The organism is Lentzea fradiae, from assembly GCF_900100955.1.
GTDB lineage: Bacteria > Actinomycetota > Actinomycetes > Mycobacteriales > Pseudonocardiaceae > Lentzea > Lentzea fradiae.
In genome coordinates, this window is record NZ_FNCC01000006.1 from 342,067 (window position 1) to 397,568 (window position 55,502).

Annotated in this window: 59 protein-coding genes (2 of these 59 only partly in view); 28 read left to right on the forward strand and 31 right to left on the reverse strand. The window is 69.1% G+C overall.

Going from position 1 to position 55,502, the window contains the following annotated elements; all coding sequences use genetic code 11:
* Both BLT23_RS16195 and BLT23_RS16200 read left to right on the forward strand, forming a co-directional pair.
* Positions 1-417, forward strand: the 3' portion of a protein-coding gene (locus BLT23_RS16195; protein ID WP_090049997.1) for a FadR/GntR family transcriptional regulator. 381 nt of this gene lie to the left of the window's left edge; 417 of the gene's 798 nt are visible here — the last part of the coding sequence; its start codon lies beyond the left edge, outside the window; it ends in the stop codon at positions 415-417.
* A 99-nt stretch (positions 418-516) separates the two neighbouring features.
* A complete protein-coding gene (locus BLT23_RS16200; protein WP_245743991.1) occupies positions 517-1,653 on the forward strand; it encodes a hypothetical protein in 1,137 nt (378 codons plus the stop codon).
* Between the two features lies 1 nt (position 1,654).
* Here BLT23_RS16200 and BLT23_RS16205 read toward each other — a convergent pair whose 3' ends face one another.
* Entirely contained in the window at positions 1,655-2,710 is a 1,056-nt protein-coding gene (locus BLT23_RS16205; protein ID WP_090049999.1) for a hypothetical protein, read from the reverse strand.
* Between the two features lie 202 nt (positions 2,711-2,912).
* Between BLT23_RS16205 and BLT23_RS16210 the strand changes: the two genes are divergently transcribed.
* From BLT23_RS16210 to BLT23_RS16230, 5 genes are all read left to right on the forward strand, one after another.
* Positions 2,913-3,896, forward strand: coding sequence for a LacI family DNA-binding transcriptional regulator (locus BLT23_RS16210; RefSeq protein WP_090050001.1), 984 nt, complete (start codon positions 2,913-2,915; stop codon positions 3,894-3,896).
* Between the two features lie 105 nt (positions 3,897-4,001).
* Entirely contained in the window at positions 4,002-5,339 is a 1,338-nt protein-coding gene (locus BLT23_RS16215) for an ABC transporter substrate-binding protein (RefSeq protein ID WP_090050003.1), read from the forward strand.
* Positions 5,340-6,197, forward strand: a complete 858-nt coding sequence (locus tag BLT23_RS16220) for a carbohydrate ABC transporter permease (RefSeq protein ID WP_090050005.1) — start codon at positions 5,340-5,342, stop codon at positions 6,195-6,197.
* Positions 6,194-7,027: a carbohydrate ABC transporter permease gene (locus BLT23_RS16225; RefSeq protein ID WP_090050006.1), complete on the forward strand. Its 834-nt coding sequence runs from the start codon at positions 6,194-6,196 to the stop codon at positions 7,025-7,027. The genes BLT23_RS16220 and BLT23_RS16225 overlap by 4 nt, the downstream gene beginning before the upstream one ends.
* Positions 7,028-7,038: 11 nt before the next feature.
* The gene (locus tag BLT23_RS16230; protein WP_090050008.1) at positions 7,039-8,520 is read left to right on the forward strand and encodes a glycoside hydrolase family 13 protein; all 1,482 of its coding nucleotides are present in this window, start codon (positions 7,039-7,041) and stop codon (positions 8,518-8,520) included.
* 46 nt (positions 8,521-8,566) lie between these two features.
* On the opposite strand, the gene BLT23_RS16235 is transcribed toward BLT23_RS16230, so the two are convergent.
* Genes BLT23_RS16235 through BLT23_RS16245 form a run of 3 tightly spaced genes read right to left on the reverse strand, consistent with a single transcriptional unit; the run spans position 8,567 to position 10,225 of the window.
* Positions 8,567-9,421, reverse strand: coding sequence for a hypothetical protein (locus BLT23_RS16235; protein ID WP_090050010.1), 855 nt, complete (start codon positions 9,419-9,421; stop codon positions 8,567-8,569).
* Positions 9,418-9,753, reverse strand: a complete 336-nt coding sequence (locus tag BLT23_RS16240; RefSeq protein WP_090050013.1) for a type VII secretion target — start codon at positions 9,751-9,753, stop codon at positions 9,418-9,420. Before BLT23_RS16240 ends, BLT23_RS16235 begins: the two co-directional genes overlap by 4 nt.
* A 4-nt stretch (positions 9,754-9,757) precedes the next feature.
* Positions 9,758-10,225 (reverse strand): YbaB/EbfC family nucleoid-associated protein, encoded by a 468-nt coding sequence (locus tag BLT23_RS16245; RefSeq protein WP_090050015.1) that lies wholly within the window; start codon positions 10,223-10,225, stop codon positions 9,758-9,760.
* A 456-nt stretch (positions 10,226-10,681) separates the two neighbouring features.
* Between BLT23_RS16245 and BLT23_RS16250 the strand changes: the two genes are divergently transcribed.
* From BLT23_RS16250 to BLT23_RS16290, 9 genes are all read left to right on the forward strand, one after another.
* The gene (locus tag BLT23_RS16250) at positions 10,682-11,443 is read left to right on the forward strand and encodes a DeoR/GlpR family DNA-binding transcription regulator (RefSeq protein WP_090050017.1); all 762 of its coding nucleotides are present in this window, start codon (positions 10,682-10,684) and stop codon (positions 11,441-11,443) included.
* A 72-nt stretch (positions 11,444-11,515) separates the two neighbouring features.
* Positions 11,516-12,862: an ABC transporter substrate-binding protein gene (locus BLT23_RS16255; RefSeq protein WP_090050019.1), complete on the forward strand. Its 1,347-nt coding sequence runs from the start codon at positions 11,516-11,518 to the stop codon at positions 12,860-12,862.
* A gap of 1 nt (position 12,863) precedes the next feature.
* On the forward strand, positions 12,864-13,793 hold the full coding sequence (locus tag BLT23_RS16260; protein ID WP_090050021.1) for a carbohydrate ABC transporter permease: 930 nt from the start codon (positions 12,864-12,866) through the stop codon (positions 13,791-13,793).
* Positions 13,790-14,605 (forward strand): carbohydrate ABC transporter permease, encoded by an 816-nt coding sequence (locus BLT23_RS16265; RefSeq protein WP_090050023.1) that lies wholly within the window; start codon positions 13,790-13,792, stop codon positions 14,603-14,605. The genes BLT23_RS16260 and BLT23_RS16265 overlap by 4 nt, the downstream gene beginning before the upstream one ends.
* Entirely contained in the window at positions 14,602-15,591 is a 990-nt protein-coding gene (locus BLT23_RS16270; protein ID WP_090050024.1) for a zinc-dependent alcohol dehydrogenase family protein, read from the forward strand. Before BLT23_RS16265 ends, BLT23_RS16270 begins: the two co-directional genes overlap by 4 nt.
* Positions 15,592-15,699: 108 nt before the next feature.
* Positions 15,700-15,924 carry a hypothetical protein gene (locus tag BLT23_RS16275; protein ID WP_090050026.1) on the forward strand — a complete coding sequence of 75 codons (225 nt, stop codon included), beginning with the start codon at positions 15,700-15,702 and terminating at the stop codon, positions 15,922-15,924.
* Complete coding sequence (locus tag BLT23_RS41655) at positions 15,903-17,777, forward strand: sensor histidine kinase (protein WP_090050028.1); 1,875 nt, start codon at positions 15,903-15,905, stop codon at positions 17,775-17,777. Before BLT23_RS16275 ends, BLT23_RS41655 begins: the two co-directional genes overlap by 22 nt.
* The gene (locus BLT23_RS16285; RefSeq protein ID WP_090050029.1) at positions 17,774-18,421 is read left to right on the forward strand and encodes a response regulator transcription factor; all 648 of its coding nucleotides are present in this window, start codon (positions 17,774-17,776) and stop codon (positions 18,419-18,421) included. Before BLT23_RS41655 ends, BLT23_RS16285 begins: the two co-directional genes overlap by 4 nt.
* An 83-nt stretch (positions 18,422-18,504) precedes the next feature.
* Positions 18,505-19,050: a hypothetical protein gene (locus tag BLT23_RS16290; protein WP_090050031.1), complete on the forward strand. Its 546-nt coding sequence runs from the start codon at positions 18,505-18,507 to the stop codon at positions 19,048-19,050.
* An 83-nt stretch (positions 19,051-19,133) separates the two neighbouring features.
* On the opposite strand, the gene BLT23_RS16295 is transcribed toward BLT23_RS16290, so the two are convergent.
* From BLT23_RS16295 to BLT23_RS16305, 3 genes are all read right to left on the reverse strand, one after another.
* Complete coding sequence (locus BLT23_RS16295; RefSeq protein ID WP_090050032.1) at positions 19,134-19,961, reverse strand: helix-turn-helix domain-containing protein; 828 nt, start codon at positions 19,959-19,961, stop codon at positions 19,134-19,136.
* Positions 19,962-20,073: 112 nt separating this feature from the next.
* A complete protein-coding gene (locus BLT23_RS16300; RefSeq protein WP_090050033.1) occupies positions 20,074-20,247 on the reverse strand; it encodes a DUF397 domain-containing protein in 174 nt (57 codons plus the stop codon).
* Complete coding sequence (locus BLT23_RS16305; RefSeq protein WP_090050034.1) at positions 20,222-20,569, reverse strand: Scr1 family TA system antitoxin-like transcriptional regulator; 348 nt, start codon at positions 20,567-20,569, stop codon at positions 20,222-20,224. The genes BLT23_RS16300 and BLT23_RS16305 overlap by 26 nt, the downstream gene beginning before the upstream one ends.
* A 230-nt stretch (positions 20,570-20,799) precedes the next feature.
* Between BLT23_RS16305 and BLT23_RS16310 the strand changes: the two genes are divergently transcribed.
* Positions 20,800-21,978 (forward strand): HNH endonuclease signature motif containing protein, encoded by a 1,179-nt coding sequence (locus BLT23_RS16310; protein ID WP_090050035.1) that lies wholly within the window; start codon positions 20,800-20,802, stop codon positions 21,976-21,978.
* Between the two features lie 9 nt (positions 21,979-21,987).
* Here BLT23_RS16310 and BLT23_RS16315 read toward each other — a convergent pair whose 3' ends face one another.
* Genes BLT23_RS16315 through BLT23_RS16340 form a run of 6 tightly spaced genes read right to left on the reverse strand, consistent with a single transcriptional unit; the run spans position 21,988 to position 26,854 of the window.
* Positions 21,988-22,923 (reverse strand): asparaginase, encoded by a 936-nt coding sequence (locus BLT23_RS16315; RefSeq protein WP_090050036.1) that lies wholly within the window; start codon positions 22,921-22,923, stop codon positions 21,988-21,990.
* A 23-nt stretch (positions 22,924-22,946) separates the two neighbouring features.
* Complete coding sequence (locus BLT23_RS16320) at positions 22,947-23,510, reverse strand: 1,2-dihydroxy-3-keto-5-methylthiopentene dioxygenase (RefSeq protein WP_090050037.1); 564 nt, start codon at positions 23,508-23,510, stop codon at positions 22,947-22,949.
* Positions 23,507-24,103 (reverse strand): methylthioribulose 1-phosphate dehydratase, encoded by a 597-nt coding sequence (gene mtnB, locus BLT23_RS16325; protein ID WP_281248847.1) that lies wholly within the window; start codon positions 24,101-24,103, stop codon positions 23,507-23,509. The genes BLT23_RS16320 and mtnB overlap by 4 nt, the downstream gene beginning before the upstream one ends.
* A complete protein-coding gene (gene mtnC, locus BLT23_RS16330; protein WP_090050039.1) occupies positions 24,100-24,756 on the reverse strand; it encodes an acireductone synthase in 657 nt (218 codons plus the stop codon). Before mtnC ends, mtnB begins: the two co-directional genes overlap by 4 nt.
* A complete protein-coding gene (locus BLT23_RS16335; protein WP_090050040.1) occupies positions 24,753-25,754 on the reverse strand; it encodes a s-methyl-5-thioribose-1-phosphate isomerase in 1,002 nt (333 codons plus the stop codon). Before BLT23_RS16335 ends, mtnC begins: the two co-directional genes overlap by 4 nt.
* Positions 25,754-26,854 (reverse strand): acyl-CoA dehydrogenase family protein, encoded by a 1,101-nt coding sequence (locus BLT23_RS16340; RefSeq protein ID WP_090050042.1) that lies wholly within the window; start codon positions 26,852-26,854, stop codon positions 25,754-25,756. The genes BLT23_RS16335 and BLT23_RS16340 overlap by 1 nt, the downstream gene beginning before the upstream one ends.
* Before the next feature lie 141 nt (positions 26,855-26,995).
* Here BLT23_RS16340 and BLT23_RS16345 point away from each other — a divergent pair, with 141 nt between their 5' ends.
* From BLT23_RS16345 to BLT23_RS16365, 5 genes are all read left to right on the forward strand, one after another.
* Complete coding sequence (locus tag BLT23_RS16345; protein WP_090050045.1) at positions 26,996-27,199, forward strand: cold-shock protein; 204 nt, start codon at positions 26,996-26,998, stop codon at positions 27,197-27,199.
* A gap of 735 nt (positions 27,200-27,934) precedes the next feature.
* Positions 27,935-29,014 carry an aminotransferase-like domain-containing protein gene (locus BLT23_RS16350; RefSeq protein WP_218133769.1) on the forward strand — a complete coding sequence of 360 codons (1,080 nt, stop codon included), beginning with the start codon at positions 27,935-27,937 and terminating at the stop codon, positions 29,012-29,014.
* A 104-nt stretch (positions 29,015-29,118) separates the two neighbouring features.
* Positions 29,119-29,568, forward strand: a complete 450-nt coding sequence (locus BLT23_RS16355) for a MarR family winged helix-turn-helix transcriptional regulator (RefSeq protein WP_090050049.1) — start codon at positions 29,119-29,121, stop codon at positions 29,566-29,568.
* Positions 29,565-29,960 carry a DUF5313 family protein gene (locus BLT23_RS16360; protein ID WP_090050051.1) on the forward strand — a complete coding sequence of 132 codons (396 nt, stop codon included), beginning with the start codon at positions 29,565-29,567 and terminating at the stop codon, positions 29,958-29,960. Before BLT23_RS16355 ends, BLT23_RS16360 begins: the two co-directional genes overlap by 4 nt.
* A gap of 7 nt (positions 29,961-29,967) precedes the next feature.
* Positions 29,968-30,312 (forward strand): hypothetical protein, encoded by a 345-nt coding sequence (locus tag BLT23_RS16365; RefSeq protein ID WP_090050053.1) that lies wholly within the window; start codon positions 29,968-29,970, stop codon positions 30,310-30,312.
* Here the strand turns inward: BLT23_RS16365 and surE are convergent.
* From surE to BLT23_RS16390, 5 genes are all read right to left on the reverse strand, one after another.
* The gene (gene surE, locus BLT23_RS16370; RefSeq protein WP_090050055.1) at positions 30,257-31,018 is read right to left on the reverse strand and encodes a 5'/3'-nucleotidase SurE; all 762 of its coding nucleotides are present in this window, start codon (positions 31,016-31,018) and stop codon (positions 30,257-30,259) included. The genes BLT23_RS16365 and surE overlap by 56 nt on opposite strands.
* Before the next feature lie 4 nt (positions 31,019-31,022).
* Positions 31,023-31,889, reverse strand: coding sequence for a 1-phosphofructokinase family hexose kinase (locus BLT23_RS16375; protein ID WP_245743992.1), 867 nt, complete (start codon positions 31,887-31,889; stop codon positions 31,023-31,025).
* 110 nt (positions 31,890-31,999) lie between these two features.
* Positions 32,000-33,727, reverse strand: a complete 1,728-nt coding sequence (locus tag BLT23_RS16380) for a family 20 glycosylhydrolase (protein WP_090050059.1) — start codon at positions 33,725-33,727, stop codon at positions 32,000-32,002.
* Between the two features lie 122 nt (positions 33,728-33,849).
* Positions 33,850-34,938 (reverse strand): FAD-dependent monooxygenase, encoded by a 1,089-nt coding sequence (locus tag BLT23_RS16385; RefSeq protein ID WP_090050061.1) that lies wholly within the window; start codon positions 34,936-34,938, stop codon positions 33,850-33,852.
* A gap of 108 nt (positions 34,939-35,046) precedes the next feature.
* Entirely contained in the window at positions 35,047-35,865 is an 819-nt protein-coding gene (locus BLT23_RS16390; RefSeq protein ID WP_090050063.1) for an SAM-dependent methyltransferase, read from the reverse strand.
* A gap of 160 nt (positions 35,866-36,025) precedes the next feature.
* Between BLT23_RS16390 and BLT23_RS16395 the strand changes: the two genes are divergently transcribed.
* Complete coding sequence (locus BLT23_RS16395; RefSeq protein ID WP_090050433.1) at positions 36,026-37,015, forward strand: alpha/beta hydrolase; 990 nt, start codon at positions 36,026-36,028, stop codon at positions 37,013-37,015.
* Here the strand turns inward: BLT23_RS16395 and BLT23_RS16400 are convergent.
* The 9 genes from BLT23_RS16400 to BLT23_RS16435 all read right to left on the reverse strand — a co-directional run bounded on the left by BLT23_RS16400 (position 36,993) and on the right by BLT23_RS16435 (position 48,418).
* Positions 36,993-39,140 carry a terpene synthase family protein gene (locus BLT23_RS16400; RefSeq protein WP_090050065.1) on the reverse strand — a complete coding sequence of 716 codons (2,148 nt, stop codon included), beginning with the start codon at positions 39,138-39,140 and terminating at the stop codon, positions 36,993-36,995. The two genes, BLT23_RS16395 and BLT23_RS16400, sit on opposite strands and share 23 nt — an antisense overlap.
* A 139-nt stretch (positions 39,141-39,279) precedes the next feature.
* Complete coding sequence (locus BLT23_RS16405) at positions 39,280-39,828, reverse strand: Uma2 family endonuclease (RefSeq protein WP_090050067.1); 549 nt, start codon at positions 39,826-39,828, stop codon at positions 39,280-39,282.
* 530 nt (positions 39,829-40,358) lie between these two features.
* Positions 40,359-43,289: an AfsR/SARP family transcriptional regulator gene (locus tag BLT23_RS16410; RefSeq protein WP_090050069.1), complete on the reverse strand. Its 2,931-nt coding sequence runs from the start codon at positions 43,287-43,289 to the stop codon at positions 40,359-40,361.
* Complete coding sequence (locus tag BLT23_RS16415; protein ID WP_090050071.1) at positions 43,280-43,867, reverse strand: nitroreductase family protein; 588 nt, start codon at positions 43,865-43,867, stop codon at positions 43,280-43,282. Before BLT23_RS16415 ends, BLT23_RS16410 begins: the two co-directional genes overlap by 10 nt.
* 70 nt (positions 43,868-43,937) lie before the next feature.
* The gene (locus BLT23_RS16420) at positions 43,938-44,471 is read right to left on the reverse strand and encodes a DUF742 domain-containing protein (RefSeq protein WP_245743993.1); all 534 of its coding nucleotides are present in this window, start codon (positions 44,469-44,471) and stop codon (positions 43,938-43,940) included.
* Entirely contained in the window at positions 44,468-44,866 is a 399-nt protein-coding gene (locus BLT23_RS16425; RefSeq protein WP_090050074.1) for a roadblock/LC7 domain-containing protein, read from the reverse strand. Before BLT23_RS16425 ends, BLT23_RS16420 begins: the two co-directional genes overlap by 4 nt.
* The gene (locus tag BLT23_RS16430; protein ID WP_090050076.1) at positions 44,863-46,929 is read right to left on the reverse strand and encodes a sensor histidine kinase; all 2,067 of its coding nucleotides are present in this window, start codon (positions 46,927-46,929) and stop codon (positions 44,863-44,865) included. The genes BLT23_RS16425 and BLT23_RS16430 overlap by 4 nt, the downstream gene beginning before the upstream one ends.
* Complete coding sequence (locus BLT23_RS42260) at positions 46,929-47,036, reverse strand: MFS transporter small subunit (RefSeq protein WP_425434384.1); 108 nt, start codon at positions 47,034-47,036, stop codon at positions 46,929-46,931. The genes BLT23_RS16430 and BLT23_RS42260 overlap by 1 nt, the downstream gene beginning before the upstream one ends.
* Positions 47,033-48,418, reverse strand: a complete 1,386-nt coding sequence (locus BLT23_RS16435) for an OFA family MFS transporter (RefSeq protein ID WP_425434386.1) — start codon at positions 48,416-48,418, stop codon at positions 47,033-47,035. Before BLT23_RS16435 ends, BLT23_RS42260 begins: the two co-directional genes overlap by 4 nt.
* A 275-nt stretch (positions 48,419-48,693) precedes the next feature.
* On the opposite strand from BLT23_RS16435, the gene BLT23_RS16440 reads away from it, so the two are divergent.
* Complete coding sequence (locus BLT23_RS16440) at positions 48,694-49,110, forward strand: DUF485 domain-containing protein (protein ID WP_090050082.1); 417 nt, start codon at positions 48,694-48,696, stop codon at positions 49,108-49,110.
* Positions 49,111-49,113: 3 nt separating this feature from the next.
* Positions 49,114-50,706, forward strand: a complete 1,593-nt coding sequence (locus BLT23_RS16445) for a solute symporter family protein (protein ID WP_090050084.1) — start codon at positions 49,114-49,116, stop codon at positions 50,704-50,706.
* Positions 50,707-50,746: 40 nt separating this feature from the next.
* Here the strand turns inward: BLT23_RS16445 and BLT23_RS16450 are convergent, their stop codons facing one another.
* The gene (locus tag BLT23_RS16450; protein ID WP_176946774.1) at positions 50,747-51,232 is read right to left on the reverse strand and encodes a phosphatase PAP2 family protein; all 486 of its coding nucleotides are present in this window, start codon (positions 51,230-51,232) and stop codon (positions 50,747-50,749) included.
* 118 nt (positions 51,233-51,350) lie between these two features.
* Here BLT23_RS16450 and BLT23_RS16455 point away from each other — a divergent pair, with 118 nt between their 5' ends.
* Positions 51,351-51,539, forward strand: a complete 189-nt coding sequence (locus BLT23_RS16455) for a hypothetical protein (RefSeq protein WP_090050089.1) — start codon at positions 51,351-51,353, stop codon at positions 51,537-51,539.
* Between the two features lie 161 nt (positions 51,540-51,700).
* Complete coding sequence (locus BLT23_RS16460; protein ID WP_090050091.1) at positions 51,701-52,228, forward strand: DinB family protein; 528 nt, start codon at positions 51,701-51,703, stop codon at positions 52,226-52,228.
* Positions 52,229-52,244: 16 nt separating this feature from the next.
* Here the strand turns inward: BLT23_RS16460 and BLT23_RS16465 are convergent, their stop codons facing one another.
* Positions 52,245-53,825: an alkaline phosphatase family protein gene (locus tag BLT23_RS16465; protein WP_090050093.1), complete on the reverse strand. Its 1,581-nt coding sequence runs from the start codon at positions 53,823-53,825 to the stop codon at positions 52,245-52,247.
* A 77-nt stretch (positions 53,826-53,902) separates the two neighbouring features.
* Here BLT23_RS16465 and BLT23_RS16470 point away from each other — a divergent pair, with 77 nt between their 5' ends.
* Positions 53,903-54,568, forward strand: a complete 666-nt coding sequence (locus tag BLT23_RS16470) for a RibD family protein (RefSeq protein WP_090050095.1) — start codon at positions 53,903-53,905, stop codon at positions 54,566-54,568.
* On the opposite strand, the gene BLT23_RS16475 is transcribed toward BLT23_RS16470, so the two are convergent.
* Together BLT23_RS16475 and BLT23_RS16480 are read right to left on the reverse strand one after the other, a co-directional pair.
* Positions 54,546-54,950 carry a DoxX family protein gene (locus tag BLT23_RS16475; protein ID WP_090050098.1) on the reverse strand — a complete coding sequence of 135 codons (405 nt, stop codon included), beginning with the start codon at positions 54,948-54,950 and terminating at the stop codon, positions 54,546-54,548. The genes BLT23_RS16470 and BLT23_RS16475 overlap by 23 nt on opposite strands.
* A protein-coding gene (locus tag BLT23_RS16480) for a CDP-alcohol phosphatidyltransferase family protein (RefSeq protein ID WP_090050100.1) crosses the window boundary here: on the reverse strand, positions 54,943-55,502 show its 3' portion. It continues 175 nt past the right edge of the window; the window shows 560 of its 735 coding nt (coding positions 176-735); its start codon lies off the right edge, out of view — the gene reads right to left on this strand; its stop codon occupies positions 54,943-54,945. Before BLT23_RS16480 ends, BLT23_RS16475 begins: the two co-directional genes overlap by 8 nt.

A 55,502-nucleotide genomic window follows, 5' to 3' on the forward strand; every position in this document is an offset into this window, starting at 1 on the left:
GTCCGCGCGGACGACGGCGAGCTGGACGAGCTGGCCAAGCTGAACCGCCGCTACGAGCGCGCCTCCGCCGATGACGTGCAGGAGGTGGTCGAGGCGGACGAGGAGTTCCACTCGGCGCTGGTCCGCGCGTCGCACAACGAGCTTCTGGTGCAGATGTACCAGGCGCTCGTACCCGGCCTTCAGGACTGCAAGCGGCACGCGCAGCCGAGCACCGGAGTCCACAACCGCTCGGCAAATGAGCACGATCAGGTGGTCTGGTTCCTGCGCAGGCACGACGAGGTGGGTGCCAAGAGCGCCATGACCACGCACCTGCTGGGCCTCTACGACGACCTGGCCACCGACAGCTCCGAGCCGCGGGCGACGATGAGCACCTACGTCGGCGTGTCGGACACGCCGATCTGGAACCGCTCACGCTGACCCTGCGCTGTTGTGACAAAAGGCGAACAGCTCTGGCGCCGCTGCCGCATCCCTCCCACCATGTAGCTACGACCGGTGGAGTGAGGGGGCGGGCGACGGGTGGAGGCTGCGCGCAAGCCCGCACTGGCGCTTGCTGTCGCGTCCGTCCTGATCCTCGTCGCCGCGGCGGATCTGGCCGCGGTGCTGTTGTGGCAACCGGCCTCACGCAGTCTGCTGCACGACGTGCTGGTGGTGTTCTGGCCGTTGCCGGCATTCGCCGGGTTCCTGCTCGGGACCTATGAGCTGTTCCTGCACAAACGCCTCGTCACAGAGCTCGGCAGGGTTTCCGGGCCTGGCATCGTGGAGCACCTCTTGCCGTCCGAGGTGCTTCGAGCGTTCCTCTCGTCCCTCTACGGCCAGAACGAAGCGAACAACGACGTGATCGCCGGCGTGCTGGGTGGCGACGGGCTGAGCCCGCGCAAGGACGACCTGACGATCAGCACCGACACCACGGTCAAGCTGGAGCTGCAGGGCATCGACGCGAAGACCTACCACCTGCGGACGACTCAGCGATACCGGTTCCGCCACGACGTCCCCACCGACCGGTTCGTCATCTTCGCGACCTCGAACGCCACTCTGCGGGACACGATCAGCGCCGCCTGCCGGCACCCGTTGTTCGAGCTGTACTTCATCCCGGACCCGGCGTTGTTCCTGGAGTCCGTGGACGACCTGCGTCATTCCACCCGGATCGCGATCGACTACCTCGACCACGAGGGACAGCCCCGCTCGGCGGAACCCAGCCAGATCCCACCGGTCGAGGTCCGTTTCGACAGGTGGTCGAACTACCTGACGTTCTTCCGCGAGGCAACGGGTCCGCTGGGCAAGCTCAGCCCGCTCGACCACACGAGCGACCTGCGGATTCTGGAGTGCGACCTCAGCGACATCGCGGAGGACCACGTGGTGCGCGCGGTCCGCGGGCTCACCGTGTGGTCACGCACCTTGCAGCGCACCAACGACGGGTTCTGCTACTGGCAGTCGCCCTATCCGTCCTTCGTGGACACGATCGGTCTCGACGCGAGAGCCTTGGAGGTCGAGGAGTCCCCCAGGTACGAGTTCCGGGTCATGCCGTTCACCTTCCGGTCCGCGACGGCCGCCGCACGGTGGCTCGAGGCGGGTGAGCTGGGTGACCTCGACGTGCGGTCCTGGCTGCTGCCAGGACACGGGGTCGCCCTGTTGTGGCGAGAGGCGACGACCTGAGTCACCAGTTGGCGATCACGCCTTGTCCTTGCACGATCCACTTGTCGAGCCGCAGCGCCAGGTAACCCTCGTTGTCGTCGAGGATCAGCGTGTCGACGCTGCCGATGAAGACCTGGATCCACACCTTCTTCCGGCAGACGCGCACGAGCTCCCGCATGTCGAACGTGATGGTCCTGGCGAACATGGGGCGGTCCGCGTACCACCACGCTCCGGGCACTTCGAGGTCCTGCGACCAGTGGGCGTGCTGCCTGACGCGCACGAACTCGGTGTCCTCGTGGCTGAGATCCGCGTGGAAGAGCACGATGTCGGAGTTCTTCAACCTCACCGGCGGCGAGATGTACTTTCGAACGGCGGGGGCCGGCACCCTCCTGAACGCGACCGGTCTCGTGACGCCGCCGCCTGTTTCCACGTAGCACTCGAGCTTCTCGCCGAACTCCTTCGCGTCCTTCTCGAACGAGGTCGAGCCGGCGAGGGTCGACGCGTCGAACAGTTCGGGGCAGGCGTCGGAGAGCGCGGTCGTGTGCGTCGGCGACGAGGTCACGGCGATCAACAGCGGCCCTCTCGGCATCGTCATCTCGTACCTGGAGCTGATGTGCACGGTCTGACCATCGATGCGTTCGGCTCGTATGGTGACCGACACGTCGTGGTAGGCAGGCCGGGATGACAGGACCACTGAAGCCAGCGAAGACTTGTCGCCACCACCTGGGACGTGCCGTTCGAGAGCGGTCGTCACGAGTTCCTCGGGACTCGTCGACTCCAGCACCAGCCGTCTGGTGGCGGAAGCGGTCACGGAGCTGGTGTCGTGCCGGATCGAGTCGAGCTTGCGGTTCATGTCCAGCAACAGGTCGCGGTGCTCCCGGGTCCTCGCCCATTCGAAGTAGATCGAGATGAGCAGCACCAGGACGAGGTCCTTGGTGACGGACGCGAGACTCCGCGCCACGGCGTCACCGGCTTCCGGGTTGAGCACCGCGGACACGATGACTCTCGGAACCGGCGTGTTGATGAGCGCGATCGTGGCCAGCAGGCTCCCGAAGTAGACGGGCACGCGGGAGCGCATCGCCCGCTCACTTCCGCATCGCGCGATGCCGTGCCGCCTCGTCGAGGGCGGGCCGCTCCGGCGTCGCGAGGTCGCGGGAGATCATGACGGCCTCCTCCGTGCCGAAGACCTGGAGGTTATCGAGGAGGCCGGCCGGGCGGCGCCTGCCAGGCGGGTGAGCGCGGCTTGCAAGCGGACGCAAGAAATTGCGTACACTTGCGTCATGACGCAACGGAGGCTGGCCGAGGTCGCGGCCAAGGTCGGGGTCAGCGAGGCGACCGTCAGCCGGGTGCTGAACGGCAAGCCGGGGGTCTCGGACGCCACCCGCAGCGCCGTCCTCACCGCGCTCGACGTGCTGGGGTACGAGCGGCCCACGCAGCTGCGCGGGGAGCGGGCGCGGCTGGTCGGGCTGGTGCTGCCGGAGCTGCAGAACCCGATCTTCCCGGCGTTCGCGGACGTGGTCGGCAACGCGTTGGCGCAGCGGGGTTTCACGCCGGTGCTGTGCACCAGGACGGCCGGTGGGGTGACCGAGGCCGAGTACCTGGAACTGTTGCTGGAGCAGCACGTCAGCGGCATCGTGTTCGCCGGCGGGCTGTACGCGCAGAAGGACGCGAGCCACGGGCACTACCAGCAGATGATGTCGCGCAAACTGCCCGCGGTGCTGGTCAACGCCGCCATAGACGATCTGGCGTTCCCGCGGGTGTCGTGCGACGACACGGTGGCGGTGGAGCAGGCGTACGGGCACCTGACGTCGTTGGGGCACAGGCGGATCGGGGCCGTGCTCGGGCCGCCGGACCACGTGCCGAGCCTGCGGAAGCTGGAGGCGATCGAGCGGTGCGGCGGCGCCGACGTCGAGCACGCCATGTTCAGCCTGGAGGGTGGGCAGGCGGCGGCGACGAAGCTGGTGCAGCGCGGCGTCACGGCGATCCTGTGCGCGAGCGACCCGCTGGCGCTCGGTGCGATAAGGGCCGTGCGGCGTGCCGGGTTGGACGTGCCCAAGGACGTGTCGATCATCGGCTATGACGACTCCGCGTTCATGACCTGCACTGATCCGCCTCTGACGACGGTGCGGCAGCCGATCGAGGCGATGGGGCGGGCGGCCGTCGAGCTGCTGGCGAACCAGATCTCCGGCAACGCCGTGGCGCCCGACGAGCTGTTGTTCGAGCCCGAACTGGTGGTGAGGGCGTCCAGCGCACCGGTGCGGTAACGCAGTCGACTTCTTGCGAGTTTTCGTCTGGATATTGCGTTCAGATGTAACGGGGACTTATGGTCGCCGTCACATCGACGCGCTCGCGAGAAGGGCGGCCCCACCATGAAGAAGTCCGCTGCTGTGCTGCTTGCCGGTGTTCTGGCCGTGGGCACGGCTGCCTGTGGGAGCGATTCCACGTCCGAGGCCGGTGGCAAGGTCGTGCTCGACATCAACGGCCAGCCGCCGCAGACCCAGGCGTTCGACCGCAAGGTCTTCGACGAGGACGTGGCGGAGTTCGAGAAGCAGAACCCGGACATCGACCTCGTGCCGCACGAGGGGTTCATGGACCCGAAGACGTTCTCCGCCAAGCTCGCCGGCGGCCAGCTCGAGGACGTCTTCTACGTCTACTTCACCGACCCGGCGGCGCTCATCGCCAGAAGGCAGGCCGCCGACCTGACCGACTACGTCAAGGACGTCCCGCACTACGACGACATCAAGCAGGAGCTCAAGGACGTCTTCACCGTCGACGGCAAGGTGTACGGCTTGCCGACGGCCAACTACACGATGGGCCTGCTCTACAGCCGCCCGAACTTCATCAAGGCAGGACTCGACCCGAACTCGCCGCCGAAGACGTGGGACGAGGTGCGCGCCGCCGCCAAGAAGCTCAAGGACGCCGGTGTCACCGGGTTCGCCGAGTACAGCAAGAGCAACCAGGGTGGCTGGCACTTCACCGCGTGGATGAAGTCCGTCGGCGGTGACATCGCCCGCAAGGACGGTGACAAGTACGTCGCCGACTTCAACAACGACAAGGGCCAGGAAGTCCTGCGCAGGCTCAAGGAGATGCGCTGGGACGACAACTCCATGGGCGAGAAGCAGCTCCTGGAGATCGGCGACGTGCAGAACATGATGGGTGCCGGTCAGCTCGGCATGTACCTCGCGGCGCCGGACAACGTGGCCGCGATCGTCAACCAGTTCAAGGGCAAGTACGAGGACTACGGACTGGCGGCGATCCCCGGGCAGAAGGGCACCCTGCTCGGCGGCGAGGGCTACATGATCAACCCGAAGGCCACGCCGGAGAAGATCAAGGCCGGGCTGAAGTGGGTCCAGTGGAAGTACCTCAACCCGGACCGCCTCGAGCAGAACCTGCGGACCTACAAGGACCGCGGCCAGCCCGTCGGCCTGCCGATCCCGCCGATCGCCGACATCTGGACCGGTGAGACGCGCGAGAAGCAGGAGGCGCTGAAGGCCCAGTACGCCACGATGCCGGTCGAGAACTTCCAGTCCTACGTGGACGGTGCGGAGCAGACCAAGGGCTCGCTCGAACCGCCGCAGGCGCAGCAGGTCTACGCGATTCTCGACAGCGTCGTGCAGGCCGTGCTGACCAACGCCGACGCCGACCACGGCACCCTCCTCAAGGACGCGGAGACCAAGGTCAACGCCGTCCTGGCGCAGGTGAAGTGAGTGCGGCGCCACGTCACCGCGTACGGCTTCCTGAGTGCCGCGCTGGTCGTCTTCGCGGTGTTCTCCTGGTTCCCGATCGTGCGCGGGGTGGTCCTGAGCTTCCAGCAGGTCAACTTCGTCACGAGCCCCGACTGGGTGGGCTGGGAGAACTTCGAGCGGCTGTTCGCGGACCCGCTGTTCGTGGTGGCGTGGCGCAACACCTTCTTCTTCACGGTTCTGGCCATGCTGATCGGCTTCGGCGTCCCGTTCGTCACCGCGGTGGTGCTGAACGAGCTGCGGCACGCCAAGGCGTACTTCCGGCTCCTGGTCTACCTGCCGGTGATGCTGCCGCCGGTCGTCACGGCCCTGCTGTGGAAGTGGTTCTACGACCCGGGACCCGGCCTGTTCAACTCCGTCCTGCGAGGACTCGGGCTGCCCACCGGCCAGTGGCTCGATTCGAGCGGCACGAGCATGATCAGCCTCGTCCTCGTCATCACCTGGGCGAACATGGGCGCGGCGACGCTCATCTACCTGGCGGCGCTGCAGACCATCCCCGGTGAGCTGTACGAGGCCGCGGACCTCGACGGCGCCGGGCTGCTCCGCAAGGTCTGGCACGTCACGATTCCGCAGACCAAGTTCGTGATCCTGATGCTGTTGCTGCTCCAGGTCGTCGCGACCATGCAGATCTTCACCGAGCCGTACATCATGACCGGCGGCGGCCCGGAGGAGTCGACGGTCACCGTGCTGCTCCTGCTCTACCGGTACGCCTTCTACTACAACGACTTCGGCACCGCGAGCGCGTTGAGCCTGATCCTGTTCGCGGTGCTGGGCGTCTTCTCCTTCCTCTACCTCAAGCTCACCAGGAAGGCCGACGCATGAGGACTCTGACGAAGGGCACCGGCCCGCTCTACTGGGTCGTCCTCACGGCCACGATCGTCGTGTTCACCGCGGCGTTCCTGCTGCCGCTGGTCTGGGTGCTGCTCGGCGCGTTCAAGCCGCCGGCGGAGCTGGCGCGGCAGCCACCGACGATCCTGCCGGAGACGTGGGAGCCGGGGGCCTACGCCGACGCCTGGAACTTCATGCAGCTCGGTCAGTTCTTCCTCAACACGTTCGTCGTCGCGATCGGCGCGTGGGCCGTGCAGATGGCGGTGATCGTGCCCGCGGCGTACGCGTTGTCGAAGCTGCGGCCACGGGGTGGCAACGTCGTCATGGGCCTGATGCTCGCGACGCTGATGCTGCCGTCGACGGCGGTGCTGGTGCCGGTGTACCTGACGCTCGTCGACCTCGGCCTGCTCAACAACCCCGCGGGCATCTGGCTGCCCGCCGCGGCGAACGCGCTGAACGTCTACCTGCTCAAGCGGTTCTTCGACCAGATTCCCGAGGAGCTGCTGGAGGCGGCCAGGATCGACGGCGCGAGCACGTGGACGACCCTGGTCAGGGTGGTCCTGCCGATCTCGCGGCCCATCCTCGCCGTCGTCTCGATCTTCGCGGTCGTGGCGGCCTGGAAGGACTTCATCTGGCCGCTGCTCGTGTTCCCCGACCCGGCGAAGCAGACGCTCAGCGTCGCGCTGCAGCGCTTCGCCCCGGACACCCCCGTCAACCTCCTGCTCGCGGGCCTCGTGCTCGCGAGCCTGCCGATGGTCGCGCTGTTCCTCGCGTTCCAGCGGCACATCCTCGCGGGGCTCACCGCGGGCGGCGTCAAAGGCTGAAAGGACACCAGATGAGTTGGTGGCGCAACGCATCCATCTACCAGGTCTACCTGCGCAGCTTCGCGGACGGCAACGGCGACGGCATCGGTGACATCGCGGGCCTGCGCGACCGGCTCCAGCACATCGCGGGCCTCGGCTTCGACGCGATCTGGCTCAACCCGTGGTACCCCAGCCCGCTCGCCGACGGCGGCTACGACGTGGCCGACTACCGCGACATCGAGCCGGTGTTCGGTTCGCTCGCCGACGCCGAGAAGCTCATCGCCGACGCGCACGAGCTCGGCATCCGGATCATCATCGACCTCGTCCCGAACCACTGCAGCGACCAGCACCCGTGGTTCAGGGACGGCCTGTGGGACCGCTTCCACATCCGCGACACCGAGGAGCTGCCGAACGACTGGAAGTCCCGGTTCGGCGGCCCCGCCTGGAGCAGGCTGGCGGACGGCCGCTGGTACCTGCACCTCTACGCCGCCGAGCAGCCGGACTTCAACTGGGAGAACCCGGTCGTCCACGAGGAGTTCGAGGACATCCTGCGGTTCTGGCTCGACCGCGGCGTCGACGGGTTCCGCATCGACGTCGCGGACGGGCTGGTCAAGGACTTCGGCAAGCCCGACGCCGAGCAGCCCTACTCCGACCAGGACGGCGTGCACGACATCTACCGGCGGTGGCGGCAGATCGTCGACTCCTACGACGGCGACCGCATTCTCGTCGGCGAGATGTGGCTGCCCGACCCGGAGCGGTTCGCGCGGTACCTGCGGCCGGACGAGATGCACAGCGCGTTCAACTTCGACTTCCTCTGCTGCCCCTGGAACGCCGGGGAGCTCAAGCGGGTCGTCGACAGCACGCTGGCCGCGCACGAGCCCGTCGGCGCGCCACCGACCTGGGTGCTGTCCAACCACGACGTGACGCGGCACGTGACCCGCTACGGCCGGGAGAAGACCGGTTTCTCGTTCGCCGACCGGCAGCACGGCGCCCCGACGGACTTCGAGCTGGGCACGCGCCGCGCCCGCGCGGCGATCATGCTCACCGCGGCGCTGCCCGGCGGCGTCTACGTCTACCAGGGCGAGGAGCTGGGGCTCTGGGAGGTCGAGGACCTGCCGGACGAGCTGCGCGAGGACCCGGTGTGGCACCGCTCCGGCTTCACCGACCGCGGCCGCGACGGCTGCCGCGTGCCGTTGCCCTGGTCCGCGCAGGACGGTCCGAGCTGGTTGCCCCAGCCGGAGAACTGGCAGGACTTCTCGGTCGCGGCCCAGACGGACGACCCCGGTTCGATGCTCTCCCTCTACCGCCGCGTGTTCGAGCTGCGCCGCGGGATCGCGGGCGACCTGGAGTGGCTCGACCTCGGTGAGGACGTGCTGGCGTTCAAGCGCGGCGGGCTGACGTGCGTCGTCAACCTCTCGGACGAGCCGATCGGCCTTCCCTCCACGCCGGCGCTGTCGAGCGTCCCGCTGGTGGACGGCAAGCTGCCGTCCGACGCCGCCGCCTGGATCTCCTGACGACGGGACCGGGGGCCTTCTCCAGCGAGGAGAAGGCCCCCGGACCTCACCTCGTGGCGTACGAGCCGTCGTCCACGTTGGTGCCGTAGACGCCCGTGTTCTTCACGACCTGTGCCGCGGTCGTGGCCTTCGGGCTCGCCTTCGACATCACGTCCTTCACCTTCTCCAGCACGTCGAGGAACTTCGAGACGAGCTTGGACAGGCTCCGGATGGTGCTGACGATCTTGTCGATCCACTCGCGGACCTTGTTGACCCACTTGACGACGATCCGGATGCCGTCGGCGACGATGCCGGGCGTGGCCAGACCAACGGTGATCACGGCGGCCGCGGCGGCCCTGATGAGGAACTGCACGAGCTCGCTCATCCCCGTCGCGATCAGGTCACGCACGGTCGCGCGGACCACGGCGACGGCCACGCCGGCACCGGTCAGCGCGACGCCCACGCCCTGGGCGGCGACCGACGCCGCCTTGATCGTCTCCGCTTCGAGCATCGCCACCGGCGTGTACGCGGCGATCGCCGCGCCCTGCCACGCGGCGGTGTCGGCCTGCACGACGCGCTTCATCTCGTCGGACGCCTTGCTCAGGTGGTCGCCGACGTTGCCCCAGGTCGCCGCGTTCTGGTGGATCGTCCCGGGGTCTCCCGCGAGGGCGTCGAGCATCTCCTTGAGCGGGTTGGTATTCTCGATGAACCACGCGAACGCCGAGCTGAGCAGGCTGCCGAACGGGTCGGCGATGAAGCCGAGGGCGTCGAGGCCGGCCGCGCCGACGTTGACACCGGCCTCCAGCCAGTCGCCGCGCTGCACGGCGGCGGCCGCGTCGGCGGCGGGCTCGACGATGCCGAGCCCGGTCAGGTGATCCAGACCATCGCTCTGCGCGGGCTGTGCGACCAGCGGATTGCTCATTTCCCGCCTCCCAGCTTCTCGATGATCTTGTGCATGTTCCCGCCGATCGCCTCGTCCACGGCGTCGTAGGTGTCGGCCATCCCGGTGACACCCGCCGACGTGGCGGCGACGACGGTCTTCGCGGTCGCGATGGCCGCGTGGCCCGCGGCCTCGATCGAGCCCATCAGGGGCAGCATGATCGGGCTGCAGAGGATGCCGTAGGCGGTGGACCCGCTGATGGTGGCCTGCGCCGCGGCCTGCTGCGCGACGCCGATCTGCTCGGCGACGCCGTCCAGCCTCCCGGCGTGCTCGCGCATGGCGATCGTGTGGACGTTGAACCCTCCCGCGGTCATGCGGTCACCACCCCTTCTGGTCGCGGGCCCAGTTGTGCCCCTGGAAGTCGTCGTCGTCGGTGGGCTGCGGGCCGCGGCGCGGCGGCTCCGGGGCCGGCGGCTCGGGCGGCGGCGGGAACTTCTCCTGCAGGCCGCCCACGATCGCGCCCATCGTCGCGGTGTCGCCGCCGAGGACGGGTTCCATCGCCTCGCGCATCCTGGTGGCGATCTGCGCCTGGGCCGACCGCATGAGGCCGAGGATCTCGGCCGACAGCTGCGCGGGCTGCTTGCGCAGGGCCGCCTCCGTCAGGTCGAGCGCCGTCACGTTGCCGCCGCTGTCGACGGTCACCGACACGGCGCCGTCCTGCGACCGCTGGGTGACCCGAACCTCGCGCGCGGCTTGGGTAATCTGGTCTGCCTGCCTCAGCTTGGCCTGGATCTGCTGGTCCCAGCTGCGCATCAGCGCTTCCGGGTCACCCGTGGTCGGATTCAAAGTCGTTCCCCTTGTGTAGATCTTCCGTTCCGTGACGACAGCGCCCTCGTCGTCCGAAGTGAACTGTCCGACAGCGACACCCCACCTCGTCCCCGCCGCCCGGTCGCCGGCACCCGGCGGACCGGCGGTGCCACTATCACCCAGAGCGCGAGCCCGGCCAAACCCGCGACCAGAGCCGTGCGGCACCTCTCCCTCTCGCCTGCCCGATCCGACGCCGGTCCGCCGCGTCCGGTTCCACCGTTTTCGCCGTGTCCGGTGACCACATCCAGGCGCGTCCGGACCCCGAATCGGGCATGTCCGTTCTACCCGACCAGGGCGAACGTGCCGCCAAGTCCGGCCAACCGGGCAAGAATCGGGCAAAATCCGAACCAGTTGTGGTGCCGACCACAGTGTTTCGAGGGTGTTTCATCTAGGCACGCCCGAACGGGCATTCCGAGAACCGAACGGGCAGGTGACATGCGAGCAGAGGAACGCAAGCGCCGCATCCTGGCCAGGGCACGTGCCGACGGCCGCGTCGACGTGGTGGAGATGGCTCAGGAGCTGCGCGTCGCACCCGAGACGGTCCGGCGTGACCTGCGCGTCCTCGACGAGCACGGCCTGGTGCGCCGCACGCACGGCGGTGCCATCCCGGTCGAGAGCGCGGGCTTCGAGACGGGCCTGAGGTTCCGGTCGGGGTCGCACGTGCCGGAGAAGCGGCGCATCGCGAAGGCCGCCGCCGAACGGCTCGACGACGCCGAGACCGTGTTCATCGACGAGGGCTACACCCCGCAGCTCGTGGCGGAGGCGCTGCCCACCACCAACCCGCTCACGATCATCACCGCGTCGCTGCCGACCGCGGCGGCGATGTCCGAGCACCCGTCGTGCACCGTCCTGCTGCTGGGCGGCAGGGTGCGCGGGCACACGCTGGCCACGGTGGACCACTGGACCACGCGGATGCTGGGCGAGATGGTCATCGACCTCGCCTACATCGGGGCCAACGGCATCTCCCGCGAGCACGGGCTGACCACCCCCGACCCCGCGGTCGGAGCGGTGAAGGCACGGGCGCTCGCCGCGTCCCGGCGGAAGGTCTTCGTCGGCACGCACACCAAGTTCGGCGTGTCCAGCTTCCACCGGTTCGCCGAGGTCTCCGACCTGGAGGCGATCGTCACCGACAGCGGCCTCAGCTCCCACGAGGCCCACCGCTACACCCTTCTGGGCCCCAAGGTCGTCAGAGCCTGAAGTCCCTCGCCGCCCTTCGGGTGTGATCCCCCCTTCCTCACCGCGCCCGAAAACCCTCGAAAGGAACCGACGATGCCGTCGATTCGCACACCTCTCCGCGCGTTCGGGGCCGCCACCGCCGTGTTGCTGCTCGCCTCCGCCTGTTCGGGCGCGGGCGGCGGAGGCGGTGGTGAGAACTCGGTGAACGTCCTGATGGTGAACAACCCGCAGATGCAGGACCTGCAGAAGCTCACCGCGGACAACTTCACCAAGGAAACGGGCATCAAGGTGAACTTCACCGTGCTGCCGGAGAACGACGTCCGCGACAAGATCAGCCAGGACTTCTCCAGCCAGGCCGGCCAGTACGACGTGGCGACGATCTCCAACTACGAGACGCCGATGTACGCCAAGAACGGCTGGCTCGCCCCGATGGACGACTTCGTCGCCAAGGACAGCGCCTTCGACCAGGCCGACATCCTGGAGCCGATCAAGCAGTCGCTGACCGCCGAGGACGGCAAGGTCTACGCGCAGCCGTTCTACGGCGAGTCGTCGTTCCTCATGTACCGCAAGGACATCTTCGAGGCCAAGGGCGTGACGCTGCCCGAGAAGCCGACCTGGCAGCAGGTCGCGGAGGCCGCGCAGAAGGTGGCGTCGCCCGAGGTGCGCGGCATCTGCCTGCGCGGCCAGCCGGGCTGGGGCCAGGTCATGGCTCCGCTCACGACGGTCGTCAACACCTTCGGCGGCACGTGGTTCGACAAGGACTGGCAGCCGCAGGTGAACGCGCCGGAGTTCAAGGAGGCCACCAAGTTCTACGTCGACCTCGTCCGCAACTACGGCGAGGCGGGCGCTCCGCAGGCGGGCTTCGCCGAGTGCCTGAACAACATGACGCAGGGCAAGGTCGCGATGTGGTACGACGCCACGGTCGCCGCCGGTCTGCTGGAGGCCGACGACTCCCCCGTCAAGGGCAAGCTCGGCTTCACCCAGGCGCCGGTCGTGAAGACCGAGAGCTCCGGCTGGCTCTACACGTGGGCGTTCGGCATCCAGAAGGCGTCGAAGAAGCAGGAGAACGCCTGGAAGTTCGTCTCGTGGGCGTCCGGCAAGGGCTACGAGGAGCTCGTCGGCAAGAACCTCGGCTGGTCGAAGGTCCCGGACGGCAAGCGCTCGTCGACCTACCAGCGCGCCGAGTACAAGCAGTCCTCCGGCACGTTCTCCGCGATGGCCGAGGCCGCGATCAAGAACGCGAAGCCGCTCAACCCCGGTGTGCAGGAGCGTCCGGCGCCCGGCATCCAGTTCGTCGGCATCCCCGAGTTCACCGACCTCGGCACGCAGGTGTCGCAGCAGATCAGCTCCGCCATCGCGGGCGCGACGACCGTGGACGAGGCGCTGGAGAGCTCGCAGCAGCTGGCGGAGAAGGTCGCCGCGAAGTACAAGGGGCAGTGACATGGCCGTCCTGACCAGGGAGCGGTCGGTCGTCGACCGGCCGCCTCCCGTCCCGCGCAACAAGTACCCGAAGTGGGGGCGGCGAGCACCCCTGCTGCCCGCGCTGATCTTCCTGGTCGTCGTGACGCAGCTGCCGTTCCTGGCGACGCTCTTCATCTCGTTCATGAAGTGGAACTCGCTCGACCCCGCGGGCCGCGGGTTCGCCGGGTTCGACAACTACGTCACCGTGTTCACCGACCCCGACCTGCGCTCGTCCGTGTGGAACACGATCGTGCTCACCGCGTCGGTCGTGATCATCAGCCTGGTCCTCGGGCTGGGGCTCGCGTTGCTGCTCGACAAGAAGTTCGCGGGGCGGGGCCTGGTCAGGACGATGCTCATCGCGCCGTTCCTGGTCGTGCCGGTGGCGGCGGCGCTGATCTGGAAGCACGTGCTCTACAACCCGGAGTACGGCCTGTTCAACGGGGTCCTCAACTGGCTGGGCTTCGACGCCCAGCCGGACTGGATCAGCTCCATGCCGATGACGGCGGTCGTGCTGTCGCTGGTGTGGCAGTGGACGCCGTTCATGATGCTGATCCTGCTGGCGGGGCTGCAGAGCAAGCCGGTGGAACCGGTCGAGGCCGCCACGATCGACGGCGCGTCGTCGTTCCAGATCTTCCGCTACCTCACGTTCCCGCACCTGCGCCAGTACCTGGAGCTCGGTGGCCTGCTCGGCTCGATCTACGTCGTCCAGAACTTCGACGCGGTCTTCACGATCACGTCCGGCGGCCTGGGCACGGCGAACCTGCCGTACATGATCTACCAGACCTTCTACCAGGCGCACGAGTACGGCGAGGCGTCCGCGGCCGGTGTGATCGTGGTGGTCGGCTCGATCATCATCGCCACGTTCGCGCTGCGCACGGTGTCCTCGCTGTTCAAGGAGGACAAGCGATGAGCGCCAAGTGGATCACGCGCGGCTGGGGTGCCCTCGCCTGGTTCTGCGGCCTGGTGTTCTTCGCGCCGGTGGCCTGGATGGTCCTGACGTCGCTGCACAGCGAGTCGGACGCGGCGACCAACCCGCCGTCGCTCACCGCGCCGCTGACGTTCGACGGCTACGCCGAGTTCTTCGACTCCGGCGCGTGGCCACCGCTGATCAACTCGTTCAGCGCCTCGATCGGGTCGACGGTCATCGTGCTGCTGCTGGCGATCCCGGCCGCGTACGCGTTGTCGATCAAGCCGGTGGAGAAGTGGACGGACGTCCTGTTCTTCTTCCTGTCCACCAAGATGATGCCGGTCGTCGCGGCGCTGCTGCCGATCTACCTGTTCGCGCAGTTCTCCGGGATGCTCGACAACATCTCGTTCCTCACGCTGCTGTACTGCTCGATGAACCTGCCGATCGCGGTGTGGCTCATGCGCTCGTTCCTGGCCGAGGTTCCCAAGGAGATCCTCGAGGCGGCCTCGATCGACGGCGCCGGGCTGCTCACGATCCTGCGCAGGGTCGTGGCGCCGATCGCGATGCCCGGCATCGCGGCGACGGCGTTGATCTGCTTCATCTTCAGCTGGAACGAGCTGCTCTTCGCACGGGTGCTGACCGGCGTCGTCGCCGGCACCGCCCCCGTGTACCTCACCGGGTTCGTCACCTCCCAGGGCCTGTTCCTGGCCAAGGTGTGCGCGGCCGCGGTCGTGGTGTCTCTGCCGGTGCTCATCGCCGGGTTCGCCGCCCAGGACAAGCTCGTCCAGGGCCTTTCGTTGGGAGCGGTCAAGTGAAAGCAGCGGTGATCACCGGCGTCGGTGCCGTCGAAGTGACCACTGTGGACGATCCCACGTGCGGTCCGCGCGAGGTGGTCGTCGACGTGGCGGCCTGCGGCCTGTGCGGGACCGACCTGCACATCCTGCAGGGCGAGTTCGCACCCACGCTGCCGGTCGTGCCGGGTCACGAGTTCGCGGGCACGGTCGTCGAGATCGGCTCCCAGGTCACCGAGGTCGCGGTGGGCGACCGGGTCGCGGTGGACCCGTCGCTGTACTGCTACGAGTGCCGGATGTGCCGTGCGGGCAAGAACAACCTGTGCGAGCGCTGGGCCGCCATCGGCGTCACGACCTCCGGCGGCGCGGCCGAGTACGCCGTGGCTCCGGTGGCCAACTGCGTCAAGCTGCCCGACCACGTGCGGACCGAGGACGCGGCGCTCATCGAGCCGCTGTCGTGCGCGGTCCGCGGCTACGACGTGCTGCGCACGCAGCTCGCGTCGCGGGTGCTGATCTACGGCTCGGGCACGATGGGCCTGATGATGCTGCAGCTCGGCAAGCTCACCGGCGCGTCGTCCATCGAGATCGTCGACCTCAACCCGGACCGCCTGGAGACCGCGCGGCAGCTCGGCGTCACGGCCACCGCCGCCACGCCCGACGAGCTGGACCGGCCGGGAGGCTGGGACGTCGTCATCGACGCCACCGGCAACGAGAAGGCCATCCAGGACGGACTCGGCCGGGTCGCGAAGGGAGGGACGTTCCTCCAGTTCGGCGTCTCCGACTACTCGGCGCGCGTCACCATCGAGCCGTACAAGATCTACAACCAGGAGATCACCATCACCGGCTCGATGGCGGTGCTGCGCTCGTTCGAACGGGCGGCGGACCTGTTCGCGACCGGGGTGCTCGACCCGGACGTGTTCATCAGTGACAGGGTGCCGCTGGACAACTACGCGGGGGCATTGGACCAGTTCAAGGCCGGTAAGGGCCGCAAGATCCAAGTCCTGCCGTAAAAAGTTCGGAAACGATCGCGGGCACCCGTGTATCCAGCCGGGTGCCCGCTGCTCCTTCCAGGCATGTCGAAGTCCGGGCAGAAAGTAACACCGCCGTACTTTTCGCACATGTCCGACGAAGAGCTCCTCGCCTGGTACGCGGAGCTTCAGGCGCGGGCGCTGAACCCGCAGCCTGGGGACGTCGATTTCGACCACGTCCACAAGGCCGCCGACCCCTTGTCCGTCGACCAGCTGCGCCACCGCCTGATGACCTTCCAGGGCTGGCCCGGTGGTCTGTCCACGCTCGACTCCGGTTCGCCGTTCCACAACCTGTGGCACTGGATCAGCGACTGACCCGGCGCGAGGTCGTCCTCGCCAGGGTCGTCGGCGCGGTGGTGGCCGCGTGTGTGCTGTTCGCCGTGGCGCACACAGCGGTCACCGGCGCCGTCTCACATCCGCGGAACTGGCTGGTCGCCGTCGCCTGCACCCTGCTCGGGGTGCGGGTGATCGGCCACGTCCGCAGGTCGGCCGTCGGCTGGCTGCTACTCGTGATGGGCGTGTTCGGCGGTGTCGCCGTCGCGACCGCGGGCCAGTCGGCCGACCACCCGGCGCGGTGGGTCGAAGCGTGGGTCTGGTGGCCCACCTACGCCTTGCTCCCCGCCGTCGCACTGGTCTTCCCGAACGGCAAGCCGTTGGGCAGGCGCTGGTGGATCGCCATCGGCACGACGTTGTTCAGCGCTCTGGCGGGCACCGTCGGGATCGCGTGGGGGTCGTGGGGCGACCCAGCGAACTTCTGGCAGTCCGGCGGCGGTGGCTTCGCGAAGACGTTGACGATGATCGCCGTGCTGACGGCGGGCGCCTCGGTGGTGGCGGCCGTGGTGTCGCTGTTCGTGCGGTGGCGTCAGGCCGAAGGGGACGAACGCCGCCTGCTCGTCTGGGCGTTCGCACTGCTGGCGCTGGCCGTTGTCGCGACCGTCGTGGAGACCACGGACGGCCACGTCGCGTGGATCATCGGCGTGCTCGCGTTCCCCGCCGCCGCGGTGATCGCCATCGTTCGCTACGGCCTCTACGACATCAGCCTGCTGATCCACCGGTCGTTGCTTTACGGCTCGTTGACCGTCGTGCTGCTGCTCGTCTACCTGGGCGTGATGGTCGGCGCGGGACGGCTCTTCACCGAGGACACGGAGGTGCTCGGCGTCGTCGCGGCGGGACTGGTGTTCGCGCCGATCCGCAGCTGGGTGCAGCGCAAGCTCGACCGGTGGCTGTACGGGGAACGCTCCGACCCCTACGCCGCCCTGTCGACGTTGAGCGAGAAGCTGGAACGGTCGCAGGACGTCCTGCCGACCGTCGCCCAGACCGTCGCCGAGTCGCTGAAGCTCCCGTACGTCGCGATCCGCGGCGGCTCGGTGCTGGCCGAGCACGGCCGCAGCCGAGGCTGGCCGCAACTCCGGTTCCCCATGACGTACCGGGGTTCGTCGGTCGGCGACCTCGTCGTGGAGCCCCGCGCCCCCGACGAACGGCTGACCGACCGCGAGCTGAGCCTGCTCGTCGACCTCGCCCGCTCCACGGCCCCGGCCGCCCAGTCGATCAAGCTCACCGCCGACCTCCAGCTCGCTCGCGAACGCCTCGTGCGTGCGCGCGAAGAAGAACGCCTGCGGTTGCGCCGAGACCTGCACGACGGCGTCGGACCGGCGTTGGTCGGCATCCGGTTGCAGCTGCGCGCGCTGCGTCGGTCGTTGGGCGACGTGCTGGACCCCGTGCTGGCCGACGTCGACACGACCGCAGTCGAGGTGCGCCGCCTCGTCGACGGCCTGCGCCCGCCGATCCTCGACCAGGGCCTGGCCCTCGCCGTGCGCGACGAGGCCGCGCGGTTCAACGGCGACCTCCGCGTCCAGGTCGACGCCGAACAGCTCGACGGCCTGTCCGCCGCCGTCGAGGTCGCCGCCTACCGCATCGTCGCGGAGGCGCTGACCAACACCGCACGGCACTCCGGCGCGTCGACGTGCCTGATCTCCGTCCGCACCGACGGCGACCTGGTCGTGGAGGTCGTCGACGACGGCAGCGGCGTCTCCGCCGACGCCAGACCGGGCGTCGGGCTGGACTCCATGCGAGAACGCTGCGCGGAGCTGGGTGGATCGTGCACAGTGGGACCCGCGGAACCGCACGGCACCCGTGTGGTGGCGCGAATCCCGTTGGAGGCCCAATGACTCGGGTTGTGATCGCGGACGACCACCCGGTGTTCCGGCGCGGGCTGAAAGCCCTGCTCGACGGCGAGGACGGGCTGGAGGTCGTCGGCGAGGCGGCCGACGGCCTGGCCGCCGTGACCGTCGCCTTGGACGTGGACCCGGACGTCGTCGTGATGGACCTGCACATGCCGGAGCTGGGCGGCGTCGAAGCGGCCAAGCGCATCCTCGACGTCCTGCCGTCCGTCGGCGTCCTGGTCCTGACCATGCACGAGGACGACGAGCTCGTCTTCGCCGCGATGAAGGCAGGCGCCCGCGGCTACCTCGTCAAGACGACCGACGACGACGAGATCGTGCGCGCCGTGCAGGCCATAGGAGCCGGCGAGGCGATCTTCAGCGCCACCATCGCCCAGCGCATGATGGGCTACTTCACCGCCATCTCGTCGTCCAAGGCCGTGCTGTTCCCCCAGCTCACCGACCGCGAACGCGACGTGCTGGAACTGATGGCCTCCGGCCTCGACAACGCCTCGATCGCCCTTCGGCTGAGCCTGTCCGGCAAGACCGTCCGCAACCGCGTGTCCGCGATCTTCTCGAAGCTCCAGGTCGCCGACCGCGCCCAGGCCATCGTCCGCGCCCGCGAGGCGGGACTCGGAAGTCCCTCCAAGTGAAGTCCCTCCAAGTAGGGACGGCGGTCACCTGACGACGGGACTTCTCCCCCACTTGGATCGGCGTATCCGCCGAAGGGGGCCCGATGGACATCACCTGGGACGTCGCACACGCCAGGCTCAGCCACGACCGCATGCTGCACGTCGCCGGAGCACTCATCTCGATGCGCCCGGAAACCGTGACGCTGGGCGGCGGCGAACCACTCGCCGTACCCGGCCTGTTCGAGATCGTCGACCTGTTCCGCGAAGCCGGCATCGACGTGGTCCTGCGCACGTCCGGCAAGCAGCTGCACCCGTCGATGGTCCGCACCCTGCTGGAGTCGTGCACCCGCATCGAGGTGTGCGCCATGTCGTTCACCCACGCGATGCACGCACTCCGCCTGCTCGACATCGGCGCCACGAAGCTCGACACCCACGCCGCCTTCGGCCTCGACGCCACCGGCATCCGCCGCGGCTTCGACAGGCTGGAGGAGTTCTGCGCCACCACCGCCTTCGAACTGCCGAACCTCGCGTTCATCGCGTTCAGCGAGTCGATCGGCCCCGACCACGCCCAGTACCTGCAGTCGCTCGCGCCTCAGTCCGTGCGGGTGACGGTGGAGACCGCCGACACCTCCGTGGTCAGAGCCAGTTGAGCAGGGCGCGCCACGCCGGAGTGGAGAACGCGAGCCGGCCACCGCTCGCGTTCTTCGTGTCTCGGTCCGTCTGGAAACGGCGGTCAGGTGGCGCCCGTCTCGGGTAGGCGATCCATGTGCTCCAACACTTTGTCCCTCGACTGATCCTCGTCGAGAGCGACAGTGTGCAGCCGATGAAACGCCGCTTTCGCCCGGCTGACCGCTTCATCGTCCTGCGCCCACAACTGCAGCATGTCGGTCTCCGTGAACACCGCGCTGGGCGCCTTGTCGAACTCGAACAACGCCAGCGACGAGCGGAATGTGCTGACAGACGCGGGCACCACGCGAAGACTGTGCGTGCGGTGGAGAAGGCGCCGGTACTGCTCCCGCAACTCCTGCTCGCCACCCCACCGCGTCCGCAGCGCGAACTCGTGCACGAAGAACACGCACTCCGGACGGTCGACCCGCCTCAGGACCGTCTGTCGTTCGATGCGGGTCTGGACGTGCCTCTCGATGTCCTCCGGTACCTCGATGGCAACGTCGATGAACAGAGCCCGCGCGTAGTCCCGTGTCTGCAGAAGGCCGTGCACGTTCAGGATCTCGAAGGAGAAGATCTTCTCGGCCATCGCCTCGGCCATGACGAGAGTCCGAAGGTTGTCGGCCCGTGGCGCGAAGCAGGGGTCGAACGCTTTGCGGTAGCGGTCGCGGAAGTCCTCCACGTAGCGGATGTCCTTGCCGCACGTCGCCAGGAACTGCACCAGGTCGATCTCGGACGCACGTGCCTTGCCGTTCTCTATGTTCGACACCTTGCTCGGGTCCCAACCGAGGTGGATGGCCATCCCTCGGCCGGTGAACGAGGTGCAGGACTCCCTCAACCTGCGCAACTCGTCGCCGAGGTAGCGGCTGTACGCGGTGGAAATGATCGCGGTCATTCCCCCGAACGTAAGCCTTGGAGCGGCTCCACGCGTCAGCTCGTTCGGGTGAAAACGTAGGCGTTCAGAAGATCCCGTGCAGTGACGGTGGAGACCGCCGACACCTCCGTGGTCAGAGCCAGTTGAGCAGGGCGCGCCACGCCGGAGGGGAGAACGCGAGCCGGCCACCGCTCGCGTTCTTCGTGTCTCGGACGAGAACAACCCGCGCGACCGACACCTCGACGCAGTCACCCGATCCGTTGGCCGTGCTGTAGCTGCTCTTACGCCAGATCCGTCCGGGGGCCATGGAAGTCCTCTCGCAGTCCGCTGACGTATTCCGCCAGCTTGCTACGAGATTGTTCCGCTTCCAAGGCCACGGCATCCAACCGCGCGAACATCCTCCTCGCGCGCTTGACGGCGACGATGTCCTCCTCCGCCTCGATCCCGTCTTCGGCGAGGAGAGCGCGGGCATAGCCTTGCGTCTGCAACAGGCCCGGCAGTACCAGGACCTCATACGAAACGATCTTCTTGGCCTTCGCCTCCGTCATCGCCAGCGTGCGGAGGTTCGCGGGCAGCTGGACGCAGTAGGTGTCGAAGGCGTGCCGGTAGCGACTCCGGAAGTCCTCCAAGAAACTCGAGGTTCAGATCCCGGCTGTACTCGATGGATGCGATCACGGTCGTTCCTGCGAACGTAAGGCTTGAGGTCGCCCCATACACCAACTCGTTCGAGTGAAAACGCACCCGTCCCTGCGGCACCCGTGCGCGACACACGGCACCACACGGCGAACACGCTCCGACCTGCCCCTTTCATCCCATCGTGGAATAGCATTCGAACACTTGTTCCTGCCAAGCTGAATCCATGACCGCCCTAAGCCTCGCCTCCCCGCTGGAGCTCCTCGACGAGCTCCGGCGAAAGGTGCGTGCGCTGCAACGGCTCCAGTTCCAGGTGCTGGAGATCGTCGGCGCGCTCGACCAGCGAGGCGCCGCGGAAGCGTTGGGCTACAAGGATCTGATCGAGCTCTTCAAGCACACGGTGCGCTGGGATCCGAGAGTGTCGCGGCGGAAGCTCCGGCAGGCCAAGGCTCTCTGCCCCTCGATCACGCCCACGGGTTCGCTGATCGCCCCGGAGCTTCCGGCCGCCGCGGGCGCTATGGCCGAAGGCGAGCTGTCCGAGGACCACGTCGACGTGCTGATCGAGGCGATGGCCGATCTGCCGGTCGTCGCGGAGGAGCACGTCGTCCACTACGCACGCGAGCACGAACCCCGTTCGGCGCGGGTGTTCTGCCGCGAGCTGGCCTACCGGCTCGACCAGGACGGTCCGGAGCCGGCCGAACCGGTCCCGGCCCGGCCGAAGAACTTGCTGCGGCGGCGCTGGAGGAGTGGCAGGTACCTGCTGTCCGCCGACCTCGACGCCGAGGCGGGCGCGAAGCTGGACGCGTTGATCGACCCGCTGGCCAAGCCAGAGCCCGCCGACCCGAGGCTCGCGCCGGAACGCGAGGGCGACGCGCTGTGCGAGGTCGTCGACCTGGCCCTGCGCGCCGCGGGCGCCAGGGTCCACGGCGGGGAGCCCGTCCAGCTCACCGTCACGGTCGACTACGACAAGCTCCGCGAGTCCGCGGGCACCGCCCTGCTGGACAACGGCGAGCGCCTGCCGATGAGTCAGGTCCGCAAGATCGCCTGCGACGCGGGCGTCATCCCGCTCGTGCTGGGCGGCCGTTCCCAGGTCCACGACGTGGGCCGCAAGACCCGCACGGTCAACGCGGGCCTGCGCCGCGTCCTCGTGGCCAGGGACAAGGGCTGCGCCTTCCCCGGCTGCACCCGTCCGCCGAAGCACTGCCAGGCACACCACATCAGGTTCTGGTCCGAGGGCGGCGAGACCAACCTCGGCAACCTGGTCCTGCTCTGCCGCCGCCACCACGACCTGGTGCACCACACGGAGTGGCAGGTCGAGATGAGCGACGGCCTGCCGGTCTTCCGGCCACCCGCCTTCGTGGACCCGCAACGAAGACCGAGGACCAACCCGCTCCACGCCGCCTGACGATGACGCTCAGAAGATCCCGCCGCGGACGTCGAACACGTCCGCGAGCGGGGTCCGCGAGCCGAGCGCCAGCCGGGCGAGCACGCGCGCCTTCCGCGGGCACAACCACCCGGCCATCACCGCACCGCGAGCGATCAGGTCCGACTCGGACCCGGCGAACCCGTAGGTGCCGTGGAAGGTCGTGCCCGCCCCCGTCCGCGACGCCACCACCACCGGGAACCCGGCTCGCGACACCGCCTCCGCCATGCCCTCCGACACGTGCCCGACCCCAGCTGCCGCGAGCACGACAGCGCCGACGTCCAACACATCGAGAAGGGAGCCGTCATCATCGACAGCGCACTCCAGCAGCGGCACCACCGGCACCTCGGAAGGCCGCGGCAACGCAGCCAGCCGGTGGGCGGGGTGAAAGTACTGCGGCACGCCCTCGACCACCAGCCCAAGCGGACCGGGGAACGACTCGAACGCGCTGGGCAGGCTGCTGTGCGTCTTCCGCACCCACCGAGCGGCGTGCACCGAGTCGTTCAGCACCAGCAGCGCGCCGCGCCCCCGCGAGTTCGCGGCACCGGCCACCGCCACCGCGGCAGCGAGGTTGGCAGGCCCGTCCGCGCCGGGCAGCCCGGGATGCCGCATGGCGCCGGTGACGACGACGGGTTCGTCGTGCGGCCACAGGCAGTCGAAGAAGTACGCGGTCTCTTCGAGCGTGTCCGTGCCCTGCACGACCACGACCCCTGACGCGCCACGGGACACCTGGGCGTCGGCCCAGTCGAACGCCTTCAGCAAGGTGGCGAACGTCAGCGAGGCGCCCGGGATCGTGGCGAGGGTGGCGATCTCCCCGACCTCCAACCCCACGACGAGCTCACGCGCGCCCAGCGTCGGCGACACCGCACCGGAACCGGTCATGGTGATCGTGCCGCCGAGCGATGCCACCGCCACCCGCGAGCTCATGCCGCGCTCCCCAGCCGTCGTCGTCAGAGCCCCGCGCGCAGCTCGTCGAAGGTCGGGAACTTCGTGGCGATGTCGCTGCCCGTGAAGTTGCCGATCCACCCGTCGTCGTCGTGGAAGAACCGGATCGACACGTAGTCGGGTTCGGTGCCCATGTCGAACCAGTGCGTGGTGTTGGCGGGGACGCTCAGCAGGTCACCGGCCGTGCAGTACACCGCGTACACCTTGTCGCCGATGTGGAGGTAGAAAACCCCTGCGCCACGGGCGAAGTAGCGGTCCTCGTCGTCGTCGTGCGTGTGCTCGGCGAGGAACTTGTTGCGGAACTCGACGGCCTTCGTGCGGTACTCGTCGGTGTCGGCGGGCGCCATCTCCATGGCGTCGACGTAGGTGTAGCCCTCCGTCTCGCTGACGCGGGCGACTTCCTTCTCGTATACCTGCAAGGCGTTCTCGGCGGTCACACCGTCCACGACGGACCACCGGTGGAAGCGCACGCCGTGCTCCTTGAGCTCGGTGGCGATCTCGTCGGGGTCCGTCGTGCGGACGAGGACCTCGTCGGGGCCGGAGTCCGGCCACACCGTCAGCAGCGTCATGCGTGCCTCCCCGTAAAGATGTCCCGCGTCTCCACCTTGAAGCGCAGCAGCCACTCCAGGCATTCCAGGCGGTGCCTGGCCTGCATCAGGTCGTCGCCCCAGACGTACACGCCGTGCCGGGCCACGAGCAGCGCCGGAACGCCGGGGTCGAAGCCCTTCTCGAAGGCGTCACCCAGCTCGGTCATGTCCTGGGAGTTGCGCACGACCGGGATCACGACCTCCTCGTGGTCGCGCCGGCCGAAGCCCTTGAGCATCTCCAGGTCCCGCAGCACGACACCGCCGGGCCAGTGCTCGGCCGCGACGACCGGGGCCAGGGCGTGCACGTGCACGACGGCGCCCGCACCGGCGACGCGGGCGATCCGCGCGTGCAGGGCCGCTTCGGCGGACGGGACCTTCGGGGAGTCGACGGCGTTGCCGTCGGCGTCGATGACAACGCTGTCCTCGGCGGTGATCTCGCCCTTGTCGACGCCGCTGACGGTGACCGCCAGACGGAGCGGATCGCGTTGCAGGACAACGGAGAGGTTGCCGGAGGTGCCGCGCATCCAGCCCATCTGCGCGTAGCGGACGCACTCGCGGGCGAGCTCCGCGGTCACGAGAGCTCCCAGACCGTCGGGTGGGGCGTGAAGTCGGCGTTGCCGTACGGCTCACCGGCGCGCGCGACGCCCACCGTCTTCCAGCCCGCCTCCTGCGCCGCGTGCAGCTCGGCGGGGACGTCGCTGTAGAAGGTGATGTCGTCGGACTGCAACGTCTCGGCGATCTTGTGGTACGACGCGGCCTCGCGCTTCGGGCCGGCGTTGACCGTGTCGAAGTGGTGCTCCAGCAACGGGGTGAGGTCGCCCTCGGTGGTGTGCTTGAAGAACGCGATCTGGCCCGCCACGGAACCGCTGGAGAAGATCGCGAGCTTCACGCCGTCCTCGTGCCACTTGCGCATCGCCGGGACGACGTCCGGGAAGAACTCCGCGACCAGGTCGCCCTGCGCGTAGCCCTGCTGCCAGATGAGTCCCTGCAACGTCTTGAGGGGCGTGACCTTCTGGTCGGCGTCCATCCAGTCGTGCAGCGCCTTCACGACGTCGTCGTGGCCGGACAGCTCCTTGATCTGCCGCACGGCCTCGGCGACCACCGGGTCGTCACCGTGCTGCTCGATCCACGGCCCGAGCCGCGGGCGCGCGTAGTCGTAGAGGACGACCAGCACCTGGTCCGTCGCGCTCAGCGTGCCCTCGATGTCGAGCACGACCCACTTGCTCACCGCTGTTCTCCCTCGTAGTACTTGTCCAGCTCACCGGCGCGGAACACACCGCGGTCGGTCACGACGTCCGTGACGAACCGCGGCGGCGTCACGTCGAACGCCGGGTACAGCCCTTTCACCCGCGGCGTGGCGCTGGGCCTGCCGAGGACCTGGAGCACCTCGGCGCCGTCGCGGTACTCGATCTCCACGTGCTCCGCCGTGGGCGCCGCGTGGTCGGGTGCCTGCACCTGGGCGTGGAACGGCACGCCGAACGCGTGCGCGGCCACGGCCAGGCCCAGTGTGCCCACCTTGTTGACGACGTGCCCGTCCATGGTGACGCGGTCGGCCGCCGTGACCAAGGCGTCGACCTCGCCGCTTTGCAGGACGGCCGCGCCCATGCCGTCGGTGATGAGCGTGGTGTCGACGCCCATCTCGATCAACGTCTCCGCGGTGAGCCGCGCTCCTTGCAGGTACGGGCGGGTCTCGGTGCAGAAGAACCGCAGCGTCTTGCCCTGCTGCTGGGCCGCCCGGACCGTCTCGGTCAGGTAGAGGTCGGCCCAGCAGTGGGTCATGACGGTCGCGTTGTCCGGCAGCAGGGACGCGGTGTGCTCGCCCAGCGCCTGGCTCCGCGCGCGGTAGCGGCGGTCGCCTTCCAGGGCGCCTTCCAACGCGTGCGCGACGTCCCCGGCGGCGTCGACGTGGTCGAGGACGACATGTACCGCCTTGCGCAGGGCGTTGTTGGTGCGCCTGGTGTTCTCGATCAGCCGGCCGGTCGCGGCCAGCTCGGCGCGGGCCTCGGGGAACGGCCTGCCTTCGAGGGTGCGGGCCTTGAGCACCAGGCCGTACAGGGCGGCGAAGTACGGGCCGGAGGACTGGGTGACCATGTCCTCGATGGCCCGCGCGACGTCCTCGGCCGTGCGGCACAGCACCCAGTCGCGTTCGAACGGGAAGCTGCGGCGGTCGAGGATCAGCACACCGTCGTCGGTGAGCCGGACGGAGTCGGCGAGGACCGGCTGCATCAGCTGTACCCGGTGTGCGCGGGGCGGGCGCCGGTCAGGAAGTTCTGGCCGACCTCGCGCGCCTTGTAGACGACCGGGTCGTGCAGGGTGAGCGTGCGGGCGTTGCGCCAGAAGCGGTCCACGCCGTACTTGGCGGCGGTGCCGCGCGCACCGACCTGCTCGAAGATGCGGCTGGTGACCTCGTTGACGAGCTTGGTGCTCACGACCTTGGCCTCGGAGATGGTGACCGCCACCTCGGCGCGCTTCGCGGCGGTGAGCTCGCGGCCCAGCTCGCTCGCCTCGTGCAGCTGCCGGGCGGCCTCGTCGGCGAGCAGCCCGGCGGCCCTGGTCTGGGACACCATCTCGCCGTAGGCCGTGACGATGTACGGGTCGTCGGTGGCCGTGGCGACGCCGCTGACGAACCACGGGCGGGTCTTGGTGCGGGTGTAGTCGGCGGCCTCCTGCAGCGCGCCCTCGGCGATGGCCACGTAGAGCTGGGCGAGGACGAGCTGGAAGCCGATGGCGGCGAGGCTCAGGCGCTGGTCCTCGTCCGCCGGCTGGACCCCGAGGACCTCGGTGACCTCGACGTCCTCGAAGCTGACGCCGCCGGACGCGGTGAGGCGCTGGCCGATGTTGTCCCAGTCGTCGAGGTAGGTGATGCCGGGGGCCTTGCCGTCGAGCAGGAACGTGAGCTTCTCGCCGTTGTCGGTGCGGGTGGCGCTGACAACGATGCGGTCGGCCACGGAGGCGCCGGTGGCGAAGGTCTTGCGGCCGTTGAGGCGGAAGCCGTCGCCGGTGGGGGTGAGCTCGAGCGCGGCGTCGAGGGGGTTGCTGACGCCCGCCCAGAACTGGTCGGGTTCGCGGCTGAACGGGACGTCGAACAGGCCGCTGCGCCACACCTGGAGGTAGTGGTAGCCGAGGAGGTGGCCGATGTTGGCGTCGGCGGCGCCGATGATCCGGCCGATCCGCTGCTGGACGGACCAGTCGTCGACACCGAGCAGACCGCTCTGGCGGAGCAGCTCGACCTCTTTGGCGGGTGGCTGGTTGGCCCGGTCCCTGTCGGCCGCGTCGGACCTGAGCGTCGCCGCCACGTCGTGCGCGACGTCCAGCCAGTTCGTCATCCCTGCTCCTCTCACCGGTACCCGGTCCAACTTACTTCTTCACACCACCGGGCTAACCACGATGTGAGAGAGGTCGTCCACTGCCAGAATTCGCGCGCACCCCGCTCTGGCGGGGGTATCGACATCTAGGGAGCAACCGGTATGGCGCAGGGCACCGTGAAGTGGTTCAACGGCGAGAAGGGCTTCGGGTTCATCGAGCAGGACGGCGGTGGTCCGGACGTGTTCGTGCACTACTCGCAGATCCAGGGCAACGGCTTCAGGTCGCTCGAAGAGAAGCAGCGCGTGGAGTTCGAGATCGGCCAGGGTCAGAAGGGACCGCAGGCGCAGGCTGTCCGCGCGGTCTGACCGCGCTCTCGCGGGAGCCCGTCCGGCGCTGCGGCCGGGCGGGCTCCCCCGCGTCGGGGACCTGCCAGGGAAACGGCCTCTGAGCTGCGGCGATCGGAAATTGTCAGACCCCTCTGCCATGGTGATCACCAGAGCTCGTGAGAGCACCGGAGAAGATCGAAAGGCAGGGTCCGACGTGCGTGTTGTCGCCTCGTTCCGCGGTGGTCGCCTCTACCCCTCCGCTCGCGCCGCGCGGCCGGTGGGGCACTCGCTCGGGGGCGCCTGCCAGCCCGGCGGGGTGCTGCGTCCGGTCAGCGCCGACCCGCGGCGGCGGCCGTCGAGCGGTCGGCCGTGACAGCGGTGTCGGCGACGGCGGTGGCAACCGAGGGAGTCGAACCCTGCGCGGCTTGTGAAGGCGGCGCTCAGTACCGGCCCTAACCCTTCGGCTGGGCGACGGCTGCCGTGGAGTTGTCTCTCCATGAGTGGAAAGTGGCTCTCCATTACTAGAGAGTGGCTTTCCGCACCGGGGATACCCGTGGTGTCGACTGTTCACACAGCTGAAGCTGTTTCATGTTCTATCTTCGCCCTCGGGTGGGGAGACGCGCTGGCACCTGACGCCGGTCGTGCCGCGGACCGCGCCGATGCCCGCCGATCCCCGGCTCGACATCCACCACCTGGGCGGCCGGTGCGGCCCGGCAGCTCGGCACATACGTGTACAGGCCGTAGCTCAAATCGTGGGAGTTGTACGCTCCGCGCATGGCCTCGATTCTGTTCACGCGCGGAGCGCCCTCTCTCGACATCATCGACCAGGAGGGTCTGCGCGAAGCGGCGCAGAAAGCCTTCACGGACGACCCGGGCGGTTCGTTCGCGTACGGCACGAGCGTCGGCTACGTGCCGCTGCGCGCCTGGATCGCGGAGCAGCACGGTGTCGAGCCGGAGCAGGTGCTCGTCACCAACGGGTCGATGCAGGCGGACGCGTTCCTGTTCGAGCTGCTCGTGCAGCCCGGTGACGACGTGGTGGTCGAGGCGCCGACCTACGACCGCACGCTGCTGAACCTGCGCCAGCGCGGCGCGAAGATCCACGCGATCGAGCTGGAGACCGACGGCATCAACGTCGACGCGCTCGAGCAGCTGCTGGAGAGCGGTGTGCGGCCGTCGCTCGCGCACATCATCCCGAACTTCCAGAACCCGGCCGGCTACACGCTGTCCGAGGCGAAGCGCGCGCGGCTGCTCAACCTCGCGGCGAAGTACGACTTCGTGCTGTTCGAGGACGACCCGTACATCAAGGTGCGGTTCGAGGGCGAGACGCTGCCGACGATGCTCTCGCAGGACAAGAACGAGAAGGTCGTCTACGCGTCGTCGTTCTCGAAGACGATGGCGCCCGGCATCCGCTGCGGCTACCTGGTCGGTCCGAAGGCGACGATCAAGAAGATCCAGGACATCGCCACCACCACGTACATCTCGCCGAACATGGTGGCGCAGTCGATCGTGAACTCGTACTGCCGTTCGGGTCGCCTGGAGGAGTCGGTCGCGAACGTCCGCACGGCGCTGCGTGCGCGCAGGGACGCTCTCGTCACGGCGCTGCGGCGCGAACTGCCCGAGGCGGTCTTCACGGCGCCGCAGGGCGGCTACTTCATGTGGGTCGAGCTGCCGGGTGTGTCGATCGAGAAGCTCGCCCCGGTCGCCAAGGAGCACGGCGTCGAGTTCGTGAAGGGCTCCGACTTCCTGCTGGAGGGCTGCGACAACGAGGTGCGCCTCGCGTTCTCCGGTGTCACGCCGGAGCAGATCGACGAGGGCATCACCCGCCTCGCCGCCGCGGTCCGCTCACTCTCCTGATCCGCGCTTCCGGGTGCTCCGGCAGCGCACGTCGCTGCCGGAGCACCTGAGCCGTGCGCCACATCCCTGGCAGGGCGGCGTGCGACCAGATATTGTGTACACAAATGATTAGTACACCAAGCATCCCGGGAAACCCGCTCGAGCTCGAGCGGCAGGTCTGCTTCGCCCTCGCCGTGGCCTCCCGCACGGTGATCGCGGTGTACCGGCCCATCCTGGAACCGCTGAACCTCACCCATCCGCAGTACCTCGTGATGCTGGCGCTGTGGGAACGGTCGCCGCGCACCGTCAAGGACCTCAGCGCCGCGCTCCAGCTCGACCCCGGCACGCTCAGCCCGCTGCTCAAGCGGCTGGAGGCGGTCGGCTACGTGGAGCGCCAGCGCGACAAGACGGACGAGCGCGCGCTCGCGGTCACCCTCACCGAGGCGGGGCAGCAGCTCCGCGACGAGGCGCTGAAGATCCCCTTCAAGGTCGTGGAGCAGCTGGACATGTCGTTCGAGGAGCTGGCACAGCTGAACCAGGTGCTGCACAAGGTGATCGCGAAGGCGACGCGATGAACCCCGCGCTGAAGGTCTGGTACTACGCGGGTGGCCGCGTGCCGCAGAAGTACCGCGAGTTCGTCTACGACGACGTGACCGGTCCGAAGTGGTTGGTGCGCTTCACCGTTCGCAGTCTCGTGCAGGTGACGCCGCTCACAACCGCCATCACCCTCGCACTCGTGTTCGGACTCGGGTCGCCGTGGCCGCTCGCAATCGCTTGCGGCGCACTGGGTTTCGTCGTGGGTCTGTACTTCGCGCTGTCATACGCACCGGAAAGCGTGGATTACCGCCTCACGAAGTACGGGTATCCACGAGGGACGGCCACCGAAGGCCGCAAGGAGCGCAACTTGGAGCGCGACCGCGAACGACAGGCGAAGTACGACGCCGTCTGGCGGCAATCGGAAGGGTAGGAAGCTCATGGCCTTGGTGACCGAGAAGTTCGAGTTCACGAGGCCGCAGGTGCTCACCCTCTCAGCAGGCTCGCTGCAGCTGTTGTTCGGCTGGCTCGACCTGTTCGGACTGGACCCGAACTACCACGTCATCCAGATCGGCGTCGGCGTGCTCGGCCTCGTCATGGCGTGGCGCCTCCAGCATGCGCGCGTGTACGGGCTGTTGCTGCTGGTGGGTTTCGGGATGCTGGCCCTGTCGTCCGACGACGTCACGACCGAGGGTTTCCTCGCCGTCCGCACCGCGTTGATCGGTCTCGTCATCCTGCTGGCCAGGCCGGCGAGGGAAGGCCGGTCGTGGTGGGCACGGCGCTGACCGACTGCAGCGCGGTGAGGGTCGCGTAGCCCTCGTCCAGCAGCGCCGCGTCGGAGCCGGGGGTGGGGTCGTCCTCCGAGTAGACGTGGACCAGCTCCACCTCGTTGTCGCCCACGTCGTCCACCCGGCTCTGCACGGTGCCGAACCGGGCCAGGTCCGCCCAGCGCAGCCCGCGCACCTGCGGGACGTTCGGCACGTTCAGCGAGAGGACTGTCGCGGCGGGCATGTCGAGCAGCGCGGGCAGGACGGCGCGCACGGCCACCGCCGCGTTGTCCCACAGCGGGTCGGGCGAGTCCAGTCCCACGTCGAGCGAGACCGCCAGCGCCGAGACGTCGTTGACCTGGGCGGTCAGCGCCGCGCCGACGGTGCCGGAGTGCACGACCGCGCGGCCGACGTTGGCGCCGAGGTTCACTCCGGACAGCACGACGTCCGGCTTGCCGCCGAAGCCTCCCCGGCACGCGATCAGCGAGATCAGGCCCGGATGCGCGGCCACGGCGTACGCCTCGGCGTCCAGGCCGGGCAACGAGCGGCGTTCGCTGACCACGCGGCCGGTGTCCCCGACCGCCGCCACCGACGCGCTCGTGCCGCTGGCCTGCACGGACGGGGCGGCGACGACGACGTCGAGGCCGCAGTCCACGGCCGCGAGCGCCAGCGCGAGCAGGCCGGGTGAGTCGATTCCGTCGTCGTTCGTGATCAGCGCCCGCATCCGCTCATTCCTCGATCGGCTCCAGTTCCACGCGCTTGCTCAGCTCGCGCACAGCGTCACCGCTGCCGCTGCCGAGGCCGTGACGGGTCACGTTCACCGCGCCCGCCGCGGCGCCGAGCTTCACCGCGTCCTCCAACGACATACCCAGTGCGAGGCCCGCTGAAATCCCCGCGGTCATGGAGTCGCCGGCGCCACGCGTGTCGACTGGCTCCAGCTTCGGCATCCGCACGAGGTAGAGCTGGCCCTCCAGCAGCGCGAGCGCCGGTTCGTCCGCGCGGGAGACGACGACGCCGTGCACGCACGACTCGGCGATCTCGCGGGCCTTCTCGATCAGTTTGGGCAGCTCCTCCTCGCCCAGTTCCTCGTGTGAGACCTTGACGACGTGCGGGCCGCCGCGGACGGCCTCGGCGAGCCGGTCGCCGGCCAGGTCCACGATCACCCGGCAGCCGTTGCTCGTCAGGTCGGAGGTGAGGCGGAAATACGTCTCGTGGGGCAGCACGCGGTCGTCGGAGGGGCCGCTGAGCACGGCGGTGCCCGCGCGGATGCCCTCGACCAGAGCGAGCTCGTAGACGTCGTCGAGCTCGTGCCGGGACAACGCGTCCGGCAGCATCTCGACCATCTCGGAACGGCTGCCGTCACGGCGGTCGTGCACGTAGGCACCGTTGCGCGCGGCGACATCGCGTGCGCGCAGGTCCACGTGCTCGCCTTCCAGCAGCGTTTTCAGCACACGGCCGGTTTCGCCGCCGAACGTCGAGCACACGACGGCCTCGACGCCGAGAGCGGCGATCATCCGGGACTGCCAGAAACCCTGGCCGCCCGCGTGCAGGTGCACGTCGGGCTCACCGTCGAGGTCCTCGACGGTGACGGTCAACTGAGGGGACGGGGCAAACACGGCAACTCGGGCATCCACGGCATTCTGTTACCCGAACGGGGCGGGCGTTATTCACCCACCCCGTTATCGAGGTCACGCCCCGGAGTCGCTCAGCAGACGCCGTCGTCGCGCCAGACACCCCACTGTCCGGTCGTGCCGGGCTCCTCGCCCTGCGTCCACCACTTCGCGGTCCACCGGTGGCCGCCGTGCGAGACGACGGTGCCGCCGGTGTAGACCTTCGACCGCTCCCACGCGGGCTGCGGGCACGGGACGGGCTGCTGGCCGCCGGTGTCCCACGGGACCTGCGCCGACCGGTAGAAGTTGATGCCCATCGTCGTCCAGCGCGGGGCCTGGTTGCCCAGCCGCACCTTGAACTGCTCCCAGTCGTGAGTCGACCACGGCGACCAGCCGAGCTCGGCGTGCCCGGCGAGCCGCGGGAACGCCATGAACTCGATGTCCTGCGACGTCACCAGCGTCTCCGTCCACAGTGGAGCCTCGACGCCGAGGACGGCGGACTCCGGGACGCCGTTGAGGTGCGTGCCGGGGTTCCAGTTGTAGGCGTCCTGGACCTCGATGAGGCCCGCCCACGAAAGCCCCAGCGGCGTGCCGGCGTGGTACTTCTGGTCGATGTACGCCTTGTTCGCGGGCGACATGATGACCTTGTGGCCGCGCGCCGCCGCAGCCTGGACCACCGCGTTGGTCGTGGTGGTGCCCCAGTACTGCGGGATCGTCGCGGTGTCGCTCGTGGTCTTCACGAACTCGTGCCAGCCGAGCGCCGTCTTGCCGTACTTCTTCACGATCGGCAGGACGCGGTTCATGAACGTCTGGTAGTCCGCGTCGGGCGTCGAGTGCGCTTCGTCGCCGCCGATGTGGAAGTACGGGCCGGGGGTGAGCGCCGCGATCTCCCGCACCACGTCCTCGACGAACTGGTAGGTGATCTCCTTGCCGACGCACAGCGACGAGTAGCCGACCTCGATGTCCGTGCGCAGCGGCGGGGCCTGGCCGTCGCAGTTGAGCTCCGCGTACGAGGCGAGCGCCGCGTTGGTGTGGCCGGGCATGTCGATCTCGGGGATCACCGTGATCTTGCGGGCCGCCGCGTACCGCACGATCTCGCTGTACTGCGCCTTCGTGTAGTAGCCGCCGGGTCCGCCGCCGACCTGCGTGCTGCCGCCGTAGGTGGTCAGGCGCGGCCAGCTGTCGATCGCGATCCGCCAGCCCTGGTCGTCGCTCAGGTGCAGGTGGAAGTAGTTGATCTTGTACAGGGCCAGCTGGTCGATGTACCGCTTCACCGCCGCGACCGGGTGGAAGTGGCGGGCCACGTCGAGCATCGACGCGCGGTACGCGAACCGCGGGTGGTCGACGACCTGCACACCCGGCACGGTCCACGGGCCGGGCTGCACGGTCTTGCTCTCCACGGCGGCAGGCAGCAGCTGCCGCAACGTCTGCACGCCCGCGAACAGGCCCTCGGTCGTGTTCGCACGCAGCACGACGGCGTTCGCGGCGACGTCGAGCTGGTAGCCCTGCTGCCCGACCGTGCCCGGCGCTCCGGACAGCAGCAACGAGATGCCGTCCGACGGCGTGCCGGTCGTCTCGGACACGGGCAGCGCGTAGCCGGTGGAGGGCCGCAGGACTCCGGCGAGGAACGCGCCGACGTCCTTCGCCGCCGGGGCCGTGTAGATCTTGGCCGACGCCGCCAGCGTGTGCGTGACACCGGCTCTGGCCTGCACCGACACCGGGGCGGGCACCAGGCTCCGCAGCGGCTCCGCTGCTTGCGACTGCACGCTCACGGACAACGCCGCTGTGAGAGCGACGACCGCGGCGAGAACGCGAGTTCTCACGACTCCTCCTCAACGAGTCGGGGGCGGCGGCCCTGCGTCCAGCGTGGTCACACCGCCTGGTGCCGTCAATGGTCTGGGCCAATTTCGCCCGACCGGGCACCTCCGCCGAGGTTCGGTTCCCCTCAGTACACGGGCAGGGCGAAGCTGTTCACGACGCTCGCGAACTCGTCGGTGGGCGCGCCGCCGTTCGCCTGGTTCTTCAGCGCCATCTCCTGGTTCGCCGTCACGTACGGCCGCAGCACCTCCTCGTACCGCCGGAACCCGCCTGCCGGGTCCTTCGCCAGCTCGCCGGCGAGCACGTAGGCACCGACCAGCGCCATGCTCGTGCCCTGCCCGGACAGCGGCGACCCGCAGTAGCCCGCGTCGCCGAGCAGCACGACGTTGCCGCTCGACCAGCTGTCCATCCGGATCTGGCTCATCGAGTCGAAGTGGAAGTCCGGCGCCTCCCACATGTGCTTCAGCGCGGTCGGCCACACCCAGCCCGCGCTCTCGAACTTCTCGGCCAGCAGCCGGCGCTGGGCGTCGGCGTCGCGGTGGTCGAACGCCGTCACGCCGGTGAAACCCATGTAGACACGGCATTCCGCGTTGTCACGGGCGCTCATGACGCCGCCGCCGATGACCTCGCCCTGCTGGAACGTCTGCCAGTGGTCGAGGCCGAGGAAGTTCGGCGCGGTGAAGACCGCGAGGTTCGTGCCGAGGTGGCTGATGAACCGCTCCTCCGGCCCGAAGACGAGCCCGCGGACGTTGGAGTGCAGGCCGTCCGCGCCGACGATGACGTCGAAGTCGCGCGGAGCGGCGTTCTCGAAGGTGACGCGGGTGCCGTCGATCGACGTGATCGTGTCGTCGAACAGGTACTCGACGCCCTCGGTGACCTCGAAGAGCATCCGCACGAGGTCGTCGCGCAGCAGCTCGACGTCGGGGTTCGACAGGTCGCCACCGCTGAGGGTGTGCGTGGTGGAGCGGTGCAGCTCGTTGCCGTCGGCGTCGACGACGTTCATGCCGCGCATGTTCGTGCCGCACGAGCGCAACCTGTCGCCGAGGCACATGCGCTCGACAACCTCCAGCGCGGGACCGCGCACGTCGATGGCCTGGCCGCCAGGCCGCGGGCCGCGGGCGCGCTCCACCACCGTGACGGCGAAACCGCGGCGGCGCAGCCAGTAGGCCAGCGCCGGGCCGCCGATGCTGGCGCCGGAGATCAGGACGTTCGTCATGGTGTTCCCCCTGTGGGTCGGTGTGTGACCCACAAGGTGCCGGGCGGCGCTGACCACCGGCTGACCGTGCGCCGTCAGCGCCTGACAGCGCTCAGTGCTTGACGGCGCTCAGGGTTTGACGGCGACCCCCGCGAACGGGACCTCGTTGATCGCCGGGTTCGCCGCGAAGTCGCCCTCGCCGTCCGGCCGCCACGACGGGCACCCGACGAGGCCGGGGTTCACCAGGTCGAACCCCTCGAAGTACGCCAGCACCTCGTCGTGGGTGCGCGGGAACGCCTGGTTCGCGCTGCTGCGCACGTTGTACGCCTGCACGGCCTCGTCCATGCCGTCGGGCTTGGCCTCCGCCGACGCGTGCGACAGCGCGAGGAAGCTGCCGGGCGCCAACCGGTCGCGGTACCGCGCCACGAGTCCCGCCGGGTCCCACTCGTCCGGGACGAAGTGCAGCACCAGCAGCATGAACAGGCCCACCGGCTGGTCGGGGTCGAGGAGCTTGCGCGCCGGGTCCGCGTCGAAGATCGCGTCCACGTCGCGCAGGTCCGCCTGCACCACGGCCGTGTTGCCGTTGCCCGCGAGGATGAGCTCGCTGTGCGCCACCGCGACCTCGTCGCGGTCGACGTAGACCACCCGGCAGTCGGGCGCCTCGGCCTGCACGATCTCGTGCAGGTTGCCGACGGTCGGGATGCCGGAGCCGATGTCGAGGAACTGCCGCACGCCGCTCTCGACCATGTGCAGCGCGGCCCTGCGCAAAAACGACCTGTTCAGCCGCGCGGCATCGCGGACGCCGGGCATGATCTGCAGGATCTTCTCCCCCAGCGCGCGGTCCGGGGCGAAGTTGTGGCCGCCTCCGAGCCAGTAGTCGTACACCCGTGCCGGTGACGGCACCGTCGTGTCCACACCCGGCGGTACCCACCCGAGGTCGCTGCTCACCGGGTGAGCGTATCCGTGCGTGCCAGGACGGTCGACCGGCGCACGCCTCCGTTCGTGTGCATCTGCTCGCCACCGCCGAGGCGCACCCCCTAGGTTGTTCGGGGTCGTTCGAGAAGGTGAACCCGTGAAACTTCTTCCCGTTCTCGCCGCGGTGCTGGCGATGAGCTCGCTGACGCCCGCCGCCCACGCCGCCGGTGCCGACTGCACCATCACCACCGTCCCGGTGTCCGGTCCCCTCGGCGGCACCGCCACGATCTCCGGGCAGCTCTGCACACCCGCCGGCGCGAACCCGCGGTCGATCCAGCTGCTGGTGCACGGCGGCACGTACAACCGCGCCTACTGGGACCTGCCCGGCGTGCCGGAGTCCTATTCGTACCAACGGAACATGGCGCGCGAAGGCCGTGCGACGTTCGCCGTGGACCGGCTCGGCGCCGGTGCCTCCTCGCACCCCGCCAGCCTGCCGCTGCTGATCTCCGCCGAGGCGCGCTCGATGCACGAGGTCGTGCAGCACCTGCGAGCCGGACGGGTCGGCGGCACCGCGTACGAGAAGGTCGTCATCGTCGGGCACTCCGTCGGGTCGGGCATCGTGGCCGCCGAGGCCGCGACCTACCGCGACGTCGACGGCGTCGTGCTGTCCGGCATGACTCACCTGCCCGCCGTCCCGGTGCTCGCACTCGGTGCGGCGCTGGGACTTCAGCCGGTGTTCCTCGACGACCTGCTCGCCCGGCTCGGCAGCGACCCGCTGTACTTCACGACCCGGCCGGGCGCGCGGTCCGCGTTGTTCTACGCGATGGACGCCGCCGACCAGCTCGTCGTCGACGCCGACGAGCTGACCAAGGACCAGGTCTCCGTGCCCGGCATGGGAACCGTGGCGGTGTTCGGCATCGTCCTGCCCTCCACGCACGGCATCGACGTGCCGGTGTTCCAGGCCGTCGGCTCGCGGGACGCGCTGTTCTGCGGGCTCCTGGCGTTGCGGGACTGTTCGAACGCCGCGAGCCTGCGCGCCCAGGAAGCCCTGTACTACCGGCCGCAGGCACAGCTGCGGACGTACGTGCTGCCCGGTGCGGGACACTCGCTCGCCCTGCACCGCAACGCCGAGGACTACCGCGACGCCACCCGGTCGTGGCTCAGCTCGACACTCGGGATGTGAGGCGCAGCGCGGACGTGCCCAGGCCGGACGGACCCTGGTGGAAGACCGGGAACATGCCCGCGTCGTCGTAGCGGCTGGTCTGCTCGTGCCAGTGGATGATGCCGATGATCCAGTCCTTCAGCTCGTCCGCGTACCTCGTGAGCCCAGCACGGGCCGAGGCGTCCAGGGCGAGGTCGTCGAACATCCGCGGCAGGTCGGTCTCGACGGACCTGACGAACTGGTCGAGACGGGCGTCCATCAACGCGTACGCGATCTCGAACGCGCGTTTCTGCGGCACCTGGAGGAAGTTCTCGACGACGCGCACGATGTTGTGCACCTCACCCTCGTACTGCGTCTCCTTCCGGTACGAGAAAACGTCGTTGAGCATCGTGCAGTAATCCATGGCGGACCGTTCCATCGTCTGCACGACCCGCGTCTGCCACAGGTGCGTCGGAACCGTCGCGGAATGCGAGAAACGGCTGAGCGACGTCGTCAGCTCCGAACCGAACGTGCTGCGCCGCATTTCCACGTAGTCGACCGGGTCCGGAATGCGGTTGTGGTGCATGTTGACGACTTCCCACACCCAGCTGTCGAGCATCGCCTCCACGGTCGTGCGGAACGTGGCGCGGAACGACGGCGTCATCGGCGCGGCGGTCCGCTGCCACAGGTCGGCCAGCGACCGCTCCATCGCGTTGGCGGGGACGACGGTCTGCACCAGGTCGAGCGGCATGCACTCCTTGAGCCGCGCGGTCTCCGTCTTCAGCCCGGCCAGGTCGCGCGTCTTGCCGAACCAGAGCGGATAGGCGTCGTCGGCGTAGGTGCCCCAGGTGAGCCAGCAGCCGGACAGGAACAGCTCCTGCTCGGTCGCGTCCGGGTCGATGCCCGCCGAGCACAGCGGGAAGTCGAAGCCGCGCAGCCCGTCCTCGTCCCACACGCCCTCGCTGGTGAAGCCCTGCTCGACGGCCCAGTGCGCGACGTCGTCCCTGGCCCGGTCGAGGTGCGGGCTCAGCGACAACGGGAACGGCACGTCGAACGACGGCAGCTCGTACGGCTCGACGACCTTGGGCGTGCTGGTCAGCTGGCGCAACCGCTGCGGCATCGTGCGGGCGTAGGAGCCGAGGATGCTCGCCGCAGACATGCCGAGCGGCACGCCCCTGTTCATGTACCGCGACGACCGCAGGTGCCACTCGTGGCCGCCCGCCTGCCAGTCCTGCAAGCCCTTCACGTACCCCAGCACGGCCGCACGGCCCGCCGGGTCGACGGAGTGCTCCTCCAGCAGGATCGGCACCTCCGTGAGCGCCGTGTGCTCGAACTGGTGCAGACGGGACGTGAGCAGGTCGTTGACGGCCTCCGCGGCCTCCTGCGTGGGCAGGCCGAGGAACTTCTCGAACACCAGCACGCCGTTGGACAGCTCGCCCTCGTCGAGCACCTCGCGCTCGTAGGAGAACAGGTCGTTGCGCAGGTGCACGGCGTCGCTGAACGTGTCGCGGAGGACCCTGACCGGCCTGGTGCGGGCGATCCGGGCCGGCAGCTCCAGCCCCACGGCGTGCTCGACGAGGTTCGCGCTCCACGGCGCGCCCCCGACCTTGCGGCGCATCTCGACGTACTCGATCGGGTTCGACAGCCGCTTCGCGCTGATGTTGTGCAGCTCCCACATCGACTCGTCGAGCAGGTGCTTGGTGTTCTCGGCGAACCGCTCGCGCCAGTCGCGGGAATGCGCGGGGACCGTGCGCCGCCACAGGTCGGCCAGGCCCTTCTCGACGGGGTTGGCGGGCTCTTCGGTGATGACACCGGTGACGGGCATGAACAGCCGCAGCCGGTCGAGGTACGCCTGCGCGCCCTGGACGTCCGGGTTGCGCTTGTAGAGCTCGACGAAGTGGTCGTCGAAGTAGAAGACCCAGACGTACCAGTCGGTGATGAGGTCGAGCGTCTCGCCGTCGCAGTCGGGGTGGGTGTAGGCGCAGAGCAACGCGTAGTCGTGCGCCTCCAGGTCCTCGGCGGTCCAGATGACGGTCCCGTGCTGCGGGACGTCGACCATGTCCATCTCCCGCGCCCACTCCCGCGTGTGCGCACGGGCGCGGTCGAGGTTCGGGTTCAGCCGGGCCGGGAAGGGCGTGTAGAACTCCGGCAGCTGGAACGGCTGCAATGGGACCTCCGAGCGTTGCGCGTGACGCGGTGAACGCAACCAGGCCGCGGCTCGGACACGCCAGATGGTGCGACCATGATCCACACGGGGGTGGAGTTCTGTCGCCCGTTCAGAGGAACCGGTGTGCGCCGGCGAGCACTCAGCGCACGAGTGACCCGGCGCTCAGCTTCACCGCAAACGGGAATTGCAGCTCGACGATCTCGTCACCGTCCGACCGCGCCTGTTCCGCGTACACCCCGTTCTCCAGGTGCAGGCACCGCAGCCACGGGGCGTCGTAGTCGATCATCCAGTAGTTCTCGCACCCGACCTCCTGGAACTTCGCCCGCTTGAGCTCCAGGTCCACGTGCCGGGTCCGCGGCGACAACACCTCGACCGCCAGCACGGGCGGCCCCATGAGCGCCTGCCGCGTGAACTGCTCACGCCGCCCCACCACCAGGTCCGGGATGAAGACGGTGTCGTCGGCGAGCACGACGTCGACCGGAGCGGGCAGGACCTCGAGCTCCGGAGGGCAGACAGCGGTCAGCGCCACCAGCAGGCGGGCGACCACGCGCTGGTGGACCGGGCGGGGTGACGGGCTCATGACCAGCACCCCGTCGACGAGTTCGAAACGGTGCCCGTCATCAGGCATCGCCTCCAGGTCCGCCCACGTCAGCGGCCTGCCGTGGGGAAACGTCGGGACACCACCCATGGTGCGTTCCACCCCCTGGTCGAGGCCACCGTCCGCCGGAGCGGACCCGGCGATGCCATTAGACAAGACTGGTCCGATTCGCACGACTCGCAAGCCCCTTTTGGCCGACCCCGCACCACTGCACGCACACCCGCCCGTCACCACCGTCCCGCAGGGTGAGCAGCGGCTGGTCCAGCCGTGAAGGCGGCCACCCGGACGGAGCAGCACGATGGTCTCAACCGAACAACCGGCTAATTTATGATCAATTTTCGGGCGATTTTCGATAACGCCGCCACCCGAGCCGATTGCCCGCGAAAGCGACCCTAACCGAATCTCCTCCACCAGCCAAGCACTCGCTTGGAGCAATAGCGCGTCCCGACTTCACGGAATGCGCCCGCGCATTTCCCGCTGGCCCGTGTGATCGGGGTGGGGACGGCGTGGGGACGGCCCGTCCCACCCTCGGTGGCACCACCACCGAGGGGAGCCGGGGATGCGCACCGCGAAGGACCGAGCAGCTCAGTACACCGCGTTCGCGTTGGTGGCGGCGGGAGTCACGGCGATGGTGCTGCTGGCGCTGTGGCTCTAGCCAGAGCCGACTGCGCGAAGGCGATGCCACGGGGCTGGTGGCTGCTTCCGGCGGCCGCCACCGCCGCCTCGCCGTACCGGACGGCGGCCTCCCGGTCCCCGCTCGCCAGGTGCGCGAGGGAGAGCTGCGCGAGCAGCCGGTGCTCACTCCACCAGCGGCGCACCTTCACGAGCTCCAGGCACCGCCGCAGGTGACCGATCGCCGCGGCGGGACGGCCGTCCGCCTGGGCCGAGATCGACAGCGCCAGGTGCAGCGATATCTGCCCGACGTGGTCGCGCGCCCTCTCCATCGCCGCCAGCACCGCTTGGTCGTCCGGCAGGTTCGTGTAGCCCCTGCACAGGCTCGCCACCTCGCGCGCCAGTTCTCCCGCGGCGGCGAGGTCGCCCATCTCGTAACGCCAGTAGGCGAACTCGCCGAGGGCGAGCGCCTGCCCCCGCCGGTCACCGGACTCGCGGTAGGCGTCCAGCGACTTCTCCATGCACGCCAGGCACTCGTCGTCCTGGAAGGTGTCGAAGTGCACGTGCGCGATGTTGTGCAACGTCACCGCGACTTCGAGGATGTCGCCGTGGTCGGCCACCAGCGCGAGAGCCTCGCGCATGTGCGCGAGAGCCTGCTCGGGCCGCCCCAGCTCGGCGTGGTTGATGCCGATGTTGTGCAGCGCGTTGGCCACCCCGGCCGGCGCGTCCACCTGCCGCATCAGCACGAGCCCGCGTTCGAAGTGCTCCATCGACTTGTCGTACTCGCGCCGCTCCCGCGCCATCATGCCGAGCAGGCCCAGCACCGACGCCTCACCGCCCAGGTCCCCGATCTGCGCCATGAGGCCGACCGCCTCGCGCAGATGCTCCTCGGCCTTCGGGTCGCCGTCGTCCATGTACGCGGCCCCCAGACCGCGCAACGCCTCCGCACGTGCCTTCAGGTCACCGAGAGCACGCGCGGCGGCCAGCGCGACGCTCTGCAGCTCGACTCGCTCACGACCGGACCCGTGCAGCAGCAGGTGGTGCGCGAAACGCTGGGGCAGCTGCCACGCGTGCCGGTAGTGGCCCTCGTACGCGGCGAGGTACACCGCCGCCTTCAGGTTCAGCCGCTCCGCCTCCTGCCACGCGAGCGCCTCGACCGTGGTGGCGAAGACCGGCCGGTCGACCGGCTCGTAGGTGACGGCAGAGGGGAACCTCGGCCGCCCCGGGTCGATCCGGCGGGTGGAGTCCTCCGCACCGAGCAGGTAGTGGTCGAGGATCCGGGTGATCGCCTCGGTCCTCTCCTCCGGCTCGACCGACGCCTTGGCGTGGTCGGCGAGCAGGTCGTGGAACCGGTAGCGGCCGTTTTCCTTCTGCTGCACCAGATGCACGTCCAGCAGCTCGTCCAGCACCCGCTCGGCCTCCGCCCGCGTCGAGCCGATCACCGCGGCGGCCAGGTAAACGTCCCAGTCCTCCCCCGTGTGCAACCCCAAGCGCCGGAACAACTTCCGCTGCTCACCCGTCAGCTGCTGATAGGACAACGCGAACGCGCCCGCGACACTCCGCTCCCCAGCCGCCAGCTCGGGCAGCCGCTGCTCGGTCAACCGACGGATGACGTCCCGCGCCGCCCAAGCGGGCCGTGTGCGCCACCGCGCACCCACAATTCGCACCGCCAGCGGCAGGTACCCGCACAGCCGCACGATCGCCCGGCGTTCCTCCACACTCCCCTTGTCGCCCACGATGTTCCCGAGCAGACCCAGTGCGTCCTCTTCGGACAGAACGTCCAACGACACCGTGTGCGCGACATCAAGGTCGACCAGCCGCCGCCTGCTGGTCACGAGCACCAGCCCGGCACCAGGCAACAAGGGCCGGACCTGGGCGGCGCTGCCCGCGTTGTCGAGCACCACGAGCGCCTTCCGGTGCGCCATCTCCGCCCGCCACCGAGCAGCCCGCGCGTCCACCCCGTCCGGTATCTCCTGCGCCGGCACGCCCAACGCCGTCAACAACTCCAGCAGCGCGTCGGACGGCGTCCGGGGCTCGACACCGGCCGTGTACGAATGCAGGTCCACGAACAGCTGGGCGTCTGGGAACCGTGCCGCCAACCGGTGCGCCGCACGCACGGCCAACGTCGTCTTGCCGATGCCCGCCATGCCGTCGATGGCCGTGATGGCAACACCTCCGGACGGCACGGCCGCCAGGACATCTTCCAGATCTCCGGCTCGCCCGGCGAAGTCGGCGATGTCACCGGGCAGGTCGTTGCGCGCACGCGGCCGGTTGTCGGCGGTCAACACCTGCCGATGCGCCAGCTGCAGGTCCTTGCCGGGATCAAGCCCCAGCTCATCCGCGAGCCGCCGCCGAACGTCCTCGTACGCCTGCAACGCCTCCGTCTGCCGGTCACACCGGTGCAGCGCGACCACGAGCTGCGCCCACATCCGCTCCCTGGTGGGATACCGCCCGGTGAGCGCACGCAGCTCCGCCACCAACTGCTCGTGCCGCCCGCAACGCAGATCCTCCTCGATCCGCGCCTCCAGCGTCGCGAGGTACTTCTCCGTCAACCCAGGCACGTGGTCGCGTTCCAGCGCGTCGCACCCGATGTCCGAGAACGGCCGCCCGCGCCACAACGCCAACGCCTCACGCGGCGGCAGCGTCTCGAACCGATGAACGTCGACCTCCTCAGGCCGGACGTCCAACAGATACCCACCGGGCTTCGTCAGCACCAGCCCGGGCGCACCGAGGTCCTCCCGCAACCGCCCGACCGCCGTCTGCAACGCGTTTCGCGACCCACCGGCCAGCTCGACGAGCTCGTCCACCCCGACCACCTGCCCTGGCCGCATCAGCAGGGCCGCGAGCACGATCCGCCGCTTCCCCACCGGAACGAGCACCCGCCGCCCGCCGACCACCACCTCCAGCGGGCCGAGCAGGCAGAACGACCTCACCCCCACTGGCCCCAGTGCACAACCTCGTCGAAGGGCCGCCGCTGCCGGGTCCGAGGCGACGCCCCGTCCGACACCCCCGTCTCAGCGGGATGCCCGATGGCGATCACCCCGATCGGCGAGTAGCTCTCCGGCACCCCGAACTCCGCCCGGATCGCAGGCCACTCGTCCCGGCTCGTCCCGAAGAACACGGCCCCCAGCCCCTCGTCCACCGCCGTCTGCAGGATCAGCAACGCGGCCATGCCCGTGTCGATGTCCCAGTAGGGCACGGGCCAGTGGTTCTCGTCGCGGTCGGTCCACCCCTTGTCGGCCTGCGCATACCGGTCGAGGTACACGTCCTTGGCCGAGAACGGGATGACGAGCACGGGCGCCTTCTTGACGTCCTCGTTGCTCCACCACTCGAACTTCGCGGCGAACCTCTGAACGTCCTCCCCCTGCAACACCAGGAACCCCTGCCCCTGCGAGAACCCGGCAGACGGCCCGCGCACGGCGTTCCGCATGATCCGCCGCACACTCTCCTCGGCGACCGGCTCGTCCGTGAACTTCCGGACCATCCGCCGCCGCCGGACCACGTCCTGAAACTCCATCGTTCCCCCTCCAGGCTGTGATCCGACCGTAGCAGCGCACACCGACTCCGCAGGGCGCGCGAAACCGGCGCTAAAGCCGCCTCAGCCCGGCCAGCACCCGCTCCAGCAGCTCCCCGTCCGGCCGCTCGTCCCCGTAAGACGAAGCGGTCCGGTGCACGTCGATCAACCCGTTGACCGCCATGTCCCCGAGCAGCACCTTGGTCACCCCCAGCGGCAACCCGCGCAGCGCCGCGATCTCCGCGACGGACCGGGGCGAGTGGCACAGGGCCAGCACGTCCTGGTGCTCTGGCCGGACCGCCGTGGACGAGCGGTCGTTGACCTGCACGAGCGACTCGATCTCGAGGTTGACCTCGGAGATCGTCCGGCCGCCGGTCCACGCGTACGCGCGCACGATCGACGAGGACGTCTCGACGGCGGGCTCGATCGACGGCAGCGGTGGCACCGGCTCGAACACCGCCGTGGCGTACGGGTCCGGCTGCTCCTGCACCGGGTCGGGGGCGCGCTGGGGCTTCTTCCTGCCGCGCTTGCGGATGCGTTCGCTGTCGAAGCTGAAACCACTGATCAGGTCACCGAAGTTGACCTTCTCCCCTGGTTCGCCGCTCATGCCAGCTCGGCCCTCAGCTCCGGTGTGAGCAGCTGGCCCACCTGGCGGACGACCACGGTCATCTCGTAGGCGACCTGGGCGACGTCGCAGCCCTGTGACGCCAGCACCGCGAGGACGGAGCCGTCGCTGATCGACGACAGCAGCATGACGCCGCGTTCCATCTGCACGACGGTGCGCACGACGGCCTCGCCGGCGAAGCACTGGGACGCGGACTCGGCGAGCGAGACCACGCCCGCCACGATCGCCGCGAACTGCGTGGCGACGTGGGACGAGAGCTTCGACGACGTGATCAGCACCAAGCCGTCGGCCGAGATCACGGTCGCGTGCTCGATGCCGGGCGTGCGTTCGGCGAAGTTGGTGACCAGCCAGCCGAACTGGTCCACCTGCGTGCTCATCGACTCTCCTGGTGGTCGGGTTGCCCTCGCTGCACCCCGCTCTGGAACGCGTTGAGGAATCCTCGGGCGGACTCCGGTGTCTGCCGCGCGGTTGCCGGGGGACGCTTCGGTAGTGCTCCAGGCGGCCCCTGGAACCAGGATGCCTGATTTTCGATCGCTTCCCCGCGGAAAGACTCCCAGGACTCCTCGCGCCGTGGGGCCAGTTCGGCGGGAACCAACACGATCGCGCGAGTTCCCCTGCCCTGCTGAGCGTCCAGACGTACCACGATCTGGTGGCGCGCGGCGAGCCTGCCGACGACGAAGAGTCCCATCTCGCGGAAGACCTGCACGTCCGCACCCTCGCCCGCGGCGGCGAGGCGTTCGTTCACGACGCCCAGCGCCTCCTGGTCGATGCCGATGCCGTGGTCGACGACGTCGATCTGCACGATGTCGCCCGCCTCGATCTGGGCGCTGATCGACACCTGGGTGTGCGGTGGCGAGAACGCCGTGGCGTTGTCGAGCAGCTCGGCGAGCAGGCGGACGAGGTCGCTCGCGACGTAGCCGACGACCTCGGCGTTCGGCGCGGTGTGCACGGTCACCCGCTGGTACTGCTCGATCTCGGCGGCCGCCGCGCGCAGCACGTCGGTCAGCGGGATCGGCTTGTGGAAGCGGCGTGCCACGTCGCCGCCGGAGAGCACCATGAGGTTCTCGTTGTTGCGGCGCATGCGGGTGGCGAGGTGGTCGAGCTTGAAGAGGTTCGCGAGCTGGTCCGGGTCCTCCTCGTACTTCTCCAGCTCTTCCATCAGCTTGAGCTGGCGTTCGACGAGGCTTTGGCTGCGGCGCGAGAGGTTCACGAAGATGTTGCGCATGTTGGCGCGCATCCCGGCCTGTTCGAGGACCGAGCGCACGGCCTGCTGGTGCACCTCGTCGAACGCGCGGGCCACCTGGCCGAGCTCCTCGGTGGTGTGCACCGGCACCGGCTCGATCTGGGTGCTGCCCCTGCCGGTCTTGACCGTCTCCGGCAGCGTGTGCCAGGCGACGTCCAGGGCGGAGCGGCGCAGCTCGTTCAGCGAGTGCAGCAGGTAGCGGCCGACGACGAAGCCGACGGACGCGGCCAGGATCAGGCTGGCGAACAGGATGACCGCCGCGGCACCGGCGGCGTCGCTGGTCTCCTCGCGCAGGCGGTTCGCGGTGTCGCGCAGGTCGGACTGCATGCTGTCGATGACGGTGTCCAGCGCCGTGCCGACCGCACCGGACGCCTTGGTCCACTCCGGTGCCGAGATCGGCAGCTTGCCCGCTTTGCCCGCGTTCGCGCCGTCCGAGGGCGGGTGCAGCAGCGCCGCGGACAGCATCCTGCGCTGGGCCTCGATGTCCGGGCCGTTGAACTGCGTCCCGTAGTCGCTGAGCTGCTCGGGGGTCGCGAGCGCCGCGAACTCTCCCGCGATGTAGCCGAGCTTGACGTTCGACTCCAGCAGCGAGCGCACCTCGGCGGCGACGAGCGCGCCGCGGGTGAGGCCGGTCAGCACGACGGCCTGCTGGTAGTAGACCTGTTCCTGCACGTGCAGGACGTGGTGCAGGCCCATCGCCGTGCGCAGCAGCGCGGCGTCGCCGAACTCGCTCGCGAGCACCTCGTCGACGTCGAGCATCGAGTCGATCAGCTCGGTGTAGACCTTCACCACGGCGGGCGTGTCGTCGAACCGCTCGCGCAGCGCGGCCAGGTCGCCGACGCGGGCCTGGACGTCGGCCATGCGGGCGGTGACGACGTCGCTGAGCGCGGTCTTGGCGATCTGCTCGCGCAGCACCGCGCGGGCCTCGTCGGTGCGGCGGCCCTGGTCGGCCACCGCCTGCCGCTCGGCCTCCTCCGCCATGAGGCGGCGTTCGGCCTGCACGCCGCCGATCACCGGGATGAGGGCGGAGCGGACCTTCACCTGCCGCTGCAGGGTCGCGTACGACTCGGCGCGCTCGATCTGCGACTGGATGACCACGACGCCGGCGCCCACCGCGATGAGGACCGGGACGATCAACACCGCGGCGAGCTTCACCGGCAGGCGCCAGTTGCGCCAGTTCAGGATGGTCTTCAGCATCAGACGAAGAGCTTGGCCGCGTTCAGGAAGAGCCGGTACAGGCCGTAGGCGAGCGGAACGCCCACCCACAGCCACGCACCGATCAGCAACAAGCGCTGGGAGCTCACTTCTTCACCACGCTTTCCGAGTCCTGGGTGCCGGCCGCGCCCGCTCCGGCGCCGTCCTCGGCCGCGGGTTCGTGGAACCTCGGGTCGACCGGGCGGATCAGCTCGTTCGCGACGAACCCGACGACCAGCAGCGAGATCATGATGTAGAACGACGTCGCGTACAAGTCCGGTCCGGTGCGCCCGGCGCTCTTGCCCGCGTCCGCGATGGCGTTGACGATCAGCGGGCCGAGCACGCCCGCCACCGACCAGGCGGTCAGCAGCCTGCCGTGGATGGCGCCGACCTGGTAGGTGCCGAACAGGTCGCGCAGGTAGGCGGGGACGGTCGCGAAGCCCGCGCCGTAGAACGACAGGATCACCATCGCGGCCACGACGAACAGCGGCGTGCTGGTCGAGCCGACGGTCAGCAGCACCAGGTAGAGCAGGGCGCCGACGCCGAGGTAGACGCGGTAGATGTTCTTGCGGCCCACGACGTCCGAAGTGGACGACCAGACGAACCGGCCTGCCATGTTGGCGGCGGACAGCAGCGCCACGAACCCGGACGCGGCCGTCACGGTAATCGGTGTCGGCGATCCATCGAAGAAGCCGACCAGCATCGGCGATGCCTTCTCCAGGATGCCGATGCCCGCGGTGACGTTGAAGCACAGCACGACCCACAGCAGCCAGAACTGCGGAGTCTTGATGGCGTTGTTCGCGGAGACGTTGAACGCGACGGTGGCCTTGGGGCGGTCCTTGAGCAGTGCTTCCTTCTCCGCGGTGAACTCCGGGGAGGGCAGGCGGATCAGCAGCACGCCGAGGCTCATGAAGACCGCGTAGACGAGGCCGTGCACCAGGAACGCCTGGCTGATGCCGGTGGTGGTCTCCTCGCCGAACGCCTTGAGCATCGAGATCGACCAGGGCGACGCGATCAGCGCGCCGCCGCCGAAGCCCATGATCGCGATGCCGGTGGCCATGCCGGGGCGGTCGGGGAACCACTTGATCAGCGTGGAGACCGGGGAGATGTAGCCGATGCCGAGGCCGATGCCGCCGATCAGGCCGTAGCCCACGACGACGACCCAGTACATCCCGGCCCAGACGCCGGCGGCGGAGATCAGCAGGCCGGAGCAGAAGGCCAGCAGGGACATCAGCATGGCCCAGCGCGGGCCGCGGCGTTCGACGGTCGTGCCGAGCACGGCGGCGGAGAGCCCGAGCATGACGATGCCGAGCTGGAAGGGCAGCGCGGACTGCGTTCCGGTGATGCCCAGGGACTTTTCCAGGGGCGTCTTGAAGACGCTCCAGGCGTATGCCTGGCCAATGGAGAGATGAATCGCCAGTGCCGCGGGCGGAACGAGCCAGCGGTTCCATCCGGGAGGCGCGACCTGCCGTTCGCGCGCTAAGAACCCCACTTTATCCCCAACCGTCGCCATAAACGCGGACCGAACGATCCTAGGCCAGCAGTACACATGCGACAACGGCCGGAACCTGTCGATCCTCGTTGCACAGCGCGCAACTGCCGGGCGTCCCCGCAGTACAACACCCGCGACAAACCATTTGAGACGAATGAAGATTGTTCTGGTCACCTCCCGCCGCGGTCCGGTTTCTCCCGTTTTCCGGCCCGCGGACGCGTTGACTGCGCACGGTCGCCCGCTAGAGTGTTGCCGCACACGAGGGGTAGGGGCACATGACCAAGGCGATCCGGTCGCCTGGCGAAACGCTGCAGGAGTACCGGGAAATCCGGGGTTTCGCGTCGTTCGACGACCCCGCGACTTTGTCGTACGTCGATTCGAACGGCAAACCGAACTACGAGGCCATTCGGCAGACGGACGAATTCAGGGCGCTCCGGCGGCGGCTGACCACGTTCATCTTCCCGATGACCGCCCTATTCCTGACGTCCTACCTGACCTTCGTGCTGCTGTCGGCCTACGCGAAAGACTTCGTCAGCACCAAGGTGATCGGCGTGGTCAACCTCGGCATCCTGCTGGGCCTGGGCCAGTTCGTGACTTCGATCATCATCACGCTCGGTTATTCCCGTTACGCAAAGCGACGACTGGACCCGCAGCGGAAATTGCTCGCCGAGAAGACGGGCGTCGAGGAGTAAGGCATGCCCACCACCGGCAACCCGGTGCTGAACCTCAGCGTCTTCGCGGTGTTCGTCCTGATCACCCTGTACGTCGTCTACCGGGCCAGCAGCCGCAACGTGACGGCGTCGGACTACTACGCCGCCGGCGGCTCGTTCACCGGCGCGCAGAACGGCGTGGCGCTCTCCGGCGACTTCCTGTCCGCCGCGTCGTTCCTCGGCATCTCCGGCGGCATCGCGGCGCACGGCTACGACGGCTTCCTGTACTCGGTCGGCTGGGTCGTCGCGTGGCTCGTCGGCCTGCTGCTGATCGCGGAGGGCCTGCGCAACACCGGCCGCTTCACCGTGGGCGACGTGCTGGCGTTCCGGATGCGGCAGCGTCCCGTCCGCGCGGCGGCGGCGAACGCGACGCTGGTGATCTCGTTCTTCTACATGATCGCGCAGATGGCGGGCGCCGGCGGTCTGGTCGCGTTGCTGCTCGACGTGACCTCGAAGTGGGGCCAGGCGCTGCTGATCGCGCTGGTCGGCATGATCATGGTGGCCTACGTGCTGATCGGCGGCATGAAGGGCACCACGTGGGTGCAGATCATCAAGGCCGTCCTGCTGCTGCTCTGCGTGACCACGATGACGGTCTTCCTGCTGGGCAAGTTCGGGCTGAGCCTGTCTGCGATCATGCAGCAGGCCGCCGAGAACAACGAGCTCGGCGCCGCCGTCCTCGACCCCGGCGCGAAGTACGGCTTCAGCGCGATGTCCAAACTGGACTTCGTCTCGCTGGCGCTGTCGCTCGTGCTGGGCATCGCGTCGCTGCCGCACGTGCTGATGCGCTTCTACACGGTGCCCAACGCCGTCGAGGCCCGCCGGTCGGTCGTGTGGGCGACCTGGACGATGGTCATCTTCTACCTGTGCACGCTGGTGATCGGCTTCGGCGCGATGGCGCTGGTCGGCACCGACACGATCGCCGCGGCGCCGGGTGGCGAGAACTCCGCCGCGCCGCTGCTCGCGTTCCGCATCGGCGGCGCGGTCCTGCTGGGCATCGTGTCCGCGGTGGCGTTCGCGACGATCCTCGCGGTGGTCGCGGGTCTCACGCTGGCCGCGTCCGCCTCGTTCGCGCACGACGTCTACGCCAACGTCATCAAGCGCGGCGACGCCGAGCCGCGCCGCGAGATCCGGGTGGCCCGGCTGACCGCCGTCGTCGTCGGCGCCCTGTCGATCATCGGCGGCATCGCGGCGAACGGGCAGAACGTCGCGTTCCTCGTGTCGCTGGCACTGGCGCTCGCGGCGTCGGCGAACCTGTCGACGATCCTGTACACGATCTTCTGGCGGCGCTTCAACACCGTCGGCACGCTGTGGAGCATCTACGGCGGCCTGGGCTCGTGCCTGGTGCTCATCCTCTTCTCGCCGGTGCTGTCCGGCTCGCGGACGTCGATCTTCCCGGACGTCGACTTCGCGTGGTTCCCGCTGGGCAACCCGGGCATCGTGTCGATCCCGTTCTCGTTCCTGTGCGGGTTCGTGGCGACGATCCTCTCCAAGCCGGACGCCGACAAGGCGGCGCTCGCGGCGGAGATGGAGGTCAGGGCCATCGCGGGCATCGGCGTCAAGGGCGGCACCGGCTCCTGAACACCGGTGACCCGCGCTCGTGGCGGGTCACCGGCGCACGTCAGCGCAGCCGGGGCATCACCACCGTCGGCGCGTCGTCCGGGGTCCTGGACCGCTGCCACCGGTCCAGCAGCACGGCGATCCCCCACGACACCAGCGCCCCGAGCGTCAGGCCCGCCAGCACGTCGTGCACGTAGTGGACGCCGACGATCACCCGCGACGAGGCCGCCAGCAGCGCGCAGACCGCGGCGATCCAGCCGTAGGTGCGGTGCAGGAACCAGATGGCCATCGCGGACGAGCCCGCGATCACCGAGTGGTTGCTGGGGAACGACCAGTCCCCGACCTCGGGGCACTCCGCGAGCGACGGCCGCGTCCTGCAGGGCCTGTCCTCCTGCACGACGAGCTTGACCACCTCGCTGACGCCGTAGGCCACCACCACGCCGCAACCGGCGAGAATCGCCCTCAGCCGGTGGCGGAACCACAACGCCAGGAACATCAACGCGAACACGAACAGCACGGCGTCGGTACCGATCACAAGCCAGGTCACCCGTCCGAATTTAGCGAACCGCTCATCGGGGTGACTTCCGCCGTTGGTTTCCGTGACACCTCCACCCCGGCGGCGGGGCTCGGGTTTGCGTCCCCGGTCCGCCGGAAACCACGAGGGCATGACCGAGCACCAGTTCACCACCCCGGAAGGCGGCGGCGAGCCCGTCGACGACGAACCGGACGCCGTCGCGGTCGAAGAGGCCGGTGGGCACGTCACCGCGCCCGAGGAGACCGCCATGCACGTCGAGGAGACCGAGGAGGGCGGTGGCCGCGTCGACCGGCCGGACGACGGGTACCTGACCCGCTGAGACACCCGTCCGGGCGGCTCACGCCGAGTCACGCCAGGTCATCGCGAGATCGCTCGAATCCCGCTCGAGTCCCGCTCGAGCGGGCGTTCGTCTAGGACACAAGCTGACCTCAAGCGGTTCTAGAGTCCTGTGTGTCGGGACGAACGAGCGAAGGAAAAACGATGACCACCACCGAGATCCTCACCGGCGCGACCCTCACCGGTGAGCGCGCGGTGCTGCTCGAGACCCTCCAGCAGCACCGCTTCCTCTTCACGTTCACCGCGCAGGGCCTGACCGACGAGCAGGCCGCGGCCAGCCCGACCGCCAGCGCCCTGAGCATCGGCGGGCTGATCAAGCACGTCACGTCGGTCGAGGAGAGCTGGGTCCGGTTCATCGAGCAGGGCACCTCGGCGATGGAGCCCGGTGCCGACGCGCACGAGACCCACGAGGCGAACTTCCGGATGGCGCCCGGCGAGACCCTGGACGGCCTGCTCGCCCGGTACGCCGAGGTCGCGGCCTACACCGACAAGCTCGTCGAGACCGTCGACCTCGACCTGGCGCACCCGCTGCCGTCCGCCCCGTGGTTCCCCGAGGGCAAGACGTGGTCGGCGCGGCGCGTGCTCGTGCACATCGTCGCCGAGACCGCGCAGCACGCGGGCCACGCGGACATCATCCGCGAGACGATCGACGGCCAGAAGACGATGGGCTGACGTGGTGGGCTGACCGTCAGGCCACCGGCGGGCTGAAGGTCGAGAGGAACTGGTCGCGGAAGTCGCTCATGCGCGACACCGGGGCCGTTCCTCCCGGCTTGAGCCCGTCGTCCCAGCGCCACGACCCCACCTGCTCCAGCACGGCGGGGTCCTTGGCCACGATGGTGATCGGCACGTCCCGCGACGCCCCCTCGCCGGTCACCATCTGCGCCGGCTGGTGGTCGCCGAGGAACACCAGGACGAGGTTCTCGTCGCCGTACCGCTCGACGTAGGAGACCACCGACTCCAGCGAGTACGAGATCGAGTGCGCGTAGTCGGCGCGCACCGCGGCCGGGTCGCGGCCGAAGATCGACTCCGGCGGGTCGTCCGAGGCGGGCATCGTCGCGTAGACCGACCCGTCGCCGAGCTCCTCCCAGTCGACGAAGTCCGGCGTGGGCGACCACGGCGCGTGCGAGGACACCATCGGGATCGCGGCCATCACCGGACCGTGCTGCTTCGCGCGTTCGTTGCGCTGGAACGACTCCAGCGTGAACTGGTCGGGTGTGGTCGCGTAGCCGAAGCGCGGACCTGCGTACCCGAGCTTCTGCGCGGGGTAGATCTCGTCGTAGTGGAAGAAGTCCCCTTCCGGCCACGCCTGCGTGATGCCGGGGACCACGCCGACCGAACGCCACGACGCCTCGCGGAACGCGCGCGGCAGCGACAGCCGGTCCGACGCCACGAGGTTGCGGTAGCGCTGCTGGTTGTCGATCCACAGCCCGGACAGCAGCGTCGCCTGCGCCATCCAGCTGCCACCACCGGCCGTCGGCGACGTCAGGAAAGCCGAGCGCGCCGAGTACCCGGCGGCGGTCAGGCGCGCGTCGCCGTCGGCGAGTTTCGCCGCCACGTCCGGCATGTCGAGCGCGGACTTGCCGTAGCTCTCGACGAACGTGAACACGACGTCCTTGCCCTGCAACGCCGACAGCAGCCCCGGGCGGTCGCGGAACGCGTCCACGGACGCCTCCGCGGCGAACGCCTCCTGGTCGTGCAGGCCGACCTTGACGCGCCGGGCGTGGTCGACGAGTGCCGTCGCGGCGGAGTCGGAGTAGACCGGAATCCCCGGCACCGCAAGCGAAACGCACAGCACGGCCGCCGCCGCGACCGCACGTGTCGTGACGGGGCGCCGTGCGGCGGCGACGGTGCTCAGCCGCACCACCGAAACCGTTGCCAGCCAGACGATCCCGGCCACCAGCACGACCGTGAGCGCCACGGCCAGCACGGAGGCGGCCCGGCCGAACGTCACGTCCACGAAGTCGAGTGCGGGCACCAGCAGCGGCCAGTCCAGCACGAGGTCGAACGGCCGGTACAGCACCACGTCGAACCCGATGTCCATGATCTTGACGACGGTGAACAGTCCCAGCGCGACACCGCCCGCGACGGCGGCGGGCCCGCGAACCCGGTCCGGCAGCAGCACGAGCACCATGACGCCGACGAGACCTTCGAGCGGCACCCGCAGGAACGCCTCGGGCGTGAACTTCTCCAGGTCGCTCGGCGCGATGAGCACGAACACCACGAACAGCCCTGCCAGCACGGTGGCCGTCCGGCGCAGCAACACCCTCACCGAGCTCCCCTTTCCCCTGACCTACGAGGTAAACGCGGCGCGGCACGCGGCCGGTTCAACTGCTCTACGATCGGTTCGTGACCCGCCCGCACGTTCTGCTCAGCGTCGCCGTCAGCCTCGACGGCCACATCGACGACCGCGGGACCGAGAGGTTTCCGCTGTCCAACGCCGAGGACTTCGACCACGTCGACCGGTTGCGAGCGGAGTCCGACGCGATCCTGGCCGGGGCGGAGACGTTGCGCCGCGACGACGCGCGACTGCTCGTGTACAGCGAGGAACGACGCGCACGCAGAATAGCCGAGGGAAAGCCCGAGTACCCTTTGCGGGTCACCGTCACCCGCAGCGGTGATCTCGACCCTGACCTGCGGTTCTGGCACTGCGGCGGCGAGCGGCTGGTCTACACGTGCAGCGAGCGGACCACTGTGGACCACCTCGCGGAGACGAAGCTCTTCCGCGGTTTCCCTGACGTCCTCGACGACCTGGGCGCACGCGGCATGAAAAGGCTCATGGTCGAGGGCGGCACGAGCATCCACACCGCGTTCCTCGAAGCCGGTCTCGCGGACGAGATCCGGATCGCGGTGGCGCCGATGCTGATCGGGCAGGCGGCGGCACCGCGGTTCGTGAACCCCGCCGAGTTCCCCGGTGGACCGGCACGCCGGTTCCACCTGGAGGAGGTCTCGAAGGTCGGGGACGTCGCCGTGCTGCGCTACCTGCCGAAGGTCACTTCTTCTTCGCCACGGTGAGAGCACCGAGGATCTGCTCGCGGCGGTAGACCGCGATCACCAGCGCCCACACGACGTAGATCAGCGGCAGCTTCGCGTCGTCGAGACCGCCGTTGGTCACCAGGAAGACCTCGGTGAGCGCCGCGCCGGTCATGATGCCCGCGAGCGCGAGCGCCGCCAGGCCGCAGATGCGCGGGACGAGCAGTCCGACGGCGGTCGCGATCTCCAGCACGCCGGTGGCGTAGCGGAACCACTGACCGAGGCCGATGTCGTCGAACTTCGCGACGAACTGGTCGGTGAACAACGCGTAGCCGTTCATGAAGAACTGCCACGCGAGCACGATCTGCAAGATCCAGACGACGATGTTGCCGATCTTCGCCGCGGTCGAGGTCTGCTCAGACATGGCGGGATTGTCCCACCGCGACCGCCGAGTTGTTCCACAACCAGAGCACGTCCCGCCCGAACGACCACACCAGGGACGCCAGGGCGAGACCCACGAGCGCCACCGCGAACGGCAGCAGCCCTGACGCCGCGACGACGAGGAAGATCCCCTGCACCGCCGCCACCGTCTTGCGCGCGTAGCTGGCCGGCAGCGGCGCGTTCAGCCAGCGCAGACGCCACGAGGCGGCCACGAACACATACCGCATCAGGCCGATCGCGAGCACCCACGGCCCCATCTGCACGGCGACGTACGCGCTGAGCACCAGGATCAGGAACGCGTCGACCTCCATGTCGAACCGGGCGCCGAGCTGCGACGACGTACCCGTGCGGCGGGCGACCTGGCCGTCCACCCAGTCGAGCGACAGCGCGACGGCGGCGAGCGTCACGACCAGCCCGACCGGCACGTCCTCACCCGCCCGGTCGGCGACCAGCGCCGTCACCGCGCCGACCAGCAGGCCCCGCGCCAGCGTGACGCGGTCGGCGGGACCGAGCGAGCGGGTGCGGTGGCGCTGCA

Coding starts and splice junctions, on each gene's coding strand:
- BLT23_RS16365 (WP_090050053.1), top strand. CDS start 29,968: ATGGCCTTGGTGACCGAGAAGTTCGAGTTCACGAGGCCGCAGGTGCTC.
- BLT23_RS16445 (WP_090050084.1), top strand. CDS start 49,114: ATGCCCACCACCGGCAACCCGGTGCTGAACCTCAGCGTCTTCGCGGTG.
- BLT23_RS16440 (WP_090050082.1), top strand. CDS start 48,694: ATGACCAAGGCGATCCGGTCGCCTGGCGAAACGCTGCAGGAGTACCGG.
- BLT23_RS16215 (WP_090050003.1), top strand. CDS start 4,002: ATGAAGAAGTCCGCTGCTGTGCTGCTTGCCGGTGTTCTGGCCGTGGGC.
- BLT23_RS16225 (WP_090050006.1), top strand. CDS start 6,194: ATGAGGACTCTGACGAAGGGCACCGGCCCGCTCTACTGGGTCGTCCTC.
- BLT23_RS16255 (WP_090050019.1), top strand. CDS start 11,516: ATGCCGTCGATTCGCACACCTCTCCGCGCGTTCGGGGCCGCCACCGCC.
- BLT23_RS16235 (WP_090050010.1), bottom strand. CDS start 9,421: ATGAGCAATCCGCTGGTCGCACAGCCCGCGCAGAGCGATGGTCTGGAT.
- BLT23_RS16285 (WP_090050029.1), top strand. CDS start 17,774: ATGACTCGGGTTGTGATCGCGGACGACCACCCGGTGTTCCGGCGCGGG.
- BLT23_RS16250 (WP_090050017.1), top strand. CDS start 10,682: ATGCGAGCAGAGGAACGCAAGCGCCGCATCCTGGCCAGGGCACGTGCC.
- BLT23_RS16295 (WP_090050032.1), bottom strand. CDS start 19,961: ATGACCGCGATCATTTCCACCGCGTACAGCCGCTACCTCGGCGACGAG.
- BLT23_RS16385 (WP_090050061.1), bottom strand. CDS start 34,938: ATGACGAACGTCCTGATCTCCGGCGCCAGCATCGGCGGCCCGGCGCTG.
- BLT23_RS16290 (WP_090050031.1), top strand. CDS start 18,505: ATGGACATCACCTGGGACGTCGCACACGCCAGGCTCAGCCACGACCGC.
- BLT23_RS16415 (WP_090050071.1), bottom strand. CDS start 43,867: ATGGAGTTTCAGGACGTGGTCCGGCGGCGGCGGATGGTCCGGAAGTTC.
- BLT23_RS16340 (WP_090050042.1), bottom strand. CDS start 26,854: ATGACGAACTGGCTGGACGTCGCGCACGACGTGGCGGCGACGCTCAGG.
- BLT23_RS16350 (WP_218133769.1), top strand. CDS start 27,935: ATGGCCTCGATTCTGTTCACGCGCGGAGCGCCCTCTCTCGACATCATC.
- BLT23_RS16345 (WP_090050045.1), top strand. CDS start 26,996: ATGGCGCAGGGCACCGTGAAGTGGTTCAACGGCGAGAAGGGCTTCGGG.
- BLT23_RS16405 (WP_090050067.1), bottom strand. CDS start 39,828: ATGGGTGGTGTCCCGACGTTTCCCCACGGCAGGCCGCTGACGTGGGCG.
- BLT23_RS16310 (WP_090050035.1), top strand. CDS start 20,800: ATGACCGCCCTAAGCCTCGCCTCCCCGCTGGAGCTCCTCGACGAGCTC.
- BLT23_RS16420 (WP_245743993.1), bottom strand. CDS start 44,471: ATGAGCGGCGAACCAGGGGAGAAGGTCAACTTCGGTGACCTGATCAGT.
- BLT23_RS16425 (WP_090050074.1), bottom strand. CDS start 44,866: ATGAGCACGCAGGTGGACCAGTTCGGCTGGCTGGTCACCAACTTCGCC.
- surE (WP_090050055.1), bottom strand. CDS start 31,018: ATGCGGGCGCTGATCACGAACGACGACGGAATCGACTCACCCGGCCTG.
- BLT23_RS16210 (WP_090050001.1), top strand. CDS start 2,913: ATGACGCAACGGAGGCTGGCCGAGGTCGCGGCCAAGGTCGGGGTCAGC.
- BLT23_RS16395 (WP_090050433.1), top strand. CDS start 36,026: ATGAGCTCGCTGACGCCCGCCGCCCACGCCGCCGGTGCCGACTGCACC.
- BLT23_RS16355 (WP_090050049.1), top strand. CDS start 29,119: ATGATTAGTACACCAAGCATCCCGGGAAACCCGCTCGAGCTCGAGCGG.
- BLT23_RS16300 (WP_090050033.1), bottom strand. CDS start 20,247: ATGGCCCCCGGACGGATCTGGCGTAAGAGCAGCTACAGCACGGCCAAC.
- BLT23_RS16265 (WP_090050023.1), top strand. CDS start 13,790: ATGAGCGCCAAGTGGATCACGCGCGGCTGGGGTGCCCTCGCCTGGTTC.
- BLT23_RS16360 (WP_090050051.1), top strand. CDS start 29,565: ATGAACCCCGCGCTGAAGGTCTGGTACTACGCGGGTGGCCGCGTGCCG.
- BLT23_RS16205 (WP_090049999.1), bottom strand. CDS start 2,710: ATGCGCTCCCGCGTGCCCGTCTACTTCGGGAGCCTGCTGGCCACGATC.
- BLT23_RS16240 (WP_090050013.1), bottom strand. CDS start 9,753: ATGACCGCGGGAGGGTTCAACGTCCACACGATCGCCATGCGCGAGCAC.
- BLT23_RS16475 (WP_090050098.1), bottom strand. CDS start 54,950: ATGTCTGAGCAGACCTCGACCGCGGCGAAGATCGGCAACATCGTCGTC.
- BLT23_RS16430 (WP_090050076.1), bottom strand. CDS start 46,929: ATGCTGAAGACCATCCTGAACTGGCGCAACTGGCGCCTGCCGGTGAAG.
- BLT23_RS16315 (WP_090050036.1), bottom strand. CDS start 22,923: ATGAGCTCGCGGGTGGCGGTGGCATCGCTCGGCGGCACGATCACCATG.
- BLT23_RS16335 (WP_090050040.1), bottom strand. CDS start 25,754: ATGCAGCCGGTCCTCGCCGACTCCGTCCGGCTCACCGACGACGGTGTG.
- BLT23_RS16460 (WP_090050091.1), top strand. CDS start 51,701: ATGACCACCACCGAGATCCTCACCGGCGCGACCCTCACCGGTGAGCGC.
- BLT23_RS16320 (WP_090050037.1), bottom strand. CDS start 23,510: ATGACGCTGCTGACGGTGTGGCCGGACTCCGGCCCCGACGAGGTCCTC.
- BLT23_RS16455 (WP_090050089.1), top strand. CDS start 51,351: ATGACCGAGCACCAGTTCACCACCCCGGAAGGCGGCGGCGAGCCCGTC.
- BLT23_RS16230 (WP_090050008.1), top strand. CDS start 7,039: ATGAGTTGGTGGCGCAACGCATCCATCTACCAGGTCTACCTGCGCAGC.
- BLT23_RS16275 (WP_090050026.1), top strand. CDS start 15,700: ATGTCCGACGAAGAGCTCCTCGCCTGGTACGCGGAGCTTCAGGCGCGG.
- BLT23_RS16260 (WP_090050021.1), top strand. CDS start 12,864: ATGGCCGTCCTGACCAGGGAGCGGTCGGTCGTCGACCGGCCGCCTCCC.